Source organism: Trichormus variabilis 0441 (assembly GCF_009856605.1).
GTDB lineage: Bacteria > Cyanobacteriota > Cyanobacteriia > Cyanobacteriales > Nostocaceae > Trichormus > Trichormus variabilis.
In genome coordinates, this window is record NZ_CP047242.1 from 1,638,771 (window position 1) to 1,696,441 (window position 57,671).

The 57,671-nt window shown below is 41.5% G+C and carries 48 protein-coding genes (1 of these 48 only partly in view); 37 read left to right on the forward strand and 11 right to left on the reverse strand.

Annotation, left to right across the window (positions count from 1 at the left end; genetic code table 11):
• The 15 genes from hpsE (GSQ19_RS06490) to coaE all read left to right on the forward strand — a co-directional run.
• A protein-coding gene (gene hpsE / locus GSQ19_RS06490; RefSeq protein WP_011317156.1) for a hormogonium polysaccharide biosynthesis glycosyltransferase HpsE crosses the window boundary here: on the forward strand, positions 1-262 show its 3' portion. 710 nt of this gene lie to the left of the window's left edge; the window shows 262 of its 972 coding nt (coding positions 711-972); its start codon lies beyond the left edge, outside the window; the stop codon is at positions 260-262.
• A gap of 17 nt (positions 263-279) precedes the next feature.
• Positions 280-1,287 (forward strand): hormogonium polysaccharide biosynthesis glycosyltransferase HpsE, encoded by a 1,008-nt coding sequence (hpsE, locus tag GSQ19_RS06495; RefSeq protein ID WP_011317157.1) that lies wholly within the window; start codon positions 280-282, stop codon positions 1,285-1,287.
• Positions 1,280-2,281 carry a glycosyltransferase family 2 protein gene (locus GSQ19_RS06500; protein ID WP_011317158.1) on the forward strand — a complete coding sequence of 334 codons (1,002 nt, stop codon included), beginning with the start codon at positions 1,280-1,282 and terminating at the stop codon, positions 2,279-2,281. Before hpsE (GSQ19_RS06495) ends, GSQ19_RS06500 begins: the two co-directional genes overlap by 8 nt.
• Before the next feature lie 22 nt (positions 2,282-2,303).
• Positions 2,304-2,861: a GspH/FimT family pseudopilin gene (locus GSQ19_RS06505; RefSeq protein ID WP_011317159.1), complete on the forward strand. Its 558-nt coding sequence runs from the start codon at positions 2,304-2,306 to the stop codon at positions 2,859-2,861.
• A 32-nt stretch (positions 2,862-2,893) separates the two neighbouring features.
• Complete coding sequence (locus GSQ19_RS06510; protein ID WP_011317160.1) at positions 2,894-3,544, forward strand: TIGR04282 family arsenosugar biosynthesis glycosyltransferase; 651 nt, start codon at positions 2,894-2,896, stop codon at positions 3,542-3,544.
• A 249-nt stretch (positions 3,545-3,793) separates the two neighbouring features.
• The gene (gene hpsJ-B, locus GSQ19_RS06515) at positions 3,794-4,636 is read left to right on the forward strand and encodes a hormogonium polysaccharide biosynthesis protein HpsJ (RefSeq protein WP_011317161.1); all 843 of its coding nucleotides are present in this window, start codon (positions 3,794-3,796) and stop codon (positions 4,634-4,636) included.
• Between the two features lie 145 nt (positions 4,637-4,781).
• Entirely contained in the window at positions 4,782-5,678 is an 897-nt protein-coding gene (locus GSQ19_RS06520) for a glycosyltransferase family 2 protein (protein ID WP_011317162.1), read from the forward strand.
• A gap of 442 nt (positions 5,679-6,120) precedes the next feature.
• A complete protein-coding gene (locus GSQ19_RS06525) occupies positions 6,121-6,873 on the forward strand; it encodes a DUF502 domain-containing protein (protein ID WP_011317163.1) in 753 nt (250 codons plus the stop codon).
• A gap of 188 nt (positions 6,874-7,061) precedes the next feature.
• On the forward strand, positions 7,062-7,697 hold the full coding sequence (nusB, locus tag GSQ19_RS06530; RefSeq protein ID WP_011317164.1) for a transcription antitermination factor NusB: 636 nt from the start codon (positions 7,062-7,064) through the stop codon (positions 7,695-7,697).
• A 277-nt stretch (positions 7,698-7,974) separates the two neighbouring features.
• Complete coding sequence (gene ftsY, locus GSQ19_RS06535; RefSeq protein WP_011317165.1) at positions 7,975-9,615, forward strand: signal recognition particle-docking protein FtsY; 1,641 nt, start codon at positions 7,975-7,977, stop codon at positions 9,613-9,615.
• Between the two features lie 507 nt (positions 9,616-10,122).
• Positions 10,123-11,514, forward strand: coding sequence for a PP2C family protein-serine/threonine phosphatase (locus GSQ19_RS06540; protein ID WP_011317166.1), 1,392 nt, complete (start codon positions 10,123-10,125; stop codon positions 11,512-11,514).
• A gap of 116 nt (positions 11,515-11,630) precedes the next feature.
• On the forward strand, positions 11,631-12,533 hold the full coding sequence (locus GSQ19_RS06545) for a cell division protein FtsX (RefSeq protein ID WP_011317167.1): 903 nt from the start codon (positions 11,631-11,633) through the stop codon (positions 12,531-12,533).
• A 64-nt stretch (positions 12,534-12,597) separates the two neighbouring features.
• The gene (locus GSQ19_RS06550; RefSeq protein ID WP_011317168.1) at positions 12,598-13,413 is read left to right on the forward strand and encodes a DUF3598 family protein; all 816 of its coding nucleotides are present in this window, start codon (positions 12,598-12,600) and stop codon (positions 13,411-13,413) included.
• A 75-nt stretch (positions 13,414-13,488) separates the two neighbouring features.
• A complete protein-coding gene (locus tag GSQ19_RS06555; RefSeq protein ID WP_011317169.1) occupies positions 13,489-13,887 on the forward strand; it encodes a hypothetical protein in 399 nt (132 codons plus the stop codon).
• Between the two features lie 77 nt (positions 13,888-13,964).
• Positions 13,965-14,555, forward strand: coding sequence for a dephospho-CoA kinase (gene coaE / locus GSQ19_RS06560; RefSeq protein ID WP_011317170.1), 591 nt, complete (start codon positions 13,965-13,967; stop codon positions 14,553-14,555).
• Positions 14,556-14,560: 5 nt separating this feature from the next.
• On the opposite strand, the gene GSQ19_RS06565 is transcribed toward coaE, so the two are convergent.
• On the reverse strand, positions 14,561-15,955 hold the full coding sequence (locus tag GSQ19_RS06565) for a TldD/PmbA family protein (RefSeq protein WP_011317171.1): 1,395 nt from the start codon (positions 15,953-15,955) through the stop codon (positions 14,561-14,563).
• A gap of 356 nt (positions 15,956-16,311) precedes the next feature.
• Positions 16,312-16,803 carry a phosphate-starvation-inducible PsiE family protein gene (locus GSQ19_RS06570; RefSeq protein WP_011317172.1) on the reverse strand — a complete coding sequence of 164 codons (492 nt, stop codon included), beginning with the start codon at positions 16,801-16,803 and terminating at the stop codon, positions 16,312-16,314.
• Positions 16,804-17,133: 330 nt separating this feature from the next.
• Between GSQ19_RS06570 and GSQ19_RS06575 the strand changes: the two genes are divergently transcribed.
• From GSQ19_RS06575 to GSQ19_RS06595, 5 genes are all read left to right on the forward strand, one after another.
• Positions 17,134-18,105 (forward strand): CobW family GTP-binding protein, encoded by a 972-nt coding sequence (locus GSQ19_RS06575; RefSeq protein ID WP_011317173.1) that lies wholly within the window; start codon positions 17,134-17,136, stop codon positions 18,103-18,105.
• A 91-nt stretch (positions 18,106-18,196) separates the two neighbouring features.
• A complete protein-coding gene (locus GSQ19_RS06580) occupies positions 18,197-19,258 on the forward strand; it encodes a WD40 repeat domain-containing protein (protein ID WP_041456578.1) in 1,062 nt (353 codons plus the stop codon).
• A gap of 78 nt (positions 19,259-19,336) precedes the next feature.
• Complete coding sequence (locus GSQ19_RS06585) at positions 19,337-19,609, forward strand: hypothetical protein (RefSeq protein WP_011317175.1); 273 nt, start codon at positions 19,337-19,339, stop codon at positions 19,607-19,609.
• 269 nt (positions 19,610-19,878) lie between these two features.
• On the forward strand, positions 19,879-20,859 hold the full coding sequence (locus GSQ19_RS06590) for a metal ABC transporter substrate-binding protein (RefSeq protein ID WP_011317176.1): 981 nt from the start codon (positions 19,879-19,881) through the stop codon (positions 20,857-20,859).
• A 236-nt stretch (positions 20,860-21,095) separates the two neighbouring features.
• Positions 21,096-21,446 carry a hypothetical protein gene (locus GSQ19_RS06595; protein WP_011317177.1) on the forward strand — a complete coding sequence of 117 codons (351 nt, stop codon included), beginning with the start codon at positions 21,096-21,098 and terminating at the stop codon, positions 21,444-21,446.
• A 246-nt stretch (positions 21,447-21,692) separates the two neighbouring features.
• Here GSQ19_RS06595 and GSQ19_RS06600 read toward each other — a convergent pair whose 3' ends face one another.
• Positions 21,693-22,241 carry a pentapeptide repeat-containing protein gene (locus GSQ19_RS06600; RefSeq protein ID WP_011317178.1) on the reverse strand — a complete coding sequence of 183 codons (549 nt, stop codon included), beginning with the start codon at positions 22,239-22,241 and terminating at the stop codon, positions 21,693-21,695.
• 207 nt (positions 22,242-22,448) lie between these two features.
• On the opposite strand from GSQ19_RS06600, the gene GSQ19_RS06605 reads away from it, so the two are divergent.
• On the forward strand, positions 22,449-23,105 hold the full coding sequence (locus GSQ19_RS06605; protein WP_011317179.1) for a glutathione S-transferase family protein: 657 nt from the start codon (positions 22,449-22,451) through the stop codon (positions 23,103-23,105).
• Positions 23,106-23,332: 227 nt separating this feature from the next.
• Here GSQ19_RS06605 and GSQ19_RS06610 read toward each other — a convergent pair whose 3' ends face one another.
• The gene (locus GSQ19_RS06610) at positions 23,333-24,724 is read right to left on the reverse strand and encodes a right-handed parallel beta-helix repeat-containing protein (protein ID WP_011317180.1); all 1,392 of its coding nucleotides are present in this window, start codon (positions 24,722-24,724) and stop codon (positions 23,333-23,335) included.
• 637 nt (positions 24,725-25,361) lie between these two features.
• Positions 25,362-26,516 (reverse strand): NAD-dependent epimerase/dehydratase family protein, encoded by a 1,155-nt coding sequence (locus tag GSQ19_RS06615; protein ID WP_011317181.1) that lies wholly within the window; start codon positions 26,514-26,516, stop codon positions 25,362-25,364.
• Positions 26,517-27,010: 494 nt separating this feature from the next.
• Between GSQ19_RS06615 and GSQ19_RS06620 the strand changes: the two genes are divergently transcribed.
• Positions 27,011-28,000 carry a protochlorophyllide reductase gene (locus GSQ19_RS06620; protein ID WP_011317182.1) on the forward strand — a complete coding sequence of 330 codons (990 nt, stop codon included), beginning with the start codon at positions 27,011-27,013 and terminating at the stop codon, positions 27,998-28,000.
• A 282-nt stretch (positions 28,001-28,282) separates the two neighbouring features.
• Here GSQ19_RS06620 and dnaK read toward each other — a convergent pair whose 3' ends face one another.
• Positions 28,283-30,184, reverse strand: coding sequence for a molecular chaperone DnaK (gene dnaK, locus GSQ19_RS06625; protein ID WP_011317183.1), 1,902 nt, complete (start codon positions 30,182-30,184; stop codon positions 28,283-28,285).
• 514 nt (positions 30,185-30,698) lie between these two features.
• On the opposite strand from dnaK, the gene GSQ19_RS06630 reads away from it, so the two are divergent.
• Positions 30,699-33,212 (forward strand): U32 family peptidase, encoded by a 2,514-nt coding sequence (locus GSQ19_RS06630; RefSeq protein WP_011317184.1) that lies wholly within the window; start codon positions 30,699-30,701, stop codon positions 33,210-33,212.
• Between the two features lie 699 nt (positions 33,213-33,911).
• Here the strand turns inward: GSQ19_RS06630 and GSQ19_RS06635 are convergent.
• Positions 33,912-34,337, reverse strand: coding sequence for a helix-turn-helix domain-containing protein (locus GSQ19_RS06635; protein WP_011317185.1), 426 nt, complete (start codon positions 34,335-34,337; stop codon positions 33,912-33,914).
• A gap of 479 nt (positions 34,338-34,816) precedes the next feature.
• On the opposite strand from GSQ19_RS06635, the gene GSQ19_RS06640 reads away from it, so the two are divergent.
• On the forward strand, positions 34,817-35,098 hold the full coding sequence (locus GSQ19_RS06640) for a hypothetical protein (RefSeq protein WP_041455922.1): 282 nt from the start codon (positions 34,817-34,819) through the stop codon (positions 35,096-35,098).
• Positions 35,099-35,448: 350 nt separating this feature from the next.
• On the opposite strand, the gene GSQ19_RS06645 is transcribed toward GSQ19_RS06640, so the two are convergent.
• A complete protein-coding gene (locus tag GSQ19_RS06645) occupies positions 35,449-36,147 on the reverse strand; it encodes a YdcF family protein (RefSeq protein ID WP_011317186.1) in 699 nt (232 codons plus the stop codon).
• 323 nt (positions 36,148-36,470) lie between these two features.
• On the opposite strand from GSQ19_RS06645, the gene ctpB reads away from it, so the two are divergent.
• The 3 genes from ctpB to GSQ19_RS06660 all read left to right on the forward strand — a co-directional run bounded on the left by ctpB (position 36,471) and on the right by GSQ19_RS06660 (position 39,726).
• Positions 36,471-37,808, forward strand: a complete 1,338-nt coding sequence (ctpB, locus tag GSQ19_RS06650; RefSeq protein WP_041455924.1) for a carboxyl-terminal processing protease CtpB — start codon at positions 36,471-36,473, stop codon at positions 37,806-37,808.
• 188 nt (positions 37,809-37,996) lie between these two features.
• The gene (locus tag GSQ19_RS06655) at positions 37,997-38,965 is read left to right on the forward strand and encodes a glycosyltransferase family 2 protein (RefSeq protein ID WP_011317188.1); all 969 of its coding nucleotides are present in this window, start codon (positions 37,997-37,999) and stop codon (positions 38,963-38,965) included.
• 65 nt (positions 38,966-39,030) lie between these two features.
• Positions 39,031-39,726 carry a response regulator transcription factor gene (locus tag GSQ19_RS06660; RefSeq protein WP_011317189.1) on the forward strand — a complete coding sequence of 232 codons (696 nt, stop codon included), beginning with the start codon at positions 39,031-39,033 and terminating at the stop codon, positions 39,724-39,726.
• Positions 39,727-40,255: 529 nt separating this feature from the next.
• Here GSQ19_RS06660 and GSQ19_RS06665 read toward each other — a convergent pair.
• Complete coding sequence (locus tag GSQ19_RS06665; RefSeq protein WP_010995902.1) at positions 40,256-40,537, reverse strand: Npun_R1517 family heterocyst differentiation transcriptional regulator; 282 nt, start codon at positions 40,535-40,537, stop codon at positions 40,256-40,258.
• A gap of 691 nt (positions 40,538-41,228) precedes the next feature.
• Here GSQ19_RS06665 and ndhM point away from each other — a divergent pair.
• The 4 genes from ndhM to GSQ19_RS06685 all read left to right on the forward strand — a co-directional run bounded on the left by ndhM (position 41,229) and on the right by GSQ19_RS06685 (position 47,430).
• Positions 41,229-41,585: an NAD(P)H-quinone oxidoreductase subunit M gene (gene ndhM, locus GSQ19_RS06670; protein ID WP_010995900.1), complete on the forward strand. Its 357-nt coding sequence runs from the start codon at positions 41,229-41,231 to the stop codon at positions 41,583-41,585.
• A 637-nt stretch (positions 41,586-42,222) separates the two neighbouring features.
• Positions 42,223-44,499 carry a protein phosphatase 2C domain-containing protein gene (locus GSQ19_RS06675; RefSeq protein ID WP_011317190.1) on the forward strand — a complete coding sequence of 759 codons (2,277 nt, stop codon included), beginning with the start codon at positions 42,223-42,225 and terminating at the stop codon, positions 44,497-44,499.
• 372 nt (positions 44,500-44,871) lie between these two features.
• The gene (locus GSQ19_RS06680) at positions 44,872-46,449 is read left to right on the forward strand and encodes a CHAT domain-containing protein (RefSeq protein WP_011317191.1); all 1,578 of its coding nucleotides are present in this window, start codon (positions 44,872-44,874) and stop codon (positions 46,447-46,449) included.
• Positions 46,450-46,785: 336 nt separating this feature from the next.
• A complete protein-coding gene (locus GSQ19_RS06685) occupies positions 46,786-47,430 on the forward strand; it encodes a hypothetical protein (RefSeq protein ID WP_011317192.1) in 645 nt (214 codons plus the stop codon).
• Between the two features lie 259 nt (positions 47,431-47,689).
• On the opposite strand, the gene GSQ19_RS06690 is transcribed toward GSQ19_RS06685, so the two are convergent.
• Positions 47,690-49,024 carry a PrsW family glutamic-type intramembrane protease gene (locus GSQ19_RS06690; RefSeq protein WP_011317193.1) on the reverse strand — a complete coding sequence of 445 codons (1,335 nt, stop codon included), beginning with the start codon at positions 49,022-49,024 and terminating at the stop codon, positions 47,690-47,692.
• Positions 49,025-50,138: 1,114 nt separating this feature from the next.
• On the opposite strand from GSQ19_RS06690, the gene GSQ19_RS06695 reads away from it, so the two are divergent.
• The 5 genes from GSQ19_RS06695 to GSQ19_RS06715 all read left to right on the forward strand — a co-directional run bounded on the left by GSQ19_RS06695 (position 50,139) and on the right by GSQ19_RS06715 (position 54,050).
• Complete coding sequence (locus GSQ19_RS06695) at positions 50,139-50,549, forward strand: hypothetical protein (RefSeq protein ID WP_011317194.1); 411 nt, start codon at positions 50,139-50,141, stop codon at positions 50,547-50,549.
• A gap of 114 nt (positions 50,550-50,663) precedes the next feature.
• Positions 50,664-52,091: a hypothetical protein gene (locus GSQ19_RS06700; protein ID WP_011317195.1), complete on the forward strand. Its 1,428-nt coding sequence runs from the start codon at positions 50,664-50,666 to the stop codon at positions 52,089-52,091.
• A 14-nt stretch (positions 52,092-52,105) separates the two neighbouring features.
• Complete coding sequence (locus GSQ19_RS06705; protein WP_153228397.1) at positions 52,106-52,288, forward strand: hypothetical protein; 183 nt, start codon at positions 52,106-52,108, stop codon at positions 52,286-52,288.
• A 99-nt stretch (positions 52,289-52,387) separates the two neighbouring features.
• Positions 52,388-53,149 (forward strand): class II aldolase/adducin family protein, encoded by a 762-nt coding sequence (locus GSQ19_RS06710; protein WP_011317196.1) that lies wholly within the window; start codon positions 52,388-52,390, stop codon positions 53,147-53,149.
• Between the two features lie 112 nt (positions 53,150-53,261).
• Entirely contained in the window at positions 53,262-54,050 is a 789-nt protein-coding gene (locus GSQ19_RS06715; RefSeq protein WP_011317197.1) for an SDR family oxidoreductase, read from the forward strand.
• A gap of 229 nt (positions 54,051-54,279) precedes the next feature.
• Here GSQ19_RS06715 and GSQ19_RS06720 read toward each other — a convergent pair whose 3' ends face one another.
• Positions 54,280-54,648, reverse strand: coding sequence for a con-10 family general stress protein (locus GSQ19_RS06720; RefSeq protein WP_011317198.1), 369 nt, complete (start codon positions 54,646-54,648; stop codon positions 54,280-54,282).
• 621 nt (positions 54,649-55,269) lie between these two features.
• Here GSQ19_RS06720 and ligA point away from each other — a divergent pair.
• The gene (gene ligA, locus GSQ19_RS06725; RefSeq protein ID WP_011317199.1) at positions 55,270-57,300 is read left to right on the forward strand and encodes an NAD-dependent DNA ligase LigA; all 2,031 of its coding nucleotides are present in this window, start codon (positions 55,270-55,272) and stop codon (positions 57,298-57,300) included.
• The last annotated feature ends 371 nt before the right edge of the window (positions 57,301-57,671 follow it).

Sequence of the window (57,671 nt, forward strand, 5' to 3'; positions counted from 1 at the left end):
TTTAATTCCGTTTTTTAGGGGTATTGGCCTAAGTCGATATGTCACTAGAATGACAAATCTTAAAACCTATCAAAAGCCATTTATCTTAATTGCTTACATGATAAATGATATTAGAAAGCTCATTTTACAATTACTTAAATATGGAGACAAGATAGAAAATGATTTGGTGATAGCTTGCCAAACAGAACTTTTAATCAATAGCCTCATTAGTCCTTTTTATCTTTGGAAAAATGGCTATTTAAATAAAGGCAGCAAGTCATAAATATGATAATTTGATTCATGACACAAAAACCACAAAATTTCCGAGAACAACTAGACTTTACTGTTGCCATCCCCACATGGAATGGTGCAGAACGTTTACCACAAGTGTTAGATAGACTATTGACTCAAAATGGTATAGAGCATTTACATTGGGAAGTTATTATTATCGATAATAATAGCAGCGATCGCACACCTGAAGTAGTGAGTGATTACCAGAAAAAATTTACTCAATGTCAGTTGAAATATTTTCTGGAAACACAACAGGGATTAGCCTATGGAAGACTCAGAGCAATCAAGGAAGCTCAAGGTAAATTCATCGCTTTTTTAGATGATGACAACTTAGCAGCATCCGATTGGATTTTACAATCTTATAATTTTGGTGAAGAACATCCTCAAGCAGGTGCATGGAGTGGCCAAATACATGGTGATTTTGAAGTAAAACCGCCAGAGGATTTTCCGCAAATCCAGTCTTTTTTAGCAGTTCGGGAACATGGAAAAAAAGCATATAAATTTGATGCTAAAAATCTAAAGCTACCACCAGGAGCTGCACTTGTTATTCGTAAACAAGCCTGGCTGGAAAGCGTACCCCAACAGTTAGTTTTTAAGGGAAGAATTGGGAATTTAATGGTTTCTGGGGAGGATACAGAAGTTCTCCTATATATATACAAATCTGGTTGGGAAATTTGGTACAACCCAAAAATGGAAATTTATCATAAAATTCCCCACTGGCGACTTGAAAAGAATTACTTAATAAATATAGCTCGTGGTTGTGGGTTATGTATTTTTCAACTCAGATTAATAAATGCTAAACAAGGGCAATCACCAATGATTTTACTCAGAACAATTTTAGGCAATACACGCAGGTTATTTTGGCATATCATTAAGTATAATAAGAATTTAAATAGAAATACAGTGGCAATTGTTGAATTTAATTTTTATTTAGGTAGTCTTTTGAGTCCTCTATATTCACTAATATTTTATTGTCAAAAAATAGCAAATAAAGACATGAGTTTCAATCATGACTGAATATTTTTTCAATCCACCGACAATTTCAGTAATTATTCCAGCTTATAATTGTGAAGCCACCATCAAAGAAACAATCGAATCAGTTCTAAGGCAATCTTTCAGTGATTTTGAATTAATAGTCATCAATGATGGCTCACAAGATAACACTTTAGATGTTGTTTACCAAGTACAAGATTCACGAATTAAGATATTTTCTTTTGAGAATGCTGGCGGAAATATTAGTCGAAATCGCGGTCTGAATATTTCCCAGGGTAAGTTCATCAGTTTCTTAGATGCAGATGATATTTGGATGCCTGATAAGCTCCAATCTCAGTTGGAAGCTTTATACAAAAACCCTGGGTTTCATGTTGCTTATAGCTGGACTGATTATATTGATAAAGATGGTAATTTTTTAGCTTCAGGTAAACGCGTTACTCTGAGTGGCGATGTCTATCAGAAGTTATTGATTAACAATTTTTTAGAGAATGGTTCTAATCCTTTAATTCTCAGAGAGGCTTTAGTTGAACTGGAGGGATTTGATCAATCATTAAAAGCTGCTCAAGATTGGGATATGTGGCTGCGATTAGCAGAAAAATATTCTTTTGTATCTGTACCTCTTGTACAAATACTGTATCGAGTCAGTAGTAATTCTTTATCAGCCAATCTTGTTAGACAAGAAAGATATTCCTTGCAAGTACTTGAGAAAGCTTATCAAGCCAGACCTACAATTGGTAAGCATCTTTTGCATTTAAGTATAGCCAATATTTATAAATATCTGACTTGTAAAGCCTTACAAAAGCCATATTCTCGACATAATGGTTTGACGGCTATTAAATTTCTGTGGAAATATATTCTGTATGATTCAGCTAGACAAAAAAGAATTAGCGCTACACTCAAACTTTTTTTAAAGTCTGTGATCATCATGATGTTACCTCCTGGCGTATCTACGTTATTACTAACACAAGTAAAGAAAAAATCCCCAAAACCGGAACTATCAATCATTTCAGGCAGTTAAAATCTGCTTAAAATATATCAAGGTGCTTCTACTACATCTAATTAATAAAAAAAATTTCCTAGAGTGTCATTCTCATCGGGGTTATACACTTCCAGAAATATTGGCAGTTATTCTCATGCTTGGGATACTAGCATCTTTGACACTACCTTACTGGTTAACTTTTATAGATACTCAACGCCTCAACAAAGCTCAAAACGAAGTTTATAACGCTATGCGACAAGCCCAAAGCCAAGCTAGTAAAGAAAAATTGACGTGGCAAGCCAGCTTCCGCGAGCAAAATGGTATAGTTCAATGGGCAGTTCATCCCGCTAGTGTCAGCCCTACTAATGCTAATTGGAATAATCTAGATTCTCGTGTGCGTTTAGATGGAGAAACGACTTTACAGCAATCAAACGGTGTGAGGCGAATTCAATTTGATTATCAAGGAAGTGTTAAACAACCACCTCTAGGCAGGATTACTTTATCCAGTCAGTCTAGAGATAGGATTAAGCGTTGCGTCTATGTTTCGACAATTTTAGGAGCAATGCGTACAGCAAAAGAGCGTAATAGGGCTAATAGCGGTGGTGACTATTGCTATTAAGATATTTTTAATTAGCTTAAACAAGGTATTGTGTGCTGAAATCATCGGAAACTTTACAACAGCACTTAATTATTTTTACGCGCTATCCAGAACCTGGGAAAACAAAAACCAGATTGATACCTGCTTTAGGTAGTATTGGCGCTGCCAACCTGCAACGGCAAATGACTGAATATACCTTATTTCAAGTCAAGCAACTGCAAAAGTTAATTAACATATCTTTAGAAATGCGGTTTGCAGGGGGTGACTTGCAACTTATGCAAGATTGGCTTGGCGCTGACTTGGTTTACCAGTCTCAAGGTGATGGAGATTTGGGTTCACGGATGGCGCGATCGCTGTATGATTCCTTTCAAGGTCAGGCAAAGCAAGTTGTCATTATCGGTACCGATTGTCCTGGATTAAATTCTCAGATTCTTGCTCAAGCTTTTGAACAAATTTATACAGTTGACTTAGTGCTTGGCCCAGCCATTGATGGTGGTTACTACTTAATTGCTTTACGCCGCTTCATCCCCGAATTATTTGCCAATATCGACTGGGGAACTTCGCAAGTATTACAGCAAACTGTGGATATTGCTCATAAACTTAACCTCTCATATCATCACTTACCACCGTTGGCTGACGTTGATAGACCAGATGATCTAACCATTTGGCAACGAATTTGGGAAACAGAAGTTAAGATGATGTAGGTCAATGTATCTCATTTGTCCTTGTATTATATAATACCTGATAATTTTAATCCCACTCTAGAAAACCGATGCCAATGTGGTGCAGTTTCCAACCCAGAGGTAAAAATTTTGTAACATGGTGGCATTGCGTTTTATTTCATATATATGGGTAGATTCATATAACAAGCAAGGTTACGGGAGCGATATTCAAGTAACTTTAAAGAGGACAATCACTCAATCTAAACTCAGTACATACCAATTTGAAAAACTATGGTTAACCGCTTTGCTGCTGTAAATGCCTCCCTTATCCTCAAAATTGTGGGGATAGTCTTAATTGTCTCGTTTTTGCTAGATTTTCTGATTCTGTTATTGCCATTCCAACCCACAGACAGGTTATGGCAAATTAACCTAGCAACAGCGTTAGTTGACCGGGGTATTGTCCCTTTGGTTGGCTTGGGAGCATTGTTTACTGGCTATTGGATGGACAGTGCTAGCGATGGTGGCCCAAGAGGGTTTGATTTAAGATTTCCCGTTTTAATACTCTCCAGCCTTTTGGGTTTAATGTTCCTGCTGATTTTTCCCTTACATCTCAATAATGTGAGACAAGCCAGCGTACAAACAGTAAACCAAATCAATCAAGAGGCAGACCAGGCAGAAAACCAACTCAAAAATCAGTTAGCTCAATTTCAAGCCCAAGCCAATACCGAGCAAGGAAAGGCTCAATTAGAGCAATTGCGTACCCAAGCCAAAGCTCAATTTACTGAACTGTTGCGAGATGATCAAAAATATCAACAAGCTTTAAATAATTCTCAACTTCCAGCAGCGCAGAAAGAATTACTCAAGAAATTTAAAGCCAATCCTCAAGAATTAGATCAGTTTATCGCCCAGCAAACAGATCCTCAAGGACTGGCTAATCAAAGATTGAACCAAATTCGCCAGCGAAAAGAAGACGCTGCGAAGCAAGCTAGAGATAATGCGTGGAAATCTGGACTGCGAATTGGGATTAGCAGTTTAATCTTGTCTATTGGCTACATCATTATTGGTTGGTCAGGACTCAGAGCTAGTGGTGCTTTTCAAGGTGGTGGACGTAAGGGTAAAGTACCTGCACGTTAATTTCAGGTAGGGCTAGGCAGTGCTTGTTACTTAGCACTCTTAGCCCTGTAGTTAGCCGTAGGGTAAAAGACCTATGGACAGTTGAGAATCATTTCTGGAAATGAAAGATACCTAGCATTTAGCAAAATTACTGTAAGACTGGGCAATGTTTTCTATTTACATTCTGACTTATAACGAAGAACTAGATATTGCAGGTTGTATAGAATCAGCGATGTTATCGGATGACATCATCGTTGTAGATTCATGTAGTAGCGATCGCACTGTAGAAATCGCCAATCGTTATCCCATTCGTGTTGTGCAGCACGCCTTTGAAAGCCACGGTCGCCAACGAACCTGGATGCTAGAGTCTCTCCCACCGAAACACCAATGGGTATATATTCTCGAAGCTGATGAGCGGATGACACCGGAGTTATTTGCCGAGTGTGAACAAGCAATTACAACTTCCAAATACATTGGTTACTACGTTGCTGAACGGGTGATGTTCATGAACCGATGGATTCGCTACAGCACTCAATATCCCCGTTATCAGATGCGTTTGTTCCGACATGGTAAAGTTTGGTTTACCGACTACGGACATACAGAACGAGAAGTTTGTGAAGGTGCTACCAGCTTTCTTAAAGAGACCTATCCTCACTACACTTGCAGCAAGGGTTTGAGCCGTTGGATTGAAAAACATAACCGTTATTCTACGGATGAAGCGAAAGAGACTTTATATCAATTAGAAAATGGCAAGGTTGACTGGCGAGATTTATTGTTTGGTAAATCGGAAGTTGCTAGGCGGCGTGCGTTAAAAGACTTATCTCTACGACTACCAGCCAGACCTTTGTTACGTTTTCTATATATGTACTTTCTTTTAGGCGGTTGTCTAGATGGACGTGCAGGAATGGCTTGGTGTACATTACAAGCTTTTTATGAATACCTAATTTTGTTGAAAGCCTGGGAAATGAAATATCTACCCATCCCTAGTTTAGAACCAGAGATAGTTTCTAGCAGCGACAGCAAACAGGAAGCCGCAAGAGAGGAACTAGGGTCGAGGGATTAAACGCTAGAGTCATGATTTCATCTAGCTCAAAACTGACATAATTCTTAAGCTCACAAATAATAGGTTAAAATTTATAAAAATATATTTTCATAAACATCCCTAGAGTTTAGTTGTTGTAAATTGAAAGCATATCGTTCTCATCAATTTACTGGACTTGTTTTTACAGTCATGTCAGCTTTCAACATATCGCGGTAGGATTGTAATAACTAAGAAATTAGCAACAATCATTTACAAGTTGTACAAAGAAAAGTAAAGTCCTCACAGATAAACTAGTTTTTGTGCTAACTGGAATCTGCTTATGTAAACAAGTATCGAAGAAACTTATTTCCGAGTGAATGCTGGGAAATGGCTTGGTTACAGTTACAAGACTTGTCTTTGAGACTGAGAGTTGCAGTATAAAGGCTACAAGTTATATCTGAATTAATTAGACAAATTAACTGGAATGAGTACCAATAATGAAAGTTCCACTATCCTAAAAAAAGAGAATAAGGGCTTGGGCATTGACCGCTTAAAGCAAGACTTAAAGAATGACCTAATTGCTGGCTTGTTAGTAGTAATTCCCCTGGCAACCACTATCTGGTTAACAATTACCATTGCTAATTGGGTAATTGACTTTCTTACTCAAGTGCCTAAACAACTTAACCCTTTTGATGGACTACATCCCATAGTAGTAAATATACTTAATTTTGCGGTAGGGCTAGCTGTACCTCTACTAAGTATATTGATCATTGGGTTAATGGCTAGGAATATCGCTGGACGATGGTTGTTGGATTTTGGTGAACGACTATTACAGGCGATTCCTTTAGCTGGGCAGGTGTATAAAACCCTCAAGCAGCTTTTGGAAACACTACTAAAAGACTCCAATGGGAAATTTCGGAGAGTAATTTTAATAGAATATCCCCGCCGAGGGATATGGGCGATCGCCTTTGTTACGGGTGTGATTAGTAGCGAAATTCAATCTCAAATGCCTCGTCCAATGTTGAGTGTATTTATTCCCACCACACCAAACCCGACTACAGGCTGGTATGCCGTAGTCCCAGAAGACGAAGTAGTTAACCTTTCTATGTCCGTAGAAGATGCTTTCAAAGTGGTGGTTTCTGGTGGCATTGTTGCACCAAATCCCAGTCTAACCAACCTAGACTTAATCCAAGAGCATAAAATAGAAAAATCCCTGCAAGAGATGAAGCAGATATAGAACAAGAGGGGTAGGAGAGAAAATTCTGACTCTATTACTGTTACCGGCAACTCAGCAATCACCACTAAATAAATCTAAAAAAATCCGGTAACTTCGTACCTAATACAGATAAGATGGTTGTCTGGCTTTGTCAAAATTGAATAATTTGTCACCCAGCAATTAAATTACTACTGAAATATTTAACTATTATGCAAGACCGTAAACCCCAGCAAATCGCTCGTGAACTGGCACTTTTAAGTCTGAGTCAGTTACCACTAAACCCCAAAAAATTAACCGAAGAACACCTGCCGAAGCTAGTATTGGCTACAGTACGTACCTTGAGAGCAGAAGTACAAGATACCTTGGATAATGCGGCCGCTGAATTGCAACGTAGTAACGATCGCCTGCTAACGAGTCAAACACGGGCTTCAGACTTAAACACTGCCCGTAATATGCTGCAAGAAGCAATTTCCCATACACAAACAGCCATCAATCAGCTAGGTGCATCTGTTGAGTTTCCTGAATTAATTCAGCTGGCAAATCAAGATAAGGAAGTAGGCAGATATGCCATCAAACTTGTCAAAATCATCAATGAAGAACGCGGCATGATTGATGAACAAATTACCTCAGCCCTAGTTGATTGGCAAGTTACACGCCTAGCACAAATTGACCGTGATATTCTTCGCATTGCCGTAGCAGAAATGATGTTCTTGAATCTGCCCAACAGCGTCGCCATCAACGAAGCTGTAGAGTTAGCTAAACGTTACAGTGGCGATGAAGGTCATCGTTTCATTAACGGTGTACTACGCCGAGTCTCAGACCAAAAAAAGGCGCTGAGTGTTTAGTGCTGCAAAGCTCTGTTGGTATAGCTGGTGTTGAGTCAGATTTAATTTATTTTGAATTTTGTTGGCGTAGCCTACTCTTCGAGAACGCTACGCGAACCCGTAGGGTATTTTGAATTTTGAATTGATTCATCCCCTCTACTACCTAGTCACTGATCCCTGAGCGAAAAATCCGACTTTTAGAGGTAAGGATAACCAGGAGGTTTACCACTAGTTAGGAGTCCACAGTTAAATTAAACTTATAACTCATAACTCATAACAACTATCACCGCTAGCTGCAATGGTTTTTAATTGGTTCCGTCGTCAAACTGACGATTCCTCGGATAGCCCCTCGGAAAAACAACAACCAGAAACATCTCCAGTCACAGAATCTCAAGTAGAACCAGAAGCAACGTCAACTTCTGCTGCGACTGTCCCAGACTCGACAGCAGATTTATTGGCGTTTGCAAAGGCCGCTTACAAAAATATTCAAGAGAAACAAAAATCCCAGGAAGTAGAAGCGACACCGGAATCAGTAGATGCCGAAACGCCTGTACAAACAACTGGCGTGGAAGAGGAGGCAACTGCTGATAAGGAAAATCTAGAATTACTAGTAGCGAATACTACCTCAGTTGAGGTGGTAGAAAATATCCCAACTCCCGTGATGGAAGCGGAAGTAGCTAATCAAGAGGAGCAGGAGGTAACTTCGGCTACACAAGAAGATGTAGGAATCGACATAGAACCAATAGAACCAGTAGCAGTATCGGAACCAACACCAACGCCTACATTATCATTCTTAGAACGAGCAGCCGCAGAACGGGAAGCTAGGCAAGAACGATTAATCGCTAACGCTATTGAAGTACCGGAACCCGAAGTAGTCAAGCCAGTAGCAGCTAATACTTCATCAGAAACAGCCCCAGAAATTGCTGGGCTATCCTTTGATGAAGGCTTTGTTTGGTCAGCAGAGGTATTGGCAGCCCAGGGAAGACGACCAGAAGATATATCGATTGAAGAAATTACTTGGCTGAAAAAGCTACGACAAGGATTAGACAAAACCCGTCGGAGTATTCTTAACCAACTCAAAGCAATTGTTGGACAAGGACCGCTCAATCAAGCAGCTGTAGGAGAAATAGAAGCCTTACTTCTGCAAGCTGATGTGGGTGTAGAAGCAACCGACTATATTATTAGTTCACTCCAGAAAAAACTGCGGGAAGAAGTCACTCCACCAGAAGAAGCGATCGCTTACTTAAAACAAATCTTGCGGGATATGCTAGACGCACCCCTTAAAACATCCCACAAAGCCAGTTTTGCCCCAGATAAAGATAGCCTCAATATTTGGTTAATTACAGGAGTCAATGGTGCGGGAAAAACTACTACCATCGGTAAAATATCTCACCTCGCAAAACAATCGGGTTATCGGTGCTTGATTGGTGCAGCAGATACATTCCGGGCGGCGGCAGTCGAACAAGTAAAAGTTTGGGGTAAAAGAAGCGGTGTAGAAGTAATCTCTAACCCTGGTAAAAATACAGATCCGGCCGCAGTGGTATTTGATGCGATCGCCGCAGCTCAAGCACGAAATACCGAATTGCTATTAGTAGATACAGCAGGGCGGCTGCAAAACAAGAAAAACTTAATGGATGAACTCAGTAAAATCCGCAGAATTATCGACAAAAAAGCCCCAGATGCCAAAATCGAATCCCTTTTGGTGTTAGATTCCACTTTAGGTCAAAACGGATTGCGACAAGCTGAAGTCTTCTCCCAAGCAGCCCAACTCAGTGGCGTAGTATTAACCAAGTTAGATGGTACAGCCAAAGGCGGCGTTGCTCTTGCGGTAGTGCAGCAGCTAGGCCTACCCATCCGCTTTATTGGTGCTGGCGAAGGCATTGAAGACCTACGACCCTTTTCTAGCTACGAGTTTGTAGAAGCTCTCTTGAGTGGCTAAGAAGAAGAGCCAGGGGGCAGGGGGCAGGGAGCAAGGGGAGAACTTACTCTAAGATTTTCGCCCAATACCCAATCCCCAATACCCAATCCCCAGTCCCTATAATTCCTTTTTGCTAATCTAGTTAATTTTCGATAACATTACGGTTGTTATTTGCTAAAATTTCGATCTAATGCCGTCTTGATAGCGACCAAAGGAAGTTATTAGATGTAGCGTTGGCGATCTTGGATAGCAATTAAACAGCTTTCCTAAACTTATGACTACCTGAAGGTTGTCAGCAACCTTTAAGAAAACTTCATGTATTATCAGTAAATTGAAGTATATTCATGGAAATTCCTCTCCGAAGATAGAAATTTTCTCAGCAAATGTAATACTTATGTCGATTTAAGTCTTACGTCTTTATACTCTTGCAAAAGCGTTAAACTTTAACCCAATATGGTTTAGCGATCGCCAAATAGAAAATTTACTAATTGTCAATCTAAAATTAACCCCTTTCCAGTGCAATAACCTGTGCCTGTGCCTCAATTTTCCTCTCAACCCACGGACAACAATAATAGTGCTGCGACAGATGTCACACCAGTCGTAGCACTCAAAGAACTTGTGTCACGATTGCACCGGGAACAGAACAAAATCCAAGATTTGCTGAGTTCTTTAGGATTTGCCCTCAGAAGCTTCAATAATCTGAACCAGTTTTTGGAACTTATTCCTCTGATGGCAACAAGAGTGACGGATGCCGACGGTAGCGCGCTGTTTCTCTACAAACCTAATGGCCAAGTCAGATTAGAACAATTACATTGGCAAGACAGTCGCCAACGCAAGAACATCCGCAAAGCTTTAGAAACAGCTAGTAGCCAAATTACACTTTTGCCTAACACGGCACCTCTAGCTAACGCCACAGGAATGCTAGATGACCAGATGCACCGCTACCTGGGGCCAGATGTGCAAATCTTCGGCACGGCAATTTTAGTAAAGCACACAGAACGGGGATGGTTGTATGTATTAAGCCGCGATCCTGAATATAGTTGGACAGAAACTAGACAAAAGTTAGTGCGGTTAGTTGCAGACCAAACCGCAGTGGCGATTGAAAACGACGAACTGGCCGTAGAACTGAGGAAAAAAGAACGTCTAGACCAAGAACTAGAAATTGGTGCAGAGATTCAAAGAAGATTATTGCCGCGTCAGTGTCCTCACATTCCTGGTGTTAGTCTCGCAGCACGCTGTAGACCAGCCAATCGTGTTGGCGGAGATTATTATGATTTTATTCCCACTAATCAAAGCCAAATTCACCCATACACCAAACTTGGTCAAGATTCGGGTCGTTGGGGTTTGGTGATTGGTGATGTGATGGGTAAGGGCGTTCCTGCGGGTTTGATTATGACCATGATGCGAGGAATGTTACGGGGAGAAGTGTTACACGGTAACTCTCCGGCGGGGATTTTGCAGAATCTCAACCGAGTTATGTATGCGGATTTGGAAAATTCCCACCGCTTCATTACGCTATTTTACTCTGAGTATAATCCGCATAAACGAATTTTATCCTATAGCAATGCGGCACATAATCCCCCCTTGTGGTGGCACGCAGCTACAAAAAGCGTCACTCGCTTAGATACTCTGGGGATGTTAATTGGGCTGGATGCTAATAGCCAGTACGAAGACGGTCATGCACAGTTAGAGCCTGGGGATACAGTTATTTATTATACAGATGGGTTGACGGATGCGGCGGCTGCCAGTGGCGATCGCTTTGATGAAGAAAACTTTGTTACTGCTTTCAGTACGGCGTGCCGGTACTGTAACGGCCCAGAGGAAATAGTCGATTACCTATTCGACCGAGTTCAGCAATTTATCGGTGCTGACAGACAAAATAACGATGATATGACTTTAGTAGTCCTACAAATCGAATAATTGATCGAGTATAAAAGGGGTTGGGGATTGGGGATTGGGGATTGGGCGAAAATCTTGGAGTAAGTTCTACCCCTGCTCCCTGCTCTCTCCCCCTTTTTCTCTTATTAGGGTGAGTTGTGTTTAAATTTCTCACGAAACTTGACTATCTACTGAAGGAAACCTTCTTGGGTTTACTGCGCGGTGGTTGGATGAATTGGGCTGCTGTCAGCACTGTGACGGTGTTACTATTTCTCTTTGGCTTGAGTTTGCAAACTTCTTGGCAAGTAGAAAAACTCCTCAATCAGTTTGGTAGCCAGTTAGAAGTATCTGTTTATCTTGATTCTGGTGTGTCAGCACAAACAATTGAGCCGTTTGTGATCCAAATGCCGGATGTGGTAGGGATGCAAATCATTACTAAAGAGCAAGCCTGGACTAAATTAGTTAAAGAACTGGGAATTGCTGATATTGAAGGTGCAACACAACAGCTAGGGGAAAATCCTCTAGTAGATGAGATTAAGGTCAAAGCACGTAACTCTCAGTCCGTGCCGATTTTAGCAACTCAATTGGCTAAATTACAGGGAGTGGATACGGTTCAGTATGTCGATGAGGCAGTTAAACGCATCGCCCAGTTGCATCAAGGACTAAATTGGATGACGCTGACAATCACAGCTATCTTGACTTTAACAGCGATCGCTGTGACTACAACAACTATTCGTCTAATTGTGATGGCACGTCGGCGGGAAATTGAAATTATGCAGTTAGTGGGAGCAACTTCGGCCTGGATTTATCTACCGTTTATTTTGCAGGGGATAGCTTTTGGTTTATTTGGTGGTGCGATCGCTTGGAGTTTTATATCCGTAATGCAACAGTTTACCGGGAAGTTACTCACCAATCAACCAGAATTTATTCAATTTATTAGCAATGGTTTACAACTGACGGTCGCACAGGTTTTGCTACTACCTTTAATTCTGTTAAGCTTTGGTGCAACAGTAGGATTAATGGGTAGCTTATTTGCTGTCCGACGTTTTGCCAAAAGTTAGTAGTCAGGACTAAACAAGCCTCAAAACTGATATGCTACTGAGCATTTAGTATTGATTACCTACTATGTCATCTCAGTGGGAACGTTTACTGCTTAATCTTGGTGAATGGCAAGGTTCATTTACTCGATTTTCACCCCAAGGTCAACTTTTAAATGATATTCCGACGGTTGTTTCTTTGACAGGATTGAATAATAATCAAACAGTCCGCCAGATTATTCGTCAAGAAAATACAGAAAAGATTCTAGAGTATAGTTCCTTGGCAAGAACTGTGCTGTTTTTTGAAAATGGCGCTTTTTCTCAAGGTTCCATCCAGTTAGCTCCATTCTCGGAATTTGGTGCAGAATTAGGTTTAATTCATGAAAATCGCCGTCTGCGCTTGGTGCAATTATTTGATAAAAACGGTCAGTTAGACCAAATTACTCTAATTCGTGAACATTTAGCAGGTACACCAGCAAAAGAGAACCCACCCTTACAAATTGATGATTTATTGGGCGAATGGCAAGGTGAAGCAATAACAATTTATCCTGATTGGCGATCGCCTGATACTATTTCTACAAACCTCAAATTACAACTAGATGAGAATGGGCGCTTAATTCAAACCTTGAATTTCGCAGGACGCACCATAACTTCCACTGCTAGGATCAAAGGCTCAATCATTCTCTTTGATCAAGACCCAGAAAAACAAGTACAAGTATTACTCTTACCTAATGGTGCTTCTGCGACTTCTTTGCTCAAAGTGCAAGTACGCCAAAGCTTTATTTTAGAAGTGGGTTGGTTAATTCAACCAAACTTACGCCAACGTATGGTTCGTAGCTATAGCGATAAAGGCGAATGGGTGAGTCTAACTTTAGTAACTGAACAACGAGTTAAAACTCATTAGTCGTGACATATTAAAATCCGAAACCGGGAAATATAAGTTTGTAGATCAGGTTATACAAACTTTAAGGAATTAAGTATGAAAAGCTTCAATTGCAAACCTGCAAAACCTTTGTGGGGAATTTTGGCTACCCTCACAGGCGCGGCTTCTATGCTAACAGCTATAGTAGCATCACCTGTTGCTGCACTTGCCGCTACACCAGTATTTAGTTGTAGTGCTGAAGGTGTTTTTGTGGAAGTTTCCCGCCTCAACAATGGAACATTACGCTACGCAGCATATAATATTCCAACTACACTAAAACGTCCTGATCTCCTACTAGATGGTGGTACAGCTAGACGTAATGAAAATGGAGATGTAGTTTACAGATTTAGAAACAAAAATTATCTCTATGCTGCTGTGCAAGATACAGCTTATGGCAGAGTATTAGTTTATAAGAATAATCGACTGATTGCTACAAAATATTGTGGTGATGTTTAAGATTAATTCTTAACACCCTACGGAAAGCAAGCTACGTAATTCTTAATTTGTGATTACGTTACGCGCAAGTAAAACAGATGACTCAACGGATTATCGGCTTAACTGGAGGTATAGCGACAGGTAAAACCACTGTCGCTAATTATTTAGCTAGCGCTCATCATTTGCCAATCTTTGATGCAGATATTTATGCTAGAGATGCAGTATCTTTGGGTTCGCCGATTCTGGATGCGATCGCTGGGCGTTATGGTAAAGAAATATTACTACCAGATGGCAGTCTCAATCGCCCAAAGCTGGGTGAGATTATTTTTCAAAATCAAGATGAACGCCATTGGCTAGAGAGTTTAATACATCCTTATGTGCGCGATCGCTTCCTCAAAGCAATTGCTGAATCCACTTCCCCAATCTTGGTATTAGTCATACCTTTGTTGATTGAAGTGCAGATGACTAATTTAGTCACAGAAATTTGGGTAGTAATTTGTTCGGAATCACAGCAGTTGCAAAGATTAATGGAGCGCAACCACTTAACTTTAGAACAAGCACAAGCCCGAATTAATAGCCAATTATCTCTAAAAGAAAAAGCAGCGATCGCAGATGTAGTTTTAGATAACTCTTCATCCTTAGAATCGCTGCTCAAACAAGTAGATATCGCTCTTAATTTTGAACTTTGAATTGATTACATCTCTCCCCCAACTACTACATCTCGAATCCGTAAACTAGGGCCGCCACAACCTACAGGCAAGCCATTTTGCCCGCCTTTACCGCAACCGCCAGATTCATCCCAATAAAAATCATCACCAATAGCCTCAATATCAGCCAAAGTTTGAAAAACATTTCCTGAAAGTGTCACATCTTTGACAGGTTCAGCAATGTTACCGTTTCTAATCATCCAGGCTTCCCCGGCGCTAAAGGTGAACATTTCGCCGTTAGTCATCCCACCTAACCAATTACGAGCGTAAACACCTTCTTTAATACCAGTAAATAAATCTGCAATTGGTGTTTTACCCCGTTCAATCCAAGTGTTGGTCATCCGCACAATAGGATTGAAGTGATAATTGAGACAGCGCGCGTTACCTGTTGGTGTTTCCTCTAACTTACCTGCGGTTTCGCGGGAATGCAAACGCCCCACTAAAACACCATCTTTGATGAGTTGGGTAGTTGTAGCGGGTGTGCCTTCATCATCATAAAAATAACTGCCGCGATGTCCTTCTGGGGCTGCACCATCAAATATTTGCAGTTCTTTGGGGCCAAAGCGCCTGCCAATGGTCATGACATCTAATAAATCTGGATTTTCATAAGCCATGTCAGCTTCGGAAAGATGCCCAAAAGCTTCATGAACAAATAAACCTGTCAGCACGGGATCAATAACTACAGTATAGGTATTACCTTTGACTGATGGTAGGGACAAAGCTGCAACAGCTCTTTGTGCTGCATTCTTAACTTGAGTATCTAAATTAATTAAATCTTCGTAGGCTTTGCGAGAACCTGTAGTTTCCCTGCCAGTTTGCACTGTTTCACCATTTTTTGCAGTGGCAGCAAAGCGCATTTCCATATCCACCCAAGACTGTTGAATCAGAGTGCCTTCGGAAGTGGCGAGGATAATTTTTTGGCTACTATCACCATAACGAACTGAGGTTGTAGTAATGCGGTGGTCAACACTTTTGAGTAAATCAGTGTAGCGATCGCATAATTCTTTCTTCTTCGCCAAGGGAACTTTTCGCGGATCTGTACCTGTCAGGGGTAGCCTGCATATAGCTTGTACTGAGTCCATAGGAGCCAGTATCGTTTCTTCGTCTCCTACCATACGGGCGGCGGCGATCGCTTCTTCAATCCTGTCTTGAATCGTTGCCAATTGGTTAAAGCAGCTCAACCCCCAACCGCCCTTATAACAAGCGCGGACGTGTCCACCAATTGAAATCCCTTCGCTGAGAGTTTCTACTTTGTCGCCACGCAACAAGATATCAGTTCCTTCTGCTTCCTCTAGGCGAATCATTAAATAATCTACACGCGAGGAGTAACGGGCGATGAGGTCAGATAGTAAATTTTGTGCGTCAGCAAGTATAGTCGGCATTTCTTAGGTAGTCACCACAACGGACTGTATTTATTTTGCAATCATTTGGGTAATATCTGCTAGTGGTTTCAATAATTAGGGGTGTGGAGGTAGTAGTTCACCAACCCAAAATTGCTGGGCTAAGGCAAGCAGGGGAAGCAGAGGAAGCAGGGGGAGAAAGAGGTTTTTTTGCTGCTATTAACCTCACAAAGTTGACTTGCCAAACTACTAGGGAGAGGTGTACTGACTTTTTCCATAAATCAAATATGAGTCCTGTACCACTCTCTGGGTACTGTTTACTAAGCCACTCTGCTTTTAGGTTGCACAATCCGTCATGAAAGCTGTTGACTGTTGGCGGTCAACAGCCAATCTGTATTTCAAGATTTATCAGATAAAAATTCTGTACTTTCTTCCGTACTTTCATAGTCAGTAAGTCTAACGTGTTCAAAAAATTGGGATATCCAAGGTAGAGCCATTAAAATTCCTGTTAACACCAACAAAAATATAGAAATGCCTATAATTTGGTCACGATTAATTTCTAACACTCCACGTAAAATTACTTCCCGTAATGCAGAAACTATCGTAATTTCTGCGGCTGCTCCTACTGATATTTTTTGTGATTGCAAGTAGTCAATTAACAAACGAAATAATTCTACCAAAATTAAAATAAACAAGATATCTGATGTGACTTCCCTTAAATCCAATGGTCGCAAAAAAGATAAAAACATATCACATAGACGAATGAGCATGACACAAAATAAGCCCATACACAGAGAAATTACGATAATATCTTGAAAAAATTCTAGATTACTGACAATTCTATCTCGATGAAACCAACTATTGAATTTTGTAATTATTCTCTTAGGCATAAATTCTCTGGCAGAAAATAAATTATCTAGCTTAATAATAAGCAATATAAAAAATAACTTTTATAAAAATTTTGACAGTTTGCCGAACTGATAATACTGATGCCGTAAAACGAGATAAATGTGGCTTTAATTACATTTATTTTTATATGGATGTATAGAAAAGATACCTAATACAGTTTAGTGAGCCTAAATAATTTTTAAAGATGCACCTGAGCCGCCGGAAAAGATGTTTTAACAGTCTTATGTGAATAAGATTCGCACAAAAATATAAAAAGACTTATCATAGGTGATAATGATTATCCGTATGGTAAGATTTGAGGCTTTTATAATATGATGGCCGACGTAATTACAGATTCAGTTCCCGTTACTGTTCTGACTGGCTATTTAGGCGCAGGTAAAACGACCCTACTCAACCATATCCTCACATACGAGCATGGCAAGAAAGTTGCTGTCATCGTTAACGAATTTGGGGAAGTAGGCATTGATAACCAATTAGTTATTGATGCAGATGAAGAAATTTTTGAGATGAACAACGGCTGCATCTGTTGTACGGTTCGCGGGGACTTAATCCGGATCATTGGCAATTTGATGAAGCGTCGTGATAAGTTTGACCATCTAGTAATTGAAACTACTGGATTAGCTGACCCTGCACCAGTTATTCAGACATTCTTTGTAGATGAAGATATGCAAAGCCAACTGTCTTTAGATGCAGTAGTAACGCTGGTAGATGCCAAGCATATTTGGCAACACTGGGATGCAGACGAAGCCCAAGAACAGATTGCCTTTGCTGATGTAATTTTACTTAATAAAACTGATTTAGTTACTCTATCAGAATTAGATGAACTAGAAAAACGGATTAGGTCGATGAATGCGATCGCCAAAATCTACCGTACTCGCAATTCTGAGTTAGCAATGGACGCTTTGTTGGGTGTAAAAGCCTTTGATTTAGACCGTGCTTTAGAGATAGATCCCAATTTTTTAGGTGAAGATGCCCACGAACATGATGATACTGTTTCCTCTGTGGCTTTAGTACAAGAGGGTGAACTCGACGGGGAAAAATTAAACGCTTGGATTTCCGAATTATTGCGTACCCAAGGGCCCGATATCTTCCGCATGAAAGGCATATTAAATATTGCCGGGGAAGATAATAGATTTGTCTTCCAAGGGGTACACATGATATTCGACGGTAGACCCGATCGCCTCTGGAAACCCAACGAAAAACGCAAAAACGAACTAGTGTTCATCGGTCGCAATTTAGATGAAGCCCAACTCAAGCAAGATTTTCTCGCTTGTTTTGCTTAAAAGACACCAAGAGGCTAGGGGGTTCTCTCCCCCTGCTCCCTCTGCTACCCCTGCTCCCCCTGCTCTCTTCTCTCACCTCTTTCAACAACCTATGAACCTAACAAGTAGCAAAAATAAGGAATTTGAAGAACACTATTCAGGGATGCTGGCAGAATATGTAACAGCGATCGCCTGGTCTCCACAAGGAAATACTTTAGCCGCAACTTCGGCAAATGGTGAAGTAGTACTATGGCAGGATGGTGAGTTAACAACCCTGCAAGCTGGTAATGGCCAGTCTGTCGATTGTCTTGCTTTCTCCCCTGATGGCAAATTTCTCGCCGTTGGTGGACAAGATGGGCGGGTGAAAATCTGGCAGGAACAGGAACTAATAGCCACCTTAGAAAATGCACCTGCATGGGTAGACAAGCTGGCTTGGAGTCATACTAGCAACCAGTTGGCTTTTAGTTTAGGGCGTTATGTACAAGTTTGGGACGCTGATACTCGTGAGGTTGTCACCACCCTGAATTTTGCCGACTCATCCCCATTGAGTATTGATTGGCGGATTGATGGTCAATACCTAGCAATTGGTGGTAACAAGGGAATTAAAATTTGGCACGCCCAAGACTGGGATGAAGAACCATATATTCTGAATATGCCTACTGTGAGTGTGACTATGGCTTGGTCGCCTGATGGTAAATTCCTGGCTTCAGGCAACATGGATCGTAGCGTCACCGTGTTGGAGTGGAATAATCCCGACCCTTGGGTTATGCGTGGCTTCCCCGGTAAGATTCGCCAACTAGCATGGTCAGAAGCCACCACCAAACTAGGCGCACCAATACTAGCCTCTTCCAGTGTGGAAGGTATCGTGGTCTGGGAAAAGCTAGAAGATGAAAACTTGGGATGGGAAGCGCGAGTTTTAACTAATCATGTGGGTGTGATTAATGCGATCGCCTTTGCACCTAAAAGCTTTTTACTAGCCTCGGCTGCAACCGATGGCTGGCTATGTTTGTGGAACAAAGCCAAGGAAGTATCCCAAATTCTCACAGGTGTTGCTGACGGATTTTCTACCCTAGCATGGCACCCCCAAGGTAAGCTAATTGCCGCAGGTGGTGAAAAAGGAGAATTAATCATTTGGGCAAAAATTTTGCGGGGTCAAGGATTTGGACGTAGTTAATTAGTATTTATTCACTAAAGTTGAAGATAGTTAATAAATTGGCTATGCTGTATCAGAAATAGTAATTATTTGTGAATTATGTACTTAGTCAAACTAGTTTTGCTGGCCTGTCCTGTACTGATCGCATCTATGTTGCTGGTAGCTAACCCAGCAAAGGCAGTTAGTATCAACTCTGTACTTGATACACAAGCCATTACAGCCGTATCTACACAGTCTATTTCCCAATCGACCACTCTACCCTTAACTCGCTCATCTAATCCCATCATCGATCAATTGGGTTGTAATTGCGCCAACTGTGTCCAAACTAAGCTTCAGTTACTACAAGGGAAGTTACCCACTGGTAATTTGTGAAGTGAAAAAGCATAAATTTTTAGAGGCACAGCATTGCTGTGCCTTTATTCTTATTGCACTCCTACAAAAATCTGATGAGATTCTTGAATAATCTAAGTACTAGTAGGGTGGACAATGCCCAGTACAAGCCGACTGTAATATAAAAATCAAATGGTAGTCCTATAGGTAATAGCTAATAGGAAATTGTTTCATCTTCCAGCTAATTAAAAATTAGTATAATCTTATTAATCAATATCTATTATTTTTTATCCAGTCAGCAACAGTAAATAATGCCAAAGAAATTATTAGCTAAAAATTTATTACGCGTAATTTTAACTATTTTCACCAGCGCATTTGTTGGATGTAGAAATCAAACTACAAGTGCATCTTTTACGCAGACTACTAATGTGGTTGATGAAAATCTTCCCAAAGTTGTAGCAACCACAAGTGTACTGTGTGATTTAACCAGACAGATTGCCGAAAATACGATTAATCTCATCTGCTTAATCCCCCCTAACAAAGCACCTCAGCTTTATCAAGCAACAGCAGAAGATAAAGATGCACTTGAGCAGGCTAATCTAATTCTCTATAACGGTTATAATCTTGAGTCAGAATTAATCAAGCTCATAAATACCACCAAAAACTCTGCACCTAAAATTGCTGTGAGTCAAATTGCAGTTCCTCAGCCACAGCAAATCCCAGCAAATTCTCGTAGAGTAAATAACCCTTATGTTTGGCATAATCCTAAAAATGCTATCAAGATGTTGGAAGTCATTAATAGCAACCTGAGAAAATTAGAACCCAGTAATACTGCCATTTATGGTGATAATACCAAAAGAATTAAAACCGAATTAACTCAACTAGATAATTGGATTAAATTAAAAATTGCCACTATTCCCAAAGAAAAGCGCAAATTAGTAACAACTTATAATGCAATAAATTATTACACAAACGCCTATGGCATTCCCTCCGCCACTATTGGCACTGAAGAACAAGCGACAGATCAGAGAATCAAAAATCTGACTCAGTATATCCAAAAATCTAATGTACCGGCAATCTTTGCAGATATGACTGATACATTAAAAGTGATGGAATCTGTCGCTACTGAGGCGGAAGTAAAATTGTCAGAACGGCGACTATACACTCAAGGACTAGGAGAAACAACCAGCGATGGTGACACTTACCAAAGTATGATGATTGCTAACACACGCACAATTGTGGAAGGTTTGGGAGGTACATACTTGATATTTCAACCCAAAGCCCAAAAGTAGTATCTAATTATTCTTCTTGTTGCCTCATTGCTAATATTGCTATGCCTTGGTTCAATCAGTAAATAAATTTATGGATGGAAATAATAAATAAGTAACAATACTAATGTTACTTTTACCTACTCTATCCTCGACAAAAGTCCTGACTAGGCAACATAATCTCCTGATGGACAATCAGTATCACTGTAAGATTTAATCGGAGTATTCTGAGTTGTCAGAATTAATTTCCAAGGAAACCCATGAACAAATTTATCCTAACCCTAATTTCTAGTCCCGTTTTGATAGCATCTATTCTGTCTATGACAGTTATGGTCAATCATGCACAAGCAATTGAGCCAGAAGTCAAAAACACAGATAAGTTATCTTGTATCAGAAATAAACATAAAGTTGGTTTGGTTTGTGCTAGAGCTTCTGTTTTAGCCCAAGTGCCTAACTATCAGCCGGAAATAGAATTTTCCCAAGAAGATGCTCCTATGTTGGAGTTCAACGATGCAGAAAGCGATATAGCAATTGCCTTGTTTGGTTGTGACTGTCCGGCTTGTATTAATTCTTTCCGTCAGATGCGGGGTGCAACTCCTTTGGTTTACTAAAATTTTACAAGCAAGCTAGCTATGAAAATACAGGAGGCAGTTGTTCAACGACTGCCCCAGATTTGGAAACACAAAAAATAAATTATCCAACATTGATGGTTTGGTAGGGTGCGTCAGTGTGAATAATTTCTGAGTTTATTTAGGTTCTATGGCACTGACGCATTCTACATTTTGGGTATTTTTTTATCTGGAAGTCCCTTATTAGGGTAACAAGAGTATTTGTTACCCTTGTGTATTTTGTCTGAGTCAATGACAACCAGCCCAAGTTATCCATCTGTGAGAGAGACCTAAGCGCAAAACTCTACCAGTGATTTCTTGCTCTGTAATGACAGCTCCAGAGAAATTTGCCCCCTTCAATTCTGCTTCCATGACGTTGCTACCAATTAAGTTTGCTTGCTTGAGATTAGCGCCACTCAAATCAGCACCACTCATTTCCGCTTCACTCAGGTTAGCACTGAATAAATTGGCCAAAATTAAATTGGCACCGCGTAAATCTGCTCGACTGAGATTGCTTTGTTTTAAATTGGTGCTAATTAAATCTGCACCGATGAAGTTGACTTCACTCAAGTTAGCTCCACTCAAGTTAGCTCCACTCAAGTCTGCATCAGTTAAATTAGCACGACTGAGATTACATCCACTCAAGTTAGCTTGACTAAGGTTGGCTCCACTTAAATCAGCTTCGGCAAAATTTGCCCCCCTCAAATCAACAGCATAAAGGTTAGCTTGATGCAGATTTGCTCTGTGGAATTTTCGTTCTCCTGCGTTATATAACTCTAGGAGTTTATTAGCATCCATACGGACACCTCTCAATGTTTGCGGGTAAGTAAGTCTAGTTGTGAATCAACACGAACCACACCACACCGAAGAAAATCTATTAAGTTTTTGGCAATGAGAATTTTAGGTAAAACTTGTTATTTTATTGTGCTAGATTTTCCAGTATTTTGTACAATCACTTAACGAAAGGATATAATCCCTGAGCGTAGTTGATAACTTAGGGTTGCGATGCTGAAGTTTTACTACAATCCCATCTCTGTTAATGCTCGTCGAGTTTGGGTAGCTTTACTGGAAAAACAAATCCCTTTTGAACCATTGTTGCTGAATCTCGATGGTGATCAATTTCAGGAGGAATTCACGGCAATTAATCCCCTCCAGCGTGTGCCTGTGATAGTGGATAATGGCTTACGGGTGGTGGAGTCTTTGGCAATTTTGGATTATCTAGAGACCAAATATCCCAATCCCTCGCTAATTCCTAGTGAGCCTGGGGCGATCGCTACAGTTCGTATGGTAGAAATGATCACAGTCAGCGAGCTTCAGCCTGCTACCGTCATCTTGACTCGGCCATTAGTAGAATTAGACACCGATGCCAAAAAGCTCGCATCTGCTCAAGAGGCAGTAGCGAAGATTTTACAGTTTTATGAAACTCTTTTGGGTGAACAGATTTACTTTGCAGGCAAAGATTTCACACTGGCAGAAGTAGTTGCAGGTACACTGATTCCTTCTCTCCCCCTTTTCGGGTTCTCTTTAGATGATTACCCTCGTTTGCTAGCCTGGGCGGAACGACTAGAAGAACGGGAAAGTTGGCAAAAGACAACCCCAGATTTCGCCTCTATCGCCGCCGCTATCCCTAACATCAAGGCAATTCTAGAACGGCGTTTTTAAAAATAGTGAGTAGGGAGTACTGAGTGCTGAATATTCAGTGTTGAGTCCTGATACCGTCTGAGCAATATAGATTAATTTGCTTCGACTCAAGGATGATTGCTCATTGATCAAACAAAGCAATTCGATTGTAAAAAAAGAGGTTGTGCGCCGAAAACCAATAGAAGATAAAAGTTTTTCTGTATAATTCACATTCTCGGCACACAACCCCCTGTTTTTCTCTCTAGTTACTAAAACTGATACTCGTATGCACCGACATCATATTTAATACCAGAAGGACGAGGATTACTGAGGATATCTTTCTTTAATTGACTCCAGGTATAACCATTGTTAATTGCTGGACTAGTTACATTCAATTGGAAGTTGTTTAGGGATGGGTTAACAAACTGGGGGTCTGCAATAATATCATTAGCTCCCATCACAGTGATCAAGGAACTATTAGCGTATACATTGTAGTTATAACTAACATTTGTATTGCTCCAGTTATTGTTGACATTTTTGCCAGGATAAGCGTAAAGAATGTTATTCCACACCTTGACATTTGACGAGGCATTAGCAAAGATTTGCCCATGAGAGATTTCTGGGCTTTGGTTATTCAAATAAGCAGTATTGTGAACAATATCTACATTTTCACTGAGGTAGGTATGAATGCCCGTACCACCATTTTTATATGTAAGATTGTTAGCAACCAAAGTACGTCCTAGATAGGGGCCTAAAGTTGATCCGCCTTGAGTATTTCTTAAATCATCGATGACGATACCATTACCATCTTCAATTTTCCCACTGTATACGAAGGGAATATACTGTCGATTATCATAAACCCGATTGTTGGTAACATACATTCTGTATCCCTTATTGCTATCATAATTCCAATTCTGATAGACCGAAATACCACTGCTAGCATAAGGAGAGTACCAAGCATTGTTATAGACTTCATTGCCATCTATCGTTACATAGTCTGCTTGAATTACAGCAATACCACCACCGCCGCATCCATGTATCTTGTTGTTGAGGATTCGGATGTGATGCGGATGACCATTGTTCCGTCCATCAATGGTGATACAATTTCCGATTGTCCAGGGATTATAAAGGTTATACTGCTGTTCTCTAGCATAATCAAGGCTGATATTGTCATTATTCCCTTCTATCTCTAGCCCTTGGATCTCGACATAAGAGGCTCCATCGCCAATATAAATCCCATTCCAAGCATCATGCTTAATTTTAGGTGTATGTCCACTAGATGCCCGAAATTTGATCCATGCGTTAGCGTTACCAGAGCGAGTTATGGATACAGCATAGCCAGCACCAGGGTATGGATTTGTGTACAGTCCGTTCATAATTATGACTGTATCCCCTGGGTTGGTCAAATCTGCAGCTCTTTGAATTGTTCTAAAGGGAGTAGTTCTGGAGAGTCCATTATTGCTGTCTTTTCCCGTACCACTTACATAATAGGTTTTTGGTGTAGTAGCTGCGGCTAATAAAGTGTGTTTAGGTGCTTTGACTTCTTGAACAGTAGAGGAATTACTGGTATCAATCTTTGATGTGGGTGTATGTTTTTGTACATTAACTGAGCTGCTGAAAAGGACGGGCATGATTAGCAATGCAGTAAAGTTAGTCTTCATGATTAGGTATGCTCGTAAAAAGTTAACAAGTTTTGCGGTCAGATAATAACGTAGGTTCCTAGTTATTTTGATGACAGTGTAATATTTATTCGTTTCAAAATCTTTAAATACTGTATTTTTTTTACTATTACCAAAGATGGACAGTCATGATGAAGTAAATTTCGCAGCTAAGCATGAAATTTTTCTAGGGGCTGGAGACTGATATTTTTACTCAGAGTTGTCCGCTCGGAACTGAATTGTGTTAAGACTCACGCATAAGAACACAAAATCAACGGTGTAGGAATATAGCGGTGTAGGACTTTAAAACCCTTACACTGTATTCCCTTGGAGTTGGAACGATTTTTCTGTCGCTAAAAATGGGGCTGTTTTTTGGGCCAAATCTATACTTTGCGCTTATGTAATGATCGGCTGCCTTGAAAGTGGGGAGTAGGGAGTAGGGAAAATACAGCTTTTATATTTGGCTGCGAAAGTTTTTTCTTCAGGACTGTCTTCCTCAAAGGAAAATCTACAACGAAACATCAAAATAGCCTTTTCTGATCTAAAAATAGGGTGTAAAGGTATGAGAGTCTAGGTGTTGAACAATCTCATACTTTTACACCCTGGGAGAACAAAAAAGCTTTTTGCTTCAGTCTTATTGTTAATTTCTATGCCAAGAGACTTTGGGTAAAATTTGCTTTTGATCAACTCGTCCTTGATACTTGACAGCAAAGTTTAAGAGAGAATCTAGCAGAGAATCAGAGAGATAATGAGGTTGCAAGCCTAAATCGAGTAGTTTAGTGTTTTTGGCATTGAAGTAATGTTCTTCTTTTTCGATTCTGGGATTATCGAGGTTATTGATCTCTACATTTAGTCCCAAGGCATTGCCAGCTTTTTTCACCATTAATGCCAGGTCACCAACACTGAATTGTTCAGTAAATTGGTTAAAGACACGAAACTCACCCGATGGAGCCGGATTAGCGATCGCTAGTTCTACACATCGCACCGTATCCCGAATATCCAAGAATCCGCGCGTTTGCCCACCTTTACCATAAACAGTTAGGGGATGACCAGTTGCAGCTTGAATGCAGAAACGGTTGAGCGCTGTACCAAACACACCATCATAATCTAGTCGGTTAATTAAGAGTTCGTCCATCCCCGTTTCTTCGGTGAGAACGCCGTAAACCACACCTTGATTTAAGTCTGTTGCCCGCAATCCCCAAATCCGACAGGCAAAATGGATATTGTGGCTATCATGAACTTTACTCAAGTGGTACATTGAACCGGGTTGCTTGGGATAAGGTAGGGTATCCTTGCGTCCATTGTGTTCAATGGTGATGTAGCCTTCTTCGATATCAATATTAGGTGTGCCGTATTCCCCCATTGTTCCTAACTTCACTAAGTGACAGTCAGGAAAATCTTCCTTCATTGCATACAGCAAATTCAACGTACCCACAACGTTATTGACCTGGGTAACAACTGCGTGTTCACGGTCAATCATCGAAAATGGTGCTGAACGCTGTTCGCCAAAATGGACTATGGCATTTGGCTCAAATTTATGCAACGCTTTTTGGAGAAATTCATAGTTGGTAATATCGCCAACAAACAGGTCAATAGATTTGCCTGTTAAATCTTGCCAGCGCTGGAGACGTTGCTGAATTGGGGCGATCGGAGTCAGAGTTTCGATACCCAGTTCATTATCCCAGTGCCGACGCACCAAACTATCTAATATTCCAACTTCATAACCGCGATTGGAAAGATAAAGTGCGGTTGCCCAACCGCAGTATCCATCGCCACCAATAACTAGGACTTTCATTTTCACCAGTTTTTACTCGCTGATAGCTTAATCTATCAGGTTTGGGTACCCCCTCACTCATCATTCTGGAAGATATGGAATCAGAAAGGACTCCTAATTTCCACGATAAAATAATGTCTTCTTGCGGCGATCGCATTATGAGGATCACTCATTGATTGGTCTGATGAGCAAGGGAATGGCATCTGAAGATTTTGTTTACGAATCAGATATTCGATGATAAAGCAGGCATTTCAAGGAAGTACAGTATTTTGCACCACCCACCCATACCATTTCTCATGCAGATATCATTCCTATATGTGAGTCAATACCCTGACCTTTACTCAGACAATTTCCTATTTTGCCAAGCCGCAACCAGATTTATTAAGCAATTTGAACTAAAAGTTAAGATTGATGTGACTCTATGTAACAGTCAGTAATCAACCAATCAGAGGTAGCAACTCCTTGAGGTAAGATCCTGAAAATAGGAAAAGGCGATTACATAGAGTCTTAAGACAATGGCACAGGATCGAAAATCAACAGTTATAGTCACTGGAGCTTCTTCTGGGGTTGGTTTGTACGCTGCAAAAGCCCTTGCTAAAAGAGGATGGCACGTCGTCATGGCTTGCCGCAATTTAGAGAAAGCAGAACAAGCCGCGCAAGAAGTCGGAATCCCCAAGGATAGCTACACCATCATACATATTGACTTAGGCTCATTGGATAGTGTGCGCCAGTTTGTGAATGACTTTAGAGCTACTGGCAAATCCTTAGACGCTCTATTGTGCAATGCTGCCATTTATATGCCCTTAATCAAAGAGCCTTTACGCAGCCCAGAAGGTTACGAATTGACTATGACCACCAATCACCTTGGTCATTTTTTGCTGTGTAAGCTCATGCTGGAAGATTTGCAGAAGTCATCGGCTGCGGATAAACGACTTGTGATTTTAGGAACTGTCACCCACAACCCAGACGAACTAGGTGGTAAAATTCCCCCGCGCCCAGACTTGGGTAATTTGGAAGGGTTTGCCCAAGGCTTTAAACCACCAATTTCTATGATTGACGGTAAGAAGTTTGAACCAGTGAAGGCTTACAAAGACAGCAAAGTTTGTAACGTCCTAACCATGCGGGAACTGCATCGCCGTTATCACGAATCCACCGGCATTACTTTCACTTCCCTTTATCCCGGTTGCGTCGCCGAAACACCACTATTCCGCAACCACTATCCCCTATTCCAGAAAATCTTCCCCTTGTTCCAAAAGTACATCACTGGCGGATACGTATCCCAAGAGTTGGCAGGAGAGAGGGTTGCAGATGTGATTGCTGCGCCTGAATACAAACAATCTGGTGCTTATTGGAGTTGGGGAAATCGTCAAAAGAAAGATGGTAAGTCTTTTGTACAAAAAGTTTCTCCCCAAGCTCGTGATGATGAAAAAGCCGAACGCCTGTGGGATTTGAGCGAAAAGCTAGTTGGACTGGAGTCACAAAAGCCAGTTGCACTCAATAGTTAGTAATTTGTGTTGGTTGTTGACGGTTGATAGTTGACAGTTGATGGTCAACTGTTAATACCAATTCTCTATAAAGTTGCACCCAATAAATAATTGTAGAGACGTTGCCTGCAACGTCTCTACAGTCCAGAATAAAGCACATCTTCATTAAGAAATTTTCACCAGTCCCCAGGCGTATTCTGCTTTTCTCAATATCTAAACATAAAAAAATTCCCACTCAAGTCAACGCTTGGGTGGGTAATATTGAGTAGGTACAAATTAATGTACCTTAAATCATTACCAAGATTATTTAGTCTCTGTAAAATCAGCGTCAATTACATCATCACCACCATCAGATGAAGTAGTACCGCCATCTTGAGGAGCCGCACCAGGCGCAGCACCGCCACCAGCTTGTTGATAGATATTGCTACCAACTGCGAACAATGCTTGTTGCAATTCTGGGGTCAGCTTTTTGATTTGCTCGTCGTCTTCCTTAGCAACGGCTTCCCGCAGGTCTTTCACTAAACCTTCAACTTTGGTTTTATCTGCTTCGGGGACTTTATCACCCAATTCTTGTAGCTGCTTCTCAGCTTGGTATGCCAAAGAATCGGCTTGGTTTTTGCGCTCAATTTTCTCCCGGCGTTCTTTGTCAGATGAAGCGTTTTGTTCCGCTTCTCTCACCATGCGGTCAATGTCAGTTTTATCCAGAGTGGAAGCACCAGTAATACTGATGGACTGTTCCTTACCAGTACCTTTATCTTTAGCGGTGACGTTCAGGATACCGTTAGCATCAATGTCGAACACGACTTCGATTTGGGGAACACCCCGTGGTGCTGGAGGAATACCATCGAGGCGGAAGGTTCCCAAGCTCTTGTTATCGTTGGCAAATTCTCGTTCACCTTGGAGGACGTGAATTTCCACGTTGGTTTGACCATCCACGGCTGTAGAGAAGACTTCAGATTTCTTGGTGGGAATTGTGGTGTTACGAGGAATAATCTTTGTCATCACACCACCCAAGGTTTCTACACCCAAGGACAATGGTGTTACATCTAACAATAAGATGCCCGTGACTTCACCACCCAATACACCTGCTTGAATTGCTGCGCCAACTGCCACAACTTCATCAGGGTTAACAGTTTGGTTTGGTTCTTTACCTAGCAGATTCTTAACGAGTTGTTGTACCGCAGGGATACGGGTAGAACCACCCACTAAGACCACTTCATCAATATTGTCTTTCTTGAGTTTGGCATCCCGTAGCGCCTGTTCGACGGGAATACGGCAACGGTCAATCAAGTCGGCACAAAGTTCTTCAAACTTAGCGCGAGTCAGGGTCATATCCAGGTGTTTGGGGCCGTCCTGGGTAGCGGTGATGAATGGGAGGTTAATTTCTGCTTGGGTAACGCTGGAAAGCTCAATCTTAGCTTTCTCTGCTGCTTCGGTTAAGCGTTGCAGTGCTTGTTTGTCTTTGCGGAGGTCAATACCTTCGTCTTTTCTGAACTGTTCAGCGAGGAAATCAACGATTTTTTTATCGAAGTCGTCACCACCAAGGTGGGTATCACCAGAAGTAGCCAATACTTCAAATACGCCGTCGCCTACTTCTAGGACGGATACGTCGAATGTACCACCACCAAGGTCAAATACGAGGATGGTTTCATTGCTCTTTTTATCAAAACCGTAAGCCAAGGAAGCAGCTGTAGGTTCGTTGATAATCCGCATGACTTCAATACCAGCAATCTTACCAGCGTCTTTGGTCGCTTGACGTTGGGAGTCATTGAAGTATGCGGGAACGGTGATTACAGCTTGGGTAACAGTTTCACCAAGGTATTTACTAGCATCTTCCACTAGTTTGCGGAGAACCTTGGCAGAAATTTCTTCGGGAGCAAATTGTTTACCGGCTCCAGGAGAGTCTACCTTGACGTTACCGCCACTGCTGAGAACTTTGTAGGAAACTTCTGTAGCTTCGTTTGTTACTTCGTCGTAGCGACGACCAATAAAGCGCTTAACAGAATAGAAAGTATTTTCGGGGTTCATCACCGCTTGGCGCTTGGCGATTTGTCCTACTAGGGTGTCGCCGTTTTTAGCAAATGCCACTACCGACGGTGTGGTGCGGAAACCTTCTGCGTTGGCAATAACTGTGGGTTTACCACCTTCCATTACTGCGACGCAGGAGTTAGTTGTTCCTAAGTCAATTCCAACTACTTTTGCCATTTTAGGTGCTGGCTCCGTATAACTACAAATGAATGGGAATATAAAGGGCTTTATTTTTGAACTAACTAGTGAAAAAAGCAGTCAGTTCAGTATCCATAACCGTTGATTTGGTCTTCCTGGGTGGGAAACTCCAAGTTATGCTGATATATATACTGAAGCTCAGGGATCGCCAGTCCATGAAGGGTGGTTTCCCGAACCTTGAATGGGACGGTTAATTTTAAAAGTTGTTTTTAGCTGGTTCATGGATTAAACTGCTGTCACTCTGTCTAATTTATGAGAATTAATACTTTGAGTAATTAGGGTCAACCGTAACGTTAATGTGGTGTTTGCCGTCTTTAGAGATAAATAACCCTCGTTTGCCTAAGATAAACCCGGCAATAAATAAAGCGATCGCTCCCCTAATTACGTTAAGTTACTGATATAAATACACCATTGGTAATTGCTGATTCTCTTCCAGTCGCCAGTTTTTCTCAGATAAAATTACTATGGTGATACATAACCTTTGCCAAACTTGATGAAAAGCGCTGACTTACAAAATCCCCAATCCTCTTTTTCACGTCCTGACATCCTCGCACCGGCTGGTAACTGGGAATGTGCTAAAGCTGCTGTAGAAAATGGGGCAGATGCGATTTATTTTGGTTTGGATAGGTTTAACGCCAGAATGCGGGCGCAAAATTTTACTGAGGCAGATTTACCTGAATTAATGGCATTCCTGCACCTGCGGGGTGTGAAAGGTTATGTCACTGTCAATACACTGATTTTTCCCCAAGAATTAGTCCAAGCGCAGCAATATCTCCGCACAATTATTGCTGCTGGTGTGGATGCGGTGATCGTGCAGGATGTGGGTATTTGTCGGCTTATCCGTCATCTGTCACCAGATTTTCCCATTCACGCTTCCACACAAATGACCATCACTAGCCCGGCTGGCGTGGAATTTGCCAAGTCTCTTGGTTGTGAACTGGTAGTACTAGCCCGTGAATGTTCTCTTGCGGAAATTAACAAGATTCAACAGCAGATTGCACAAAGGTCTGCTTCCCTACCCCTAGAGGTTTTTGTTCACGGGGCTTTGTGTGTAGCCTATTCTGGTCAATGTTTGACTAGTGAAGCCTTGGGAGGACGTTCTGCCAATCGTGGTGAGTGCGCCCAGGCTTGCCGAATGCCCTATGAATTAACTGTTGATGGGGAAATTATAGATTTAGGCGATCGCAAATATTTACTTAGCCCCCAAGATTTAGCAGGATTAGAAATTTTGCCTGATTTGGTTAAGTCAGGGGTGACAAGTCTCAAGATTGAGGGACGGTTAAAAGCTCCAGAGTATGTGGCTAATGTTACCCGTGTCTATCGACAAGCATTAGATCGGGTGATGGGACAATCACAAAGGGATTATGTATCACACCAAGAGCGCTACGACTTAGAAATGGCTTTTTCTCGCGGACTTTACACTGGTTGGTTTCAGGGAATTAACAATCAAGAACTAGTTCACGCCAGATTTGGCAAGAAGCGCGGGGTTTACTTAGGTGAAGTCAGCCGTATTCGCAATGAAGAGGTGACAATTAAATTAGAAGCACCTGTGAAGCCAGGGGATGGTGTGGTATTCGATTGTGGGCATCCAGAGGCGAAAGAAGAAGGTGGTCGAGTTTATGGGGTGGTGCAGAAGGGTAAAGAAGCTGTATTAAGCTTTGGTCAAGGTAATGTGAACTTCCGCCGTGTTCATGTAGGAGATAAACTGTGGAAAACTAGCGACCCAGAACTTGATAAACAATTGCGCCAAAGCTTTGCTGGAGATAACCCCCAATTTCAACGTCCCATAGACTGGGAAATTCATGGGGAAATTGGTCAGATGTTAGTGGCGATCGCCCGCGATGAACTCGGTAATATTGTACAAGTAGAGTCAGCAATATCATTAGTTGCAGCCCACACCAAACCCTTAGATACAGAACGGTTACAAGAACAATTCGGTCGTCTTGGTAACACTCCCTTCCGTTTAGGAACCCTCACCAATCACCTCAATGGTGCGGTCATGGTTCCCGTCAGTGAGTTAAATCGGATGCGGCGAGAAGTTGTGACTCAATTAGAAGAATTACGCAGTCAACCCAAACGCTGGCAACTACGTAGTCATGTTTCCTTTCAAGACCTCCTCCCTCCCCTATCTCCCCAATCCCCTCAATCCCCCTCCTTCATTGTTTTAGTCCGCAACCTCAAGCAACTCCAAGCCGCCTTACAAACTGGTGTCGAAACCCTATACTGCGAATTTGAAGATCCCCGCACCTATAAAGAAGCTGTAAAACTAGTACATGAGGTAAAGCTAGAATCCGCCACTCCCCAAATCTTCGTCGCTCCACCCCGCATTACCAAACCAGGCGAAAACTGGATTTTACAGCAAGTCCGCGCCGCCAACGCTGATGGTTATCTGATACGGAACTACGACCAATTAGAATTTTTTGCAGGCGATATTTGCATTGGTGATTTTTCGCTGAATGTTGCCAACCCTTTAACCGCAGGCTACTTTAAGCAAAACTTTGGTTTGGAAAGGCTAACAGCATCCTATGATTTAAATATCAATCAGCTAGAAAACTTACTTACCAGTTGCCCTGCCCAGTGGTTTGAGGTGACAATCCATCAACATATACCCATGTTCCACATGGAGCATTGTGTATTTTGTGCCTTTCTCTCAGAAGGAACTGACTATACCAATTGTGGCAGACCGTGTGAAAAACACGAAGTGAAATTGCGCGATCGCGTGGGTAGTGAACACGTCTTACAAGCAGACGCAGGTTGTCGTAATACTGTATTCAATGGTACAGCCCAAACCGGAGCCGAATACGTACAGCGCTTGATAGGCTTGGGTTTAATTCACTTCCGCCTTGAGTTTGTCAATGAAACACCTGAACAAGTGACTAAAACAATACAGCGTTATCGTCAATTACTGGCAGGTGAAATTACAGGTTCTCAACTGTGGCGAGAGTTAAAACTACAAAATCAGCTAGGTGTAACTCGTGGCCCCTTGGGTGTAGCAGCACTGCGATGAAATGCTTGCTGGGAAAGGTGTCCATTAAAGAATTATTTGTCAATTTTAAAAAATTAATGTCAGGCAGTGTCAGAGGCTAAAAAGCTTATACATCAAGGAAGTTACGCTTTTCACCGCTCTTATATTCTTTGAAGGCTTTTAAATAATTAAATGCCTTTTCTTTAAAAACCGACTCCTCAAAATTTAAACAATTAAATGCCTTTTGTTATGTTCGTCTCAACAGACTACTGACTTTTACTGTTATTCAGGGGAGCGATCGCTCTATTAAGTGGGGTGGAGCATCGTCGCTTATTATCTGCCTACCTCAATGTTATTGTGTCCTTTCATCATCTAGCACCACTCGTGAAAATCGATAACCACAAGTATATTTATCAGTAAAAGTGACACTAATTCTTTAAAACTGAAATATACAAGGCTAAAGTATTAGCCTAATTGCATAGGGCTAGAAAAATCGAACGTCTGGACATTAATTATTTAAAACTGACAAATAATTCCTTAATGGACAAAAGGACAAGAATACGCCGTCAACAAAGATATGATGGAATCTTTTGCTCAAAGTAAGAAAATTTAGCGTAAAGCTTATGATAACTTCTCTCAGAGACTATCCAGAGCAGGAGTTTTGCGATCCAATGCTGGTTATCTCTATTGAGCCGTTGTAGTTTTATTCTTAACATGGTTAATTGAAAATTTAACCAGACTCTATTCTGTTGGGTTATCCATACTCAGATCACTGGACAAATTTTTAGTTCCTTTTGCTATTTCCTGGCGAATTTCATCCAATTTTTCACCAGCTACCCACTCGCTAACAGGCGTAATCCGATACTCATCTGTACGCCCATTCCGTTTCCTCTGTATTACTAAATTAGCTTTCATAAGAACTTTTAGCGCCTGTTGAGCTTTACGCATACTCATCTTGCATATTTCTGCCGTTTTACGAAGACTAGCAAAGCAGACTCCTTCAGGCTTGCCACCTGTTCTACGAATTATGTGAGTGTAAAGCCTGAACTCATAAGGATCTAGCCCATATTCATCTAAAAAATTATGGATGTAAGCAACAGATGAAGGAAAAGAGTCTGCCTTATGAGATTTTAGCTGTTTAGCTGACTGCTCTTGTTGTTCTAGCATAGCACTTTAATGCGTGTATATATAACTGATTCAATTCTACCTAAGCATATTATGCCACGCTTATGTTATATCTTATAGGTATTTCTTAGATTTATTTTTTAAAGTATATAACTTAACCGCTTAAAAAAGTTTTTATAATCGTTCAAAGTAAATAAGACTCAAATTCATAATCCTCAAAACACTATACTTGACGCTGTCAAGTAAGCGATTAAAAAAACTTATATATATGATAAGAAACTACAATACTCAAAAAAAAACCACTCCTCCAGCACATGATACGTGGAAGTTGTGGTAACATAGTTTTCAATGCCAAATAAAAAAGCCGGTAAACCTCGCAAAAAATGCAAGTTTGCCCAGCTCTGTTTTTATAGTTGTTCATATTCTATCACTAAATGATAGAACTTTAAAAGCTTAGGTAACTGCTTTTTAGCTAGGTGGAAGGCTTTACAGGCATATAAACCATTACTTAAAAAGTAGAAATGAAAAACAAAACACTAAGCCAAAGTAACACTAACGTAGATTTGGGAGGTAAAATTCCCAGCGACGGAAACATTAGATGTATAGAGCAGTTGAAGCACATTAGCGTCAAAGGCAACCAAGGGATTTTGAAGTTAAATCCCAAATACAAGAAAGGTTTTATTGGTTGTTTATCTTTTGTGTTACTTATGTCATCTACTTCTGAATTTCAGGCTAAGTTTCAGTTAACAGTAGAAACCGATGTAAATGTAGTTGTTATAATTACTGAGATACTCAATAGGTGAGTTTTTAAGTAATAATACTTAATTAGCCAAAGATGATTATCTCCGTCGGATTCGATTATCTTTGGTTAAAAGCTTTAATAATGTGTTTCACGTTTGGAGCCATTTGAACCGTTTCTCACAATTATAAGGTAGTAGAAATAGCTATATATTTCTACTACCCGACTACGATAACCTCGTATTTTCAATGCAAAACACTTCATTAAGTCCAGTGTGCCAGTAGTTAAGTTTCAAGCTTAGGCACTATATTTATACCTAACTTGTAAGTAAGGGCTGGGGAAAAGACCAGTTTCACTGCCTAGTACGAAAGTGGTCTCATCGGGACTGACTTTTGTCGCCTGTCTTCTACCCCCTCACATCCTCAAGTCCCCTTGATATTCACACTTAAAACCTCGACTTTGCCAAGTTGACATATTTACTTTGCTCAGTTGCATAACTTTTGGGCATTGTGGCTGAATGATTTGACTCAAGCCAGCCCATAATATGCTACGGGTGACATCTAACCCTGTTTTGATCCAAGACTCCCGATTACCAGGAACACCAGTTTCTTTAACGACCTCAACTTCTACCCAAATACCACGAGAGCCTAAAAGAATCTGTGCCATCCATTTAGCTCTTGGTAAATGAGTGGGTGAAGTAATTAGTCTGACTTTATGTACTCCCCAACTTTTTAATATCGGTACTCCATAGTAGAAATTTTCAAAGGTGGAATTGGCACACTTTTCCAGCCAAACATTAGACAAATCTGCCGCCTCACGCTCAAAAATTAGCTTGATACATGGGTCTGGAGAACCTTGGGAAATTAAAATGGGGATTTGTGGATATTGTTTGGCTATTTGGGCAATATAAATTTCCCGTCTAATACTACCGCCAAGGACAAAAAAGGCATCTGGAGGCTGGGAAGAAGCAAAAACTAGGGTTATAGTGGTGATGATTAGCCAACCGCCAAGCACCAGACATAAAACCCCCACAAGTTTTTGTATTAATCGCCACTTTTTCCTTATGTCTTCCCTTGTAGGGACTGATGAATTTCTGTTGAATTTGCGCCTCATGACACAAGATAAAAAAGCTTGGTTAGTTAAGCTTAAAAGACCAGCAATTCTCCAATAGAAGTGCTATCTTATAAAATTAATATGGGGTGTAAAGATGACAGTAACAAAACTGTCACACTATTGTCACACTGCTAGATTAAACTAGCTAAGAAAATCAAAGAAATAGTAATGATTGTTAATAAATTAATGCAAAATATTAGCATAATTTAAAGGGGAGAATTAATGAGGGGAGTGTAGCTGAAAATTGAGTATAAAAACTTAAAACTTTACCCAAAGTCTGATTGCTAAACTGTCAAAATCACAATAAATCCCTGCTGATATACATGAACTCATCTGCGAAACATCACTCGCTGCTCCAGGTTGCTATGATTGGAGGAGCGATCGCTACAACAGCGACTATATCCGTATTTGGCCCAGCTTGGACTCGTAGCGTTCGTGCCGCCTTACAAGATAGTCCTAAAGCGGTAATAGACCAAGTATGGCAATTAGTAAATAACGAATATGTTGATGGCAAGTTTAATCAACAAGATTGGCTGGCAGTTAGAAAAAGTTTATTAAGCAAAGATTATTCATCTAAAGAAGAAGCTTACGTGGCAATTCGGGAAGCCCTACAAAGGCTGAACGATCCATATACCAGGTTTATGGACCCCAAGCAGTTTGAAGTCCTCACCAGTCAAACATCTGGGGAAGTATCTGGTATAGGTATCCGCATGGAGTTGAACGAAATAACCAAGCGGCTGACTGTCCTAGAAGCCATAGAAAACTCTCCAGCCTTGAAAGCGGGGATTAAAGCAGGTGATGAAATCCTAGCAATTGACGGCAAACCCACCCAGCAAATGAAAGTGGATGATGCCTCTAAATTAATTCGCGGTAAAGAAGGCACCGCTATTACTTTACGTCTAGGACGTACTGGAAACAGTGCCTTTGATTTGAAGCTCACCAGAGCCAAAATAGAAGTACCAACTGTTTCCTACAACCTGAAGCAAGAAGGTAGCAGACGGGTTGGTTACATCCGCTTACGGGAGTTCAGCGCCCACGCCGCCGAGCAAATGGCACGAGCTATCCGCAATTTGAACGGACAAAAAGTAGATTCTTATGTATTAGATTTGCGGGGAAACCCTGGTGGTTTATTACAGGCGAGTATTGAAATTGCTCGGATGTGGTTAGATGATGGTGGCATTGTCCGTACCGTTAACCGTCAGGGATTTAACGAAGATACAAAAGCTAACCGGACTGCTTTAACAAAACTTCCCTTGGCCGTATTGGTAGATGGTAACTCAGCTAGCGCCAGTGAGATTCTGACAGGTGCGCTCAAGGATAATAAACGAGCTGTAGTGATTGGTGGTCAAACCTTTGGCAAAGCTTTAGTCCAGTCAGTTCATGAATTACCCGATGGTTCAGGTTTGGCAGTGACGATCGCTCACTACTATACCCCCAACGGTACAGACATCAACCATAAAGGTATTACACCAGATATCAAACTGGAGTTAACCGACGCACAGGAACGCCAACTAGCCAACAATCCCAAACTAATTGCTACTCAAAACGATCCGCAATATGCCCGTGCGATCGCGGTATTATCTGGCAATACCTTTGCTCGCCCTCCCCTCAATCAAACTAATCAACCAATGAGTCTGGGTGCTAATGAGTTGAAGTTTTAAAAATCTGTTCTACGAGTGATTAGTTACCAGGTGTTCATATATCAGCATTTTTCTGTTCCATAATTCTGGAGCCATAACCAGAACATGAGTGGCGCGGGAATACTAAAAGAAGACAGGAGTCAAGCGGAGAATATCTGACTCACTCCTATACTAAGTTAGTATTTCCCTAACCCACACTCTCAGGTTTTATGAATCATCAGCAAAATGATCCAACCACCGCCAACAGCTTTTTGCCAATGGTATCGGTGGTTGTTCCTATTTATAACGGTGAGGCAGATTTACCAGAGTTAATCAGCTGTTTTGTATCTCAAACCTATCCCCCAGAAAGGGTAGAATACTTATTGGTAGATAATAACAGCAGCGATCGCACCCTCTCCTTCATAGAAAAATCTGCGGCTAATTCCCCAATTAATATTCGTCCCCTCAGCGAAAATAAAATTCAAAGCTCCTACGCGGCGCGTAACATAGGAATCCGGTCTGCTGTCAGTGAAATTGTGGTGTTCACAGATGCTGATTGCCGTCCCCAACCCCAATGGCTGAATTCACTAATTCAACCTTTTGTCAATCCAGAAGTGGTAATTGTTGCAGGTGAAATCACTGCTTTACCAGGAAAAAACTTATTAGAAAAACACGCAGACCGCCAAGATACGCTCTCACAAAAGCACACCCTCGCTAATAGCTTTTGTCCCTACGGTCAAACGGCTAACCTAGCAATCAGACGCACTGCCTTTACTCAAGCAGGGTTATTCCGTCCCTATCTGACTACTGGCGGTGATGCAGATATTTGCTGGCGAATTTTGCGGTCAAATATTGGTAGTTTAGAATTTGCCCCAGATGCCATTGTCCAGCACCGTCACCGTGCCACACTTAAGGAGCTAGCCAGTCAATGGCGACGCTACGGACGCTCCAATCGCTATCTGCACGAACTACATGGTGTAAACTTAATGCCTGATATCAGCCTCAAAGATATCGGCTACCGTTTAACACGTTGGTTAATTAAAGAATTACCACGGGACATCGCCAAAGCGATCGCAGGTAAAGCCGACTTGGTAGATGTATTCAATACTCCCATTAGTCTGTTCACAGCTAGAGCGCGTGCAGTCGGACAACGGGATGCCCAACTACCAGAACAGGCTAAGACCATTGAATGGTTGTAGGAAGTTTGAATTTTCGATCCATGATTCGCTACATTGGAACAAGGTAAACCATAGGAAATTTTTAGATGTCAGCACAATTGTTACTGGTAGATGATGAACCCGGATTGAGAGAAGCCGTCAAAGACTACTTGCAAGAAAGTGGTTTTAGCGTTCAAGTCGCCAGTAATGCCCGTGAGGGTTGGGATTTGATGCAGCAAAGCACACCAGACCTCGTAATTTCTGATGTGATGATGCCTCAGGTAGATGGGTATCAATTTCTCAAGCAATTGCGCGAAGACCCCCGATTTCAATCACTCCCCGTGGTATTTTTAACAGCTAAAGGGATGACGAGCGATCGCATCCAAGGATATCAAGCTGGCGTTGATGCTTATCTACCTAAACCCTTCGACCCAGATGAACTGGTAGCGATCATCGAAAACTTACTTACCCGCCGCAACAGCAAGCCTCCAAAAACCACCGAAGAAGGCGAAACACCAGATATAGCCGAACTAGCCAATCAAATTGCTCAAATCAAAGCTTTATTAACTCAAAGGAATGCAATTTCCCAGTCACCTGCTCCTTTTAAAATTGACCTCACTCCCAGAGAACAGAGCGTTTTAAACTTGGTAGCTGAAGGACTAATGAACAAGGAAATCGCCCGCCGTCTCGAAACCAGCGTGCGTAACGTCGAAAAATACGTCAGTCGTTTGTTCAGTAAAACAGGAACTAACAGCCGTACTGAGTTAGTTCGTTTTGCCTTGGAACACGGTCTAGCCAAATAAACTACTCCGAAACTTCCATAAGAATTTACCATCTCTGTACCTTCATATAGGACAGAGATACAAATGCTTTATCGGAAATATCTTATGTAGCAGTAAAAATACTATTACACTTAATAACTAAGGATATTGCAGGATCAACTATCAACTTTTTCCAAGATGTGAGAGATGCCGTTGCAGAATTTGTGGCAATGTTTACTATTAATCTCCGCAAATAAAAGTAAAACCCTGGTCAGAGCAATTGCCCTCACAAATAAGACCTCTAAAACTTTTACTAGTCTCAGAAGCGAAATATTAGTGCTAGTAATTACTCATCTATATAAGTACAGTAAATGGTAAAAACTACGATTGTAGTTGCTTTATTTAGCTTTTCGGAGAGTAGGGTAAATTTGAGCTTATTAACAAAGGCATTAAGTTATACAAGCCAACTCAATATTTAGAGCAAATAGGTAAATGGGCTAACTTATAAGAAATTAAGATTTTCTGCCCAGTATTTGATTTGCCGCTACTCAAATTGCAACTTTATTTCTAACTATTGATTAGTATCAACAGCATTACGTAAACGCATCAATTGACGACGCATTTGAGGTGATGCTTTAAACTCAGAAACTTCTTGTGCTTTTACAGACGCTTGTAGCATCTCTAAAAAGTCATCCGACCCTTCAGTTAAAGCATCTAGCAGGATCTGCATCAGTTGTTCGCGATCGCCCAACAAGCTTTTTTCCTCAACTAACCGGAATTTGAGATGTATTTCGCACTCATAGACACCGACTTCTATATTATTTATTTGCCGTGGTAATGCTTTCGAGTTCATAGTTTTAGAGATTCCTGTGCTTGGTGGTATGAGGTTGAGGAGGTATATCTCCTACAAAATTTCTGTATAGTCTTTTGAATTCGTTCTGCCTGAATTAACAATTTCTTTTCAATTCACCGCATTTATCTTCCATTCCATGCTCCTGATTTTTTTAGATAGTCTTTTATTGTCGAAGATCGAATCTTCCTGTGTCAGTTGTATTTCAGGTAAGCCATAACTATTATTCAGTTTTTGAGATTATATACAATAAAGTTTCTGTAAGAAGTTGTTCTAGGTTTTTAAAGCTTTTCACATCAACTTTATTTTAAAGTCAACAATAGTTTGAGTTTTTACTGAACTTTTCGTGTTTACACGTAAGTAAATCCCTCATTTTTTTTGATTTTATTAAAGCTAGACGTAGTTGTATGCTAATTACGTAAAATTACTCAATGTACGTTTTGTTCATCATCAAATTCAGGAGTGGTAGATGAGCAATTTTATCAAAAGTAAAATCTTGGTTTTAAACCATAGCATAGACTCTAAGTTCAACTGAAGAAAATCCAATCAACCTCTGGGGAACAGGGAAAAGAGGGGAGAACGGACTCCAATATTCTTCCCTAGTCCCCAGCCCCATTTAATTTGAGTGCTTTGAAGCCCATATATAGCGTCTACAATTATTTCAGTGTAATTAACCTGAATCTGACACCCTGCTATGGAAAACGCAACGCTGCTCAAGTCTACAACCCGACACATCCGCATTTTTGCAGCAGAAATTGACCGGGATGGTGAACTAGTTCCCAGCAATCAGGTCTTGACCTTGGATATCGACCCGGACAACGAGTTCAACTGGAATGAAGATGCTTTGCAAAAGATTTATCGCAAGTTCGATGAATTAGTCGAAGCCTCAAGCGGTGCAGACCTGACAGACTACAACTTACGCCGCATTGGGTCAGACTTAGAACATTATCTGCGATCGCTCCTCCAAAAAGGCGAAATCAGCTACAATCTCTCTGCTCGCGTCACTAACTACAGCTTAGGGCTTCCTCAAGTGGCCGTTGAGGATAAATAGTACGCAAGATCCCCAGAACCCCGACTTCTACTTCTTGAGCAAGAAGGGGTTCTGACTTATTTTAATAAATGTGTTAATTTGAACAGCACTAAATCAATTAGATATTTATCATCCAATTGGAGTGCTGTACGAATTATATAAGCGTTAGCCTACTCTACGATTTCTCCACAGGAGTAGCCGCAAGCTAAACTTAAGCTATTTTGCTTTCCTGCGGAACGCCACTCACACCTGTAGGGTATTACTAAGGATGAATTGTCCAGATGTTGAGCGTTGAGTATCTTAATTCTTAATTAAAGTTTATGACTGTTCCACAACTTATAAACTATGGAAATATCTGTGTTTTTTGCGATCGTTCATGATTAACGCAACCAAAGCAAAAAATCTAGACAAGATGAGTGTTAGCGGCTCTAGCAAGGGAAAGCAACAGATAAATAAAAGCTATGATGAGGCTGTAAGATTGACAAAGGAGTATGGTGTTTGCATAAGTTCAGATAAGTATTAATATCTGTTGGTATCTACCAGCTAAAATCATGATCCCACGATGGATAACTCGAATTCAAGAAATATGAGCGGTCTTCATTCTTGCCGCTACCAGTGCTGTTGAAACAATTGCCAATCGCTGATCGGTGCGAACACTATGGAAAATGATGCGGCAACGCTCTACTGTCCAAACGAACTTTGTCAGGCTGCGAACCCCCTGACACACAAGTTTTGCCAGCGATGCTCCACACCCTTACCCAAGCGTTATTTGTGGGTGGTGGGAGATAGTCTGAGTATTGGCAGTACAGGAGAAATATTAGCCGATCGCTATTTAATTATCAATCAGTCTGTTGTTTTAGATACTAAACCCGGTTTACTACCCCAAGCGCCCGATTTAGAAAATACCCATCCCATCAGACCTTATCTGCGGCTCATCCCCTATCGGTTAAATATCCCCCAAGTGTATGGGGTGCTGCCGGCAACCGATGGGTGCGTCCAAAGTCAAGTTTTATTGTTAGAAAAATCTCCTTTGTTCGCAGACAATTTAGCTCAACAGGTGCATTTGTGTAGCGAATTTACCGATGCTTGGCGCTACGCTACATCAATGCGCCAACTACATTGGCTGTGGCAAATTGCCAATCTTTGGCAACCTTTCAAGAGTGAAGGCGTTGTATCTAGCCTACTCAACCCGTACCTGTTGCGGGTGGAAGGACCATTAGTGAGGTTGTTGGAGCTGCATTCTGACCCCACAACAGCCCTAGAATTGCCACAATTGGGTGAATTTTGGCAACAACTACACCAGGAAGCCAAACCAGCCATAGCAGAATTTGTTCAGCAAATTAGTTATTTGCTCATTCAAGGCGAAATCAAATCCTCAGAGGTACTAGTTGCTGTTTTAGACAGAGGATTGGCAGAACTCAGCAAATCACAAACGCCTACTATTCAAATCGCTACCAAAACTGACACTGGCCCCAGCCGTCAACGGAACGAAGATGCTTGTTATCCTCCCAGTGGCACATTACTGAGCAAACCACCCCAACCAACGGCCTTAGCTATTGTTTGTGATGGCATTGGTGGACATGAGGGCGGCAATGTTGCCTCTAATTTAGCAATTGAAACTGTCCACAAGCAGGTACAACAACTGATAAATGTACCACCAGACCATATCGAACCATCGCTGTTGATAGCTGATTTAGAACGGGCAGCAGCCGTTGCCAACGACAAAATTAGTCAGCGCAACGACAGCGAAAATCGCCAAGGACGAAAACGTATGGGTACAACCTTGGTGATGGCTTTACCTATTGCCCACGAAATGTATATTACCCACGTCGGCGACAGTCGCGCCTATTGGATTACCCGTCACGGTTGTTATCAAGTTACCCTTGATGACGATGTGGCATCACGGGAAGTGAGATTAGGCTACGCAGTGTATCGTGAAGCAGTACAACAAGGCGGTTCAGGCTCCCTCGTGCAAGCTTTAGGTATGAGTCCTAGTAGTTCACTACATCCCACAGCCCAAAGATTTATCCTCGATGAAGATGGGGTATTTCTGTTAACTTCCGATGGGTTAAGTGATTTCGACCGTGTGGAAGACTATTGGGAAACGGAAATCTTACCAATTCTCACGGGTGAAGAAAATAATATAGTTAACGTGGTTGAGCGATTGGTAGACATTGCTAACACGAAGAATGGACATGATAATGTGACGATCGCTCTAGTTAACTGTCAAGTCAAATACACCGAACCACAGATAACTCTAAAGGCAGTTGTTCCCGACAGCACTCATATCAAAACTGTCAATTTGACATCAAAAGCGCTACAGCCAACCTTACTAGAGGCTAAACCAGAACAAAAAACTCAAGTGGTTCCCAGCAACTTACCTAATAGAATCAGCAAACTGCCCCTAAATCTCATCGTGCCGTTAATTTTGGTGGCAACAGCTGGTGTCTTGGGATATTGGGTAATGTTACTGCGATCGCAATATGCCATTCCCACAGTCACCCCAACGAGGACTTTACCATCAGCCACCCAGAGTCCCAAAGTACAGCAGCGATCGCTAAATAATCTCGCACCTGGATGGATAATTAAAACTAACAGTGAAATCACTTTCAATCAACAACAAGTACCCCCAGAAAGTTTTTTAGAAGTGATTGATAAAAAATTCAATCCTCAACCTGCTCCAGGGATTTATGAAGTATACCTACGTCTTTGTAACCCCCAGCCAGCTAGCGCTAATAATTTAGCTACAGAACCTCCGCCACCTTCAGACCAGCCAATCAAAACGGAATTAGCTCAACTGAAACGATTTGCTGTGACAGTTTTACAACCCAGTCAAGATAGCCCTTGTAATAGTGTTTCTCTACCAGCAGACATCCCACCCTCAGCAGCCAATACTCCTAACAATCCAGGTGCAGCTGAATCAAATAATCGATAAACTGATAAAAACCTGAAATAATACAAATAATAACAAGACGCAATTTACAAGCCAAAAGTTTTTCTTATGGAAAATCACACTTGGCTATTATCGTAAATTCAAGGGTTTAACGCCCCTCTCTGACAAAGTTCTGTGACGCTCTCTACGAGACGCTAAAAGCGAACGCGGACTCGCTACCGCTACGCTAACGCCGGCAGCCGGCGCACCCTACGGGATCTTGCTACAGACTTGGCGCTAAGTCTACAAGTAGTTTCAGTCTGGGCAAAATTCCCCTACTGAATACCCATAGCGGCGCGTAGGCAAAATATCTCGACTGCGACAGCCTCAGTAACCATAATTTTGAATTGTTCTTACCTCGTAGTGTGCTAATCCATGCCCTCCCTGAATCTGGCGATCGCCCGTCTCATCAACACTGGCAAAGATAGTTTCGCCATTTGGGTGGTCAAGGCTCCCTATCCCAGTGGCTATGTTTTGCGTGACTGTGCTTGGCCTGCCGAACTCAGTCAAATTTGGCAAGAATGGCAGCAAATGTTTGCCGGTCATAGTGGTATTCACATTTCTTCAGATACGAAACCCCCATTAACAAACTCAGTTCCGGGAAATATAGTCTCCCTCCCCTCCGGGCAAACCACTGGTTATAGTAGTCGCCTCATGCAATACCTGGGGATGAATTTATGGCGTTGGATATTCGAGGGGCCAATTCTGGGGAGTCTGGAACGTAGTCGCGGTATCGCTATGGGTCAACATACACGTTTGCGCTTTCGTCTGGAAATTCGTGACCCAGATTTAATCGCCCTACCCTGGGAAATTATGCAACGGGAACCAGGACAGCCTGCGGTGTCCCTCTCCCCAGATGTATTATTTAGCCGTACAACCAGTGAAGTTGAAGCTTTACCATATTTACGTATCGATCAAGCTTTAAAGGTGCTGCTGGTTCTCGGACATGATCAAAACCTGCAACTGCAAACAGAAGCCGCTATCCTAGAAAAAACCCTGTTAAATGGCGGTCAAGTGGCTGGTTATGGTCAGGGTTATGCACCATGTACAGTCAAAACTCTCATCCAGCCTACACCCCAAGAGTTAATTCAAGAGTTAGAAACAAAAGCATATAATGTATTTTTCTACGCTGGTCATGGTCTACCAGGGCCGGATGGCGGATTGTTGTTCTTGCGCCCAGGAATGAGCCTGAACGGCATAGAACTAGCCCAAGTATTAACCCGCAGCGCTTTGAAGTTGGCCGTATTTAACGCTTGTTGGGGAGCGCAACCAGCCGCTATTAATCATCAGGCTATTCCTGCTAGTAGTTTGGCAGAAGTTTTAATTCGTCATGGTGTGCCGGCAGTTTTGGCGATGCGGGATGAAATCGCTGACCATGAAAGCCACAGTTTTATTCAAGCCTTTGCCGAAGCATTGCGATCGCGCAAGCCCATCGATGAAGCAGTGGCGGAAGCCAGGCAAGAGCTGTTAACACTATATAAGTACAATCAACCCGCTTGGACTTTACCCGTTCTCTACTTACATCCAGATTTTGATGGTGAACTCATCAAAAGTTTTGATGAAAGTGTAACGGAAATGCCCGATACTGCTATTCCTAACTCTAATTCTTCCATGCCGATCGCCTCTTTGCGATCGCTCTCCCCCGGAGGTCGTAGCTGGTTTTTAAGAACTGGTGTCACACGCATCGGTCGGACGAAAGATAATGATATCGTCATCCCGGAACTTTCTGTTTCTAAGCGACACGCCGAAATTTTATGCCGGAATAATTTTACCGGTAATCCAGCCCGCACCTATTATCTCCAAGATTTTTCCACTTATGGTACGACTTGGTTTTTAGGCTCTAATGGTTGGCAACAAATTCTGCGGGAGGAAGTTCCTTTAAAATCAGGTATGCAGTTAAAGTTTGGTAGTTCAAGAGGTGAAATCTGGGAATTTATTATTGAAGATTCTTGAATAAATCATGGCGGGGGAAAAGCAGAATTCTTAAAATAACCTTTTTTCCTCTCCTGCCTCCCCTGCTTATCTGAACCTGGGGGATTTACCTGGAAAAATTTTTATCAGGTAAGGGAGATTTTGTCATGAGTTAGTAGCCAAAGTTTGAGAAAAACAGTCCACAATGAGACTAGGCATGAAACCGGATAAAAAACAAATGACGACTAACAACTGAGATACCCAATGCAGTAAACGGTCAATTTGAAGATTATAAAAAAACGTTTTTTTTTGCGGAAATCTAAATCTGACTGCTGTAGCTGTCAATGTCAACTAAATCAATTTATCAGGAGGCAATCAATGACTCATAAAACTAACGGTTCAGATGCTTGCCATTCTGTAGTATCTCAAATGGAATTAGATTTATTAGCAGCTTTATTAGAACCAGAGGATGCAGCCTATCCTTGGAATCCCTCTGACGATGAGTCAGAAATATACTTTGAAGAGCTAGAACGGCAATTTGCTCAAGATGTATCAGATGAAGAATTCACCACCAGAGCGCAGGTTTTTTACGATAAACTTGATCACCTATGGTCAGGGGTAACACCTTCTTCATACTACAATGATAATACATCGTCGTTAGTTGTAGATCATCTTCAAGAAAATTTACACACAGCTTTTGCGACTGGTATCCCACAAAATTGGCTAAATGCGATCGCCACCAAAGCAGCAGAAATTTTCGCTTCTCAACAATCTCTAGGTGAGCAACTCGTAGAGTGTGTACAAAGTGTATTACCCACATGGGAAGCAGATGACTTGTTGATTTTCGCCCGTCCCTATGCTTACGCTATGCGGAGCAGCGAAGGGCAAAACTTAACATCTATAGTTGATAACGTTAATCATCAAGAGTGGTCTGCTCTATCAGAAGTTGAGCAAGCAAAGTTAAGTGTAGCGATCGCTTACTATGCTATTAGACAACTCAATGATTCTCAGGCAGAATCTTAACTTCTACAGCTTTTTTATATACTTTGACCTTGATATTTTTACCGTGAACAGTGATTTTGCTCACAGGTGGCACTTTTGTCGGATTTTTTAGTTTTTGAGTGTTAGATTTTTAGGCACAAAGAAACACCATACTGTAACCATAAGCTGATGCAAAAATTAGCGCAATCTACCTTAAGACAGAGAAACGAACTTCGGCAAAGATTTAGGTGTGAGCGCCCAGTAGAACGCTCAGTTGAGTTATCAAGCCGTACTCAGGACTCTATTTAGGATCAAGAAAACGAGTGGCAAAATTTTGCGATCGCGTTGGTGATAAAGCTCTGGCTTTCAGAATCGCTGCCATCAAGAAAGCATAAGACAAAACCCCAACAACAACTAAGAGCAAATTATTACTGTGTCCGGCTGTATTCCATAAAGCGTGAAGTGCGGCGGCACTGAGGTAACCAACTGCGAGAATCTGTTTAGCATGACGGGGTTTAAGAGCAGCTAAACCGATGAAATATCCCAAATAACCACTATAAGCCATGTGGCCTGCTGGCAAGCCTAAGATGCGAGCAATCAAGACTTGTAAACCCACTTCTGTACCTGCTTGTAAGGACGCAGCCGGTACATATTGTCCCAGAGTTTCCAATAAGGTAAAGCCTACAGCCGAAGCAGTTCCCAAGAGAATACCATCCAAAGGTTCCCAAACACCGACACGTTCTCGCCAAGCGGGTGGTAGTCCCAAAGCAATTAGATATACTCCCAATATGGGCAAAGCTTTGAGTAATTCTTCCATTAAGCCAGCCCCAAAAAAGTACCCCACAAATAATTCTGTGAGGCTGCTGACAGGCTGATCTATGGGTGGTACGCTACCAGGAAGGACTTCCCGAAAAATGAAAATAAATAAATTTAATAAGGGACTAAGCAAAATCAGGGTTGTACTCAAAGCCGCACCAACTAACACCCACCAAGGTTTAGGCTTGCCGCAAAGTTGGTAAATAAAATAGTAAGCAGCCAAAGCTATATAAGTTGCGACGATCACTTGATTGGCTTGTGGCCTACCCACCGTTGCAAACATCAACACCACAAATACTACTGTCAGTATTCCGGGGACAAGATAAGCTTTGCGTGTTAAATCCTTACCAGTAGAAATAATCGGAAACAGCTGGGTGAAGCTCACCGAATCTGGTTTAGGGGGGTGCTTGGCTGAGGGTAGGGGTGCAACTTGGTTGGTGATGATTGTCGGTTGGGGAGCGACTGCATACTCAAACAGGAATTGTGGCCCATCAGCACCCAAAGAAATGCGATCGCCTGCGTGTAACTCCTGACATCCGTACAAGCGTTGACCATTTAAATAAGTACCGTTGGCACTATTCAAATCACAAAGTACCCAGCTAAATTTGCTATCTACAGATGAAGCAACGGGACGAACCACAGCATGACGACGGGATACCATCCGATACATCATGGCATCTAAAACAACTTGGCAGCTGGGGTCACGTCCAATTACCACTTCTTTACTGGTAAGCGAGTAGCGAGATTCTGACCCAAATGCTGCTCCGTTACCAGACACTAGCCGCAGAAAAGCATTATGTCTTGCGTTTTTGCCTGTCATCGAGTAGGTCTTTCCAAACTAATTCATAAAAAATGCCTGGGCTTCGGCGTTAACCTCAGCCACACTAACAGCAGCATTGCTAAATACACTATAGCTCTACTCTCTGTGAATAAATTTAAAATTCACTCATGCAAAATTTAAAATTCTTTCTCCTCATTGTGACAAGTATTCTCACCGCAAAAAGTATTTTTTGTATCTTATTTATTAGATATATGAGTTCTGGAAATCCGGTAATTACTTAAAAGTACAGCTATTGAACATATATTTAGTAATATTTACCACTTTTTTATATATAGGAATAAAATTACCACTTGGCATATTAATTAGGACTTATACACAAAGATTTTCTGTTGAGATTGGGTGTAAGCGGTGAAAGCTTGCGCCGTAATCCTTGGTTCAATAGGTATGGTTAGGGTTTTTAACTCCTGAAGTTCCTACATCCCACATCCCTTGATGTTTATTTTTTAAATTGTTATGACTTATTTTCTGTTATGGGATGAGTATTTGATTTCTGAAATATATGTATGGTAGCTACTGCGCCCTTAAGGATTTCCCTGCTGGAAGCAAGTGGCGTTAGGTAATGCCCACCCTAAAGATACTTAGATATTTATACGCAAGCGCAGGCTACGCCAACAATAATCAAATCGGCTTCCTATGCTTACTGGATATTCATGAAAACTGAAAATCTTGTATTTTGTCTTTTAAGTGTATTTTTCAGATCGAATAAATTCTGTAAAAACACCGTAAAAATCAAGATTTTATGTCCTAAAAATTTGATAAATATACAGAAATTACAGACAATCAGGGAAAACGTTCACCTGTTAAATAGCTGAATTTATTGATGACAAATACACTTAAGATAGCTATAATGTATCTTCAAAAGATATAACAGATAGTTGAATATATGAATTTACATCTTGCGAATTTTTGGCAAAAATTAGAGTTTAGTATTTTACTTAAACAACCGTAGTTCTCCCGCTACGGTTATTTTTTTGCTAAAAGACAAAAAGAAATCACGATTGTATCTTGAATTTAACAATTTCCCGTGATTTTACCGCGCCAAAAAATAAGTTTTATGAATACAAAGAAAATATAGTTATTCAATTTATATCTGATGTTTTTAAAACCATTTAGCGGCTTAATGGTAATTGCCTCATTGTCATTGAGTGGAATAGCAATTACCGACAGTGGGCGGAGCGCTATCGCCGAAACCAAGAATAATAATTTTTATCTTCAAGTAGGCGCAGATCAACGAGGTTTTCCCATTGCTTTAGATTTGGCATCTATCAGTGGGACTAACTTTACTCTTGTCCAACAACATGGCGAAGGTATAGCTAAAAGAAGGCTTCATGCAGCTTGTAGTCAAGGTAGATTATTTACTAAAAAGTTTTCCCTCTACTCTGCTAATGGTAAGTTAACCAGCGAAGATAAAACCGAGCAGGAAATTTTTCCTAAGCCAAAAACTGCTGATGCTGCTTCTATGGAAATTGTTTGTCGAGTAGCCAATAATCGTCAAAAAAATTAATTTTTGATTACTAATCACTATAGTCCCAGACTTATCGAACAAGTCTGGGATTTTTTTTGAAACTTTTGTGATGTTTCAGAAGTCTGATGTTTCAAATTATGTGAAAAACCAACAATGTCTTCTACTAGTCAGGGCGTTCCAGGTTTGCCCGATTTGACCCATCCAACAGAGCTAATTCAGCTTGGGTCGCAATTAATTACAGCTTCTCTATTATTAGTATTTTTAGTCATAGCTTTGGGAGTTGCGATCGCTCTGATGAGTTTCGCTTTGCGACACAATTCGTCACAACAAACTATTTTTATTGGTGAATGGGCTATTCGCTATGCCCAAATCTTGCGGGGATTGCAACACTTAACCTTAGTATTAATCTTATTGGTGGGAGGATTTTTTCTCTCTGCGACCTTAAGTAATCGTTATCACCACTGGGAACAGGCAAAAATTGCCCAAGTAGTCCAAAGCGTTTCTGGGGATAAATTAGAACAAATTGCGCCGCAAGTGCGCTATGTCACCCAAGAACCATATACTTACACAACTCAAGTTAATGGCAAAATAGTCAAGGTCAATGATACGCAACAGGTAAGCCGCTTACTATCCTTGGCAGGCTCGCAAATTCAGGTAAAGTTGGAACAAAGTACCGATGTACAAGGACGTAGTGCGGTTTATCGTGCAGACTACACTGCTGATTACAAAGTAGTCAACCGCCTCAAGGATATTAATAATTTCTTCTTTGAAATACAGCCGCCCAATGGCTACTCATTACTATCTAACTATAAAGTAGAGCGCGATGGGCTACGCCCCGCCGGAGGCGATCGCACCAGGTTAGAACCGGTCAATCCAGGGAATTATAGCTTTGCCTTTCGTTTGGAACCAGGACAAGAAACCAGTTTTCGCGTTACTTATCAGGCGCAAGGAGGGCCGCGCTGGGTTTACAATAGCGCCGGACAACTATTATCTAATTTTCGCCTGACAACGATAGCCACCTTTGCTGGGGCTGATTTTGCTAGTGGGATTGTGCCTAAGGATAGAAAAGCTGATGGACGCAGTACCCAATATACTTGGATATTTGATGATAATGTTTCTGTGAAAAACCCATTTGGGGTATTCACCAATACAAACCCCATCCGCCAAACAGGCATTATTCCCCGTTTATTGTTATTAGCACCAGCATTATTTTTGTGGTGGATCTTATTGCTATATTTATCCCTACCGATAAGTTTAACAAACGTAGCGATCGCCAGTAGTATCTACTTTGCTTGTTTGTTGACCTTAACCTACTTGAGCCGCTTTATGGATGCTCAATTAGCATGGACGATGATTTCCCTTGTCCTACTTACCTTAACTTGGGGCTTGGGTTCTACTCGTAGTGCTGCTTTGGCTGCCATCATTTGTACCATCGCTGGGGCAATAGTACCAGTCTTGGGATTATTAGTACCATACAGTGGTCTGACCTTGAGCGTTGCAGGTTTACTGTCTGTGATTTGGTTGGCGGTTCGTCACTGGTATAACTGGGATATCTCGCAACCAGAGGATAGTAAAAGTTAATTAAAATCTGGTGTTTGGGGGTTCCATCAGGTTCTAAAACACCTATTCACGATGATTGCTTAGGCGTTGATTTTTTATGCAAGGGTAGTCCAGACGAAACACTCTACAGCAGGGTAGATGGTGGTAATTTAGAAATATACGCAGAATTAAAAGTAGTGGAAGTGCGATCGCTACAACCAGATGATAAGAGGGTATGATTCCTGCTGTCACAACTACATCTGGGAGTCTATCTATCTCTATCTATGTCTTACGGTATTTGTTAATAAACGTTAGCAAAAAAGTATCCGAAAAAGAAAATGTCCGTATTTAGTAGACCCCTACCCCCCGTTTTTAACAGCATTGAAGAAGAACGCCTACACCGTAAACAGCGTCTAGCAGCAGCTTTTCGCCTGTTTGGCAAGTTTGGCTTCAGCGAAGGAATTGCAGGTCACATCACAGCTCGTGACCCGGAATTTACAGACCACTTTTGGGTAAATCCCTTAGGGAAGTATTTTGGACACATTCGAGTTTCGGACTTGGTATTGGTGAATCGAGATGGTGATGTGGTCAAAGGCGACGCACTCATAAATCAAGCTGCTTTCGCTATCCATTCCCAAATTCATGAAGCTCGTCCCGATGTCGTTGCGGCGGCTCATGCTCACTCAATTTATGGTAAAGCTTGGTCTAGTTTAGGTCGTCTACTTGACCCTTTAACCCAAGATGCTTGCGCTTTTTACGAAGACCACGCCTTGCTGGATGACTATACAGGGGTCGTTTTAGAAACTTCTGAAGGTAAACGACTGGCTGAAACCTTAGGTAATAACAAAGCGCTAATTTTGCGGAATCATGGCATTCTCACTGTGGGACACACAGTAGATGAAGCAGCATTTTGGTACATTAGCCTAGAGCGTTCTTGCCAAGCTCAACTACTAGCGGAAGCTGCGGGTCAACCTAAAATAATTGGCCATGAAACCGCCCGTTTAACCCATAGTCAAGTAGGGGAACCGAAAGCAGGTTGGTTTAGTTTCCAGCCTCTTTACGATAGAATCGTCCGCGAAGAACCTGAGTTGTTTGATTAGGCACTAGGGATAAATCAATTCAAAATTCAAAATCTCTACGAGAAGCAAGCTACAAAATTCAAAATACCCTACGGGTAGGCGTAAGCCTACGTATTGAGGAAAAAATATATTTATGGATTTGCAACTCAGGGGCAAAGTAGCCTTAGTGACAGCAGCCAGTAAAGGATTAGGCAAAGCTACAGCATGGCAATTTGCCCATGAGGGCGCAAAAGTGGTTATCAGTGCGCGCAGCGAGTTAGTTGAGAAAGCGGCGGCGGAAATTGCCAGCGAAACTGGTGCGGAGGTATTGGCTGTGCGTGCAGATGTTACTCAACCGAGTGACATCGAACGAGTTATTAATACGACAGTGGAAAGATTCGGTGGGTTAGATATCTTGGTGACAAACGCGGGTGGGCCACCGTCGGGTACGTTTGATGAGACGGATTTGGCAACCTGGGAAACAGCCATTAACTTAAATTTGCTCAGTGCAGTGAGCTTGGTCAAGTACGCCTTACCTCATTTGCGTCAATCAACTGCACCCGCAATTCTCACCATCACTTCCACCTCCACTAAACAACCAGTCAAAAATTTGGTGTTATCGAACTCGATTCGTTTAGGGGTGATTGGTTTGACAAAAACTCTGTCTCAAGAATTGGGCAAAGATCAAATTCGTGTCAACAGTACTTTACCAGGCTGGACATATACAGGACGAGTAGAAGAATTAATTAATGCCCGTATGGCTAAAACTGGTCAGACGAAAGATGCAGAAGTTGCTAATATTAATGCGGCTGTTCCCTTGGGACGAATGGGAAGACCAGAAGAGTTTGCTAATGTGGCGGTATTTCTTTGCTCACCTGCGGCATCATTTGTGAATGGTGTCATGCTGCAAGTAGATGGCGGACTGAATGCTGGAACTTTTTAAAATTGGTATTAGAACTTGAGATGGCAAATTTAGTTGAGCATTAGTAATTAGTCTATGAAAAAATGACCAATGCTCAACTATAACGAAGAAACTAAGCTATTCTGCTTTTAAGTTGCACAATCCATCACCAGGGCTGTTAAACATTGACAGTTAACAGTCAACCGCCCTTATTAATAGTTATGCAATTTAGACACCCATTAGCTTATCGAGGCTTTAAATTCAACAAGAGCTATTTCCTCTTCTGGGTATTTTTACGGCGCTGCTTTCCAGCTTCAGAGTGCTGTTCTTTTGTACCGCCACGAGTTTGCTTTTCCTCGCCGCTATCTTCAATTTCTTCGGTATCTTCGCTTTCTTCGCCGCCTTGTTTCTTGCGTCCACCACCGTGAGAATGTTTACCACCCTCACGGCCGATTTCCGCCATATGCTCTCTATCTTGGCTAACAGTTTCGCCGCCTTTGCGTCCAGCTTCACGAGCTTCTTCGGGGGTAAATTCGTGAGCAGTGCCTTTTTCGTGAGCAGCCTGTCCGCCTTTGCTGGCGATTTCACGTTGCTTATCTTCATCCATAGAAGCAAAGCCACGTTTACTTGTATCTGACATAATCTTGCCCCTTGTTACTAAGCAGATTTGTTGACTTTTCAGCAGTGAAAATCTTTATATGATTCGTTATCAATTTAGCCAAGTAATTTAGTGACCTTCATGTCCCATTAGTGGGAATAACGTATGATTCAGCCTTAACTTTTGACATATAACCGAAGTTACTAATTTTAAGTAGCCCCACAAAAGAATTAGAGACCAGAGGCTAATATTATTGAGTAGTTGAAATGAAGAGTTATATGCTGATCTCTGCGGTTATGGCTCTTATTAACCCCATTTACAAGCTGATAGTAGATTTAGTCTTCTGATTTATTACTGATTAGCTGTTAAGCTGTCGCATATTTAACTGGTACATCTTTTTGTGTTGGGTGTTAATAGTTGACAGTTAACCGTCAACCGTCAAAAAATTATACAAGTGACTATGTAATTTAAAAGCATAATGGCTTACGGATTACCTATTGCCTGCAATTTTTTGTATTAAACTGAGTAACCTAGAAATGTAGGTATTTTTTATTTAAAAGCTGAACTCAAAGACCATTAATCTAGGGTTTGGTACCCAAAGCCTGCTACTGGCAGGTTTTATCGTCTTTATATTTTATCCGCTAGGTATTTTGCAAAAGTCTAATGGTACAAACTCACTCTGAAGTCAAACGCGTAGAAGAACTACGTCGGTTGTTGCAACAAGCTAGTTATGCTTATTATGTCTTGGATGCACCCGTCATGGAGGATGCAGTTTATGACCAACTGTATCGGGAACTGCAACAACTAGAAATTCAGCATCCAGAATTAGTTACACCAGATAGTCCGACACAGCGCATCGGGGAAAGACCAGCGACACAGTTTCTCTCTGTGCGCCACAATATTCCCCTCTACAGTCTGGAGAATGCCTTTAATGTAGAAGAGTTGCAAGCTTGGGATCAACGTTGGCGGCGACAAGTAGCACCAACAGAGGCGGAATATGTGGCGGAACTGAAAATTGATGGTTCGGCGATCGCTCTCACTTACGAAAATGGTATTTTAGTCAGGGGTGCAACTAGGGGTGATGGGGTGACAGGGGAAGATATCACCCAAAATGTCCGCACTATTCGCTCCATTCCCTTGCGGTTAAGTTTTGACGGTATAGAAAATATTGGCAAGGTGGAAGTTAGGGGCGAGGCTTTCTTACCTCTGGAAGTGTTTAAACAAATCAACGAAGAACGACAAAAAGCCGGAGAACAGTTATTTGCTAATCCGCGCAATGCGGCGGCTGGTACACTCAGACAGCTAGATTCAAAGATTGTGGCGCGACGACGGTTAGACTTTTTCGCCTATACCCTGCATATTTCGGGGATGGATGACGCGAGTATTGCCAATACCCAATGGGAAGCCTTGGAGTTGTTGCAAAAAATGGGTTTTCGGGTGAATTCCCAGCATCAACTTTGCCAGTCGCTCGCAGAAGTTGCCGATTATTATAGATATTGGGATACGGAAAGATTAAATTTGCCCTACATGACCGATGGGGTAGTATTAAAACTCAATTCCTTTAAACTACAAGAACAGTTAGGTTTTACCCAAAGATTTCCCCGATGGGCAGTGGCGTTGAAGTATCCCGCCGAAGAAGCACCCACCCGTGTAGAAAATATTGCGGTGAATGTGGGGAGGACGGGGGCGTTAACACCATTGGCTCAAATGCGCCCGGTGCAGTTGGCGGGAACTACTGTGTCTAGGGCTACTTTACATAATAGCGATCGCATCGCTCAATTAGACATCCGCATCGGTGATACTGTCATTGTCCGCAAAGCCGGGGAAATCATCCCCGAAGTTGTCAGGGTACTCAAAGAATTGCGCCCGGTTGACACCCAACCATTTATTATGCCTACTCATTGTCCTGTCTGCGGACAGCCTGTGGTGCGGGAGACAGGGGAAGCGGTGACTCGTTGTGTGAATGCTTCCTGTGCGGCGATTCTTAAAGGCTCAATTGAACACTGGGTGAGTCGTGATGCTTTAGATATTAAAGGTGTGGGGGAAAAACTTGTACATCAGCTTGTCGATAAAGAATTGGTGCATTCCGTTGCCGACTTATATAGTTTGACAAACGAACAATTATTTGTATTGGAAAGAATGGGAGAAAAATCGGCACAGAAATTAATTGAGGCGATCGCTCAATCAAAAAATCAGCCTTGGTCACGAGTACTATATGGTTTGGGCATTCGTCATGTGGGTAGTGTCAATGCCCAATTATTGAGTGAAAAGTATCGCGCAGTCGCAGAATTATCGTCTGCCAAGCAGTCAGATATTGCAGGTATTTATGGCATAGGTGCTGAAATTGCCCAATCTGTTTACCAGTGGTTTCGGATTAGTGCCAATCAACGTTTAATTGAGCGTTTGCAAGCAGCAGGGTTACAATTTGCAAACACTGAAGAAATATCAGCCGTCGATAATGCTAACCTCAAATTGGTGGGTAAGACCTTTGTCATTACAGGGACTTTACCTACCTTAAAACGAGATGAAGCTAAGGCTTTAATTCAAAAAGCTGGGGGAAAAATAACGGAATCAGTTAGTAAGAAAACAGATTATTTAGTTGTGGGTGAAGATGCAGGTTCTAAGTTAGAAAAAGCGCAAACTTTAGGAATTAAACAGTTAAGTGAAGCTGAATTACTGAAAATTTTAGCTTAATAAAACTTTTCATCTTAAAAATTAGTCAGACAATGTTTAGAAAGAGTAAAACTTACTAAATATTTTCTGCCAAACACCTCCTGGGAAAAGAGGGGCGACTGGATTGCGCGGGTTTTCAAGTGACAGCTTTGCCAAGTTGTCGAAAGTGATGCAGGGGCTTGAAAAACCCATTCTCTTGATAAAATATGGATGGAAATTTATGCGAAAGTAAGTGCTTACATCCGTAAGTAATTAACCAAGATTTTAGCCAGTTGCTAGCTGTGACTCTTGATTCGCCAATAGTATTCTTGTGGAACAGAGAAGAATCTAGGAATCCGATTTGATTATTGAAACGTTCTCAGTATCTATAGGGCGGGCAATGCCCAACGCCA

Bases quoted from the DNA above. Each gene is read 5' to 3' on its own strand.
- hpsE (WP_011317157.1), top strand. From the start codon at position 280: ATGACACAAAAACCACAAAATTTCCGAGAACAACTAGACTTTACTGTT.
- GSQ19_RS06500 (WP_011317158.1), top strand. From the start codon at position 1,280: ATGACTGAATATTTTTTCAATCCACCGACAATTTCAGTAATTATTCCA.
- hpsJ-B (WP_011317161.1), top strand. From the start codon at position 3,794: ATGGTTAACCGCTTTGCTGCTGTAAATGCCTCCCTTATCCTCAAAATT.
- GSQ19_RS06520 (WP_011317162.1), top strand. From the start codon at position 4,782: ATGTTTTCTATTTACATTCTGACTTATAACGAAGAACTAGATATTGCA.
- GSQ19_RS06525 (WP_011317163.1), top strand. From the start codon at position 6,121: ATGAGTACCAATAATGAAAGTTCCACTATCCTAAAAAAAGAGAATAAG.
- nusB (WP_011317164.1), top strand. From the start codon at position 7,062: ATGCAAGACCGTAAACCCCAGCAAATCGCTCGTGAACTGGCACTTTTA.
- ftsY (WP_011317165.1), top strand. From the start codon at position 7,975: ATGGTTTTTAATTGGTTCCGTCGTCAAACTGACGATTCCTCGGATAGC.
- GSQ19_RS06550 (WP_011317168.1), top strand. From the start codon at position 12,598: ATGTCATCTCAGTGGGAACGTTTACTGCTTAATCTTGGTGAATGGCAA.
- GSQ19_RS06555 (WP_011317169.1), top strand. From the start codon at position 13,489: ATGAAAAGCTTCAATTGCAAACCTGCAAAACCTTTGTGGGGAATTTTG.
- coaE (WP_011317170.1), top strand. From the start codon at position 13,965: ATGACTCAACGGATTATCGGCTTAACTGGAGGTATAGCGACAGGTAAA.
- GSQ19_RS06565 (WP_011317171.1), bottom strand. From the start codon at position 15,955: ATGCCGACTATACTTGCTGACGCACAAAATTTACTATCTGACCTCATC.
- GSQ19_RS06570 (WP_011317172.1), bottom strand. From the start codon at position 16,803: ATGCCTAAGAGAATAATTACAAAATTCAATAGTTGGTTTCATCGAGAT.
- GSQ19_RS06575 (WP_011317173.1), top strand. From the start codon at position 17,134: ATGATGGCCGACGTAATTACAGATTCAGTTCCCGTTACTGTTCTGACT.
- GSQ19_RS06580 (WP_041456578.1), top strand. From the start codon at position 18,197: ATGAACCTAACAAGTAGCAAAAATAAGGAATTTGAAGAACACTATTCA.
- GSQ19_RS06585 (WP_011317175.1), top strand. From the start codon at position 19,337: ATGTACTTAGTCAAACTAGTTTTGCTGGCCTGTCCTGTACTGATCGCA.
- GSQ19_RS06590 (WP_011317176.1), top strand. From the start codon at position 19,879: ATGCCAAAGAAATTATTAGCTAAAAATTTATTACGCGTAATTTTAACT.
- GSQ19_RS06595 (WP_011317177.1), top strand. From the start codon at position 21,096: ATGAACAAATTTATCCTAACCCTAATTTCTAGTCCCGTTTTGATAGCA.
- GSQ19_RS06600 (WP_011317178.1), bottom strand. From the start codon at position 22,241: ATGGATGCTAATAAACTCCTAGAGTTATATAACGCAGGAGAACGAAAA.
- GSQ19_RS06605 (WP_011317179.1), top strand. From the start codon at position 22,449: ATGCTGAAGTTTTACTACAATCCCATCTCTGTTAATGCTCGTCGAGTT.
- GSQ19_RS06610 (WP_011317180.1), bottom strand. From the start codon at position 24,724: ATGAAGACTAACTTTACTGCATTGCTAATCATGCCCGTCCTTTTCAGC.
- GSQ19_RS06615 (WP_011317181.1), bottom strand. From the start codon at position 26,516: ATGAAAGTCCTAGTTATTGGTGGCGATGGATACTGCGGTTGGGCAACC.
- GSQ19_RS06620 (WP_011317182.1), top strand. From the start codon at position 27,011: ATGGCACAGGATCGAAAATCAACAGTTATAGTCACTGGAGCTTCTTCT.
- dnaK (WP_011317183.1), bottom strand. From the start codon at position 30,184: ATGGCAAAAGTAGTTGGAATTGACTTAGGAACAACTAACTCCTGCGTC.
- GSQ19_RS06630 (WP_011317184.1), top strand. From the start codon at position 30,699: ATGAAAAGCGCTGACTTACAAAATCCCCAATCCTCTTTTTCACGTCCT.
- GSQ19_RS06635 (WP_011317185.1), bottom strand. From the start codon at position 34,337: ATGCTAGAACAACAAGAGCAGTCAGCTAAACAGCTAAAATCTCATAAG.
- GSQ19_RS06640 (WP_041455922.1), top strand. From the start codon at position 34,817: ATGAAAAACAAAACACTAAGCCAAAGTAACACTAACGTAGATTTGGGA.
- GSQ19_RS06645 (WP_011317186.1), bottom strand. From the start codon at position 36,147: ATGAGGCGCAAATTCAACAGAAATTCATCAGTCCCTACAAGGGAAGAC.
- ctpB (WP_041455924.1), top strand. From the start codon at position 36,471: ATGAACTCATCTGCGAAACATCACTCGCTGCTCCAGGTTGCTATGATT.
- GSQ19_RS06655 (WP_011317188.1), top strand. From the start codon at position 37,997: ATGAATCATCAGCAAAATGATCCAACCACCGCCAACAGCTTTTTGCCA.
- GSQ19_RS06660 (WP_011317189.1), top strand. From the start codon at position 39,031: ATGTCAGCACAATTGTTACTGGTAGATGATGAACCCGGATTGAGAGAA.
- GSQ19_RS06665 (WP_010995902.1), bottom strand. From the start codon at position 40,537: ATGAACTCGAAAGCATTACCACGGCAAATAAATAATATAGAAGTCGGT.
- ndhM (WP_010995900.1), top strand. From the start codon at position 41,229: ATGGAAAACGCAACGCTGCTCAAGTCTACAACCCGACACATCCGCATT.
- GSQ19_RS06675 (WP_011317190.1), top strand. From the start codon at position 42,223: ATGGAAAATGATGCGGCAACGCTCTACTGTCCAAACGAACTTTGTCAG.
- GSQ19_RS06680 (WP_011317191.1), top strand. From the start codon at position 44,872: ATGCCCTCCCTGAATCTGGCGATCGCCCGTCTCATCAACACTGGCAAA.
- GSQ19_RS06685 (WP_011317192.1), top strand. From the start codon at position 46,786: ATGACTCATAAAACTAACGGTTCAGATGCTTGCCATTCTGTAGTATCT.
- GSQ19_RS06690 (WP_011317193.1), bottom strand. From the start codon at position 49,024: ATGACAGGCAAAAACGCAAGACATAATGCTTTTCTGCGGCTAGTGTCT.
- GSQ19_RS06695 (WP_011317194.1), top strand. From the start codon at position 50,139: ATGTTTTTAAAACCATTTAGCGGCTTAATGGTAATTGCCTCATTGTCA.
- GSQ19_RS06700 (WP_011317195.1), top strand. From the start codon at position 50,664: ATGTCTTCTACTAGTCAGGGCGTTCCAGGTTTGCCCGATTTGACCCAT.
- GSQ19_RS06710 (WP_011317196.1), top strand. From the start codon at position 52,388: ATGTCCGTATTTAGTAGACCCCTACCCCCCGTTTTTAACAGCATTGAA.
- GSQ19_RS06715 (WP_011317197.1), top strand. From the start codon at position 53,262: ATGGATTTGCAACTCAGGGGCAAAGTAGCCTTAGTGACAGCAGCCAGT.
- GSQ19_RS06720 (WP_011317198.1), bottom strand. From the start codon at position 54,648: ATGTCAGATACAAGTAAACGTGGCTTTGCTTCTATGGATGAAGATAAG.
- ligA (WP_011317199.1), top strand. From the start codon at position 55,270: ATGGTACAAACTCACTCTGAAGTCAAACGCGTAGAAGAACTACGTCGG.